General features: G+C 62.7%; 53 protein-coding genes (2 of these 53 only partly in view). 29 read left to right on the forward strand and 24 right to left on the reverse strand.

The features are described from left to right. Together ACYG9Z_RS23110 and ACYG9Z_RS23115 are read right to left on the reverse strand one after the other, a co-directional pair. Positions 1-941, reverse strand: partial view of an ABC transporter ATP-binding protein gene (locus ACYG9Z_RS23110; protein WP_023727814.1) — the 5' portion only. 151 nt of this gene lie to the left of the window's left edge; only the first 941 of its 1,092 coding nucleotides appear in the window; the start codon lies at positions 939-941; its stop codon lies off the left edge, out of view. A 103-nt stretch (positions 942-1,044) separates the two neighbouring features. Beyond that, positions 1,045-1,941 carry a LysR substrate-binding domain-containing protein gene (locus tag ACYG9Z_RS23115; protein WP_023752547.1) on the reverse strand — a complete coding sequence of 299 codons (897 nt, stop codon included), beginning with the start codon at positions 1,939-1,941 and terminating at the stop codon, positions 1,045-1,047. Positions 1,942-2,024: 83 nt separating this feature from the next. Here ACYG9Z_RS23115 and ACYG9Z_RS23120 point away from each other — a divergent pair, with 83 nt between their 5' ends. Together ACYG9Z_RS23120 and ACYG9Z_RS23125 are read left to right on the forward strand one after the other, a co-directional pair. After that, a complete protein-coding gene (locus tag ACYG9Z_RS23120) occupies positions 2,025-3,626 on the forward strand; it encodes a zinc-binding metallopeptidase family protein (protein WP_031244172.1) in 1,602 nt (533 codons plus the stop codon). Between the two features lie 14 nt (positions 3,627-3,640). Continuing rightward, on the forward strand, positions 3,641-4,573 hold the full coding sequence (locus ACYG9Z_RS23125; RefSeq protein ID WP_023693913.1) for a dimethylarginine dimethylaminohydrolase family protein: 933 nt from the start codon (positions 3,641-3,643) through the stop codon (positions 4,571-4,573). A 323-nt stretch (positions 4,574-4,896) separates the two neighbouring features. On the opposite strand, the gene ACYG9Z_RS23130 is transcribed toward ACYG9Z_RS23125, so the two are convergent. The 3 genes from ACYG9Z_RS23130 to ACYG9Z_RS23140 all read right to left on the reverse strand — a co-directional run bounded on the left by ACYG9Z_RS23130 (position 4,897) and on the right by ACYG9Z_RS23140 (position 6,399). Then, the gene (locus tag ACYG9Z_RS23130; protein WP_023752549.1) at positions 4,897-5,058 is read right to left on the reverse strand and encodes an FCD domain-containing protein; all 162 of its coding nucleotides are present in this window, start codon (positions 5,056-5,058) and stop codon (positions 4,897-4,899) included. Between the two features lie 237 nt (positions 5,059-5,295). After that, positions 5,296-5,718: a hypothetical protein gene (locus ACYG9Z_RS23135; protein ID WP_023670308.1), complete on the reverse strand. Its 423-nt coding sequence runs from the start codon at positions 5,716-5,718 to the stop codon at positions 5,296-5,298. Positions 5,719-5,847: 129 nt separating this feature from the next. Then, a complete protein-coding gene (locus tag ACYG9Z_RS23140; RefSeq protein ID WP_031244639.1) occupies positions 5,848-6,399 on the reverse strand; it encodes a cytochrome c in 552 nt (183 codons plus the stop codon). A 482-nt stretch (positions 6,400-6,881) separates the two neighbouring features. Here ACYG9Z_RS23140 and ACYG9Z_RS23145 point away from each other — a divergent pair, with 482 nt between their 5' ends. From ACYG9Z_RS23145 to ACYG9Z_RS23185, 9 genes are all read left to right on the forward strand, one after another. Next, positions 6,882-8,444 (forward strand): tlde1 domain-containing protein, encoded by a 1,563-nt coding sequence (locus ACYG9Z_RS23145; protein WP_081731616.1) that lies wholly within the window; start codon positions 6,882-6,884, stop codon positions 8,442-8,444. A 145-nt stretch (positions 8,445-8,589) separates the two neighbouring features. Further along, the gene (locus ACYG9Z_RS23150) at positions 8,590-9,375 is read left to right on the forward strand and encodes a ThuA domain-containing protein (RefSeq protein ID WP_023670311.1); all 786 of its coding nucleotides are present in this window, start codon (positions 8,590-8,592) and stop codon (positions 9,373-9,375) included. A 103-nt stretch (positions 9,376-9,478) separates the two neighbouring features. Continuing rightward, complete coding sequence (locus ACYG9Z_RS23155; RefSeq protein ID WP_023670312.1) at positions 9,479-10,537, forward strand: Gfo/Idh/MocA family protein; 1,059 nt, start codon at positions 9,479-9,481, stop codon at positions 10,535-10,537. A 20-nt stretch (positions 10,538-10,557) separates the two neighbouring features. Continuing rightward, positions 10,558-10,959: a GFA family protein gene (locus ACYG9Z_RS23160; protein ID WP_023670313.1), complete on the forward strand. Its 402-nt coding sequence runs from the start codon at positions 10,558-10,560 to the stop codon at positions 10,957-10,959. Positions 10,960-11,155: 196 nt separating this feature from the next. After that, positions 11,156-11,821: a hypothetical protein gene (locus tag ACYG9Z_RS23165; RefSeq protein ID WP_023670314.1), complete on the forward strand. Its 666-nt coding sequence runs from the start codon at positions 11,156-11,158 to the stop codon at positions 11,819-11,821. A gap of 7 nt (positions 11,822-11,828) precedes the next feature. Beyond that, a complete protein-coding gene (locus ACYG9Z_RS23170) occupies positions 11,829-14,507 on the forward strand; it encodes an OmpA family protein (RefSeq protein WP_031244173.1) in 2,679 nt (892 codons plus the stop codon). 11 nt (positions 14,508-14,518) lie between these two features. Beyond that, complete coding sequence (locus tag ACYG9Z_RS23175; protein WP_023670316.1) at positions 14,519-15,013, forward strand: Rab family GTPase; 495 nt, start codon at positions 14,519-14,521, stop codon at positions 15,011-15,013. A gap of 3 nt (positions 15,014-15,016) precedes the next feature. Further along, entirely contained in the window at positions 15,017-16,087 is a 1,071-nt protein-coding gene (locus tag ACYG9Z_RS23180; protein ID WP_023752551.1) for an adenylate/guanylate cyclase domain-containing protein, read from the forward strand. A 144-nt stretch (positions 16,088-16,231) separates the two neighbouring features. Beyond that, positions 16,232-17,299: a cyclic nucleotide-gated potassium channel gene (locus ACYG9Z_RS23185; RefSeq protein WP_023752552.1), complete on the forward strand. Its 1,068-nt coding sequence runs from the start codon at positions 16,232-16,234 to the stop codon at positions 17,297-17,299. Between the two features lie 199 nt (positions 17,300-17,498). Here the strand turns inward: ACYG9Z_RS23185 and ACYG9Z_RS23190 are convergent, their stop codons facing one another. The 8 genes from ACYG9Z_RS23190 to ACYG9Z_RS23225 form a co-directional block, all read right to left on the reverse strand. Then, positions 17,499-18,272, reverse strand: a complete 774-nt coding sequence (locus tag ACYG9Z_RS23190; protein WP_460222850.1) for an amino acid ABC transporter ATP-binding protein — start codon at positions 18,270-18,272, stop codon at positions 17,499-17,501. Positions 18,273-18,298: 26 nt separating this feature from the next. Further along, positions 18,299-18,973: an amino acid ABC transporter permease gene (locus tag ACYG9Z_RS23195; RefSeq protein ID WP_023684787.1), complete on the reverse strand. Its 675-nt coding sequence runs from the start codon at positions 18,971-18,973 to the stop codon at positions 18,299-18,301. After that, entirely contained in the window at positions 18,970-19,647 is a 678-nt protein-coding gene (locus ACYG9Z_RS23200; protein ID WP_023695534.1) for an amino acid ABC transporter permease, read from the reverse strand. Before ACYG9Z_RS23200 ends, ACYG9Z_RS23195 begins: the two co-directional genes overlap by 4 nt. Before the next feature lie 108 nt (positions 19,648-19,755). Continuing rightward, positions 19,756-20,544 carry an ABC transporter substrate-binding protein gene (locus ACYG9Z_RS23205; protein WP_023684789.1) on the reverse strand — a complete coding sequence of 263 codons (789 nt, stop codon included), beginning with the start codon at positions 20,542-20,544 and terminating at the stop codon, positions 19,756-19,758. 108 nt (positions 20,545-20,652) lie between these two features. Continuing rightward, positions 20,653-21,816: a saccharopine dehydrogenase family protein gene (locus ACYG9Z_RS23210; RefSeq protein ID WP_023715111.1), complete on the reverse strand. Its 1,164-nt coding sequence runs from the start codon at positions 21,814-21,816 to the stop codon at positions 20,653-20,655. Further along, complete coding sequence (locus tag ACYG9Z_RS23215; RefSeq protein WP_023670324.1) at positions 21,813-22,322, reverse strand: Lrp/AsnC family transcriptional regulator; 510 nt, start codon at positions 22,320-22,322, stop codon at positions 21,813-21,815. The genes ACYG9Z_RS23210 and ACYG9Z_RS23215 overlap by 4 nt, the downstream gene beginning before the upstream one ends. Before the next feature lie 318 nt (positions 22,323-22,640). After that, positions 22,641-23,684 carry an acyltransferase family protein gene (locus tag ACYG9Z_RS23220; protein WP_084566327.1) on the reverse strand — a complete coding sequence of 348 codons (1,044 nt, stop codon included), beginning with the start codon at positions 23,682-23,684 and terminating at the stop codon, positions 22,641-22,643. A gap of 171 nt (positions 23,685-23,855) precedes the next feature. After that, on the reverse strand, positions 23,856-24,581 hold the full coding sequence (locus ACYG9Z_RS23225; protein WP_460222851.1) for a 3-keto-5-aminohexanoate cleavage protein: 726 nt from the start codon (positions 24,579-24,581) through the stop codon (positions 23,856-23,858). A gap of 200 nt (positions 24,582-24,781) precedes the next feature. On the opposite strand from ACYG9Z_RS23225, the gene ACYG9Z_RS23230 reads away from it, so the two are divergent. Beyond that, complete coding sequence (locus ACYG9Z_RS23230) at positions 24,782-25,204, forward strand: OsmC family protein (RefSeq protein ID WP_023752554.1); 423 nt, start codon at positions 24,782-24,784, stop codon at positions 25,202-25,204. A 44-nt stretch (positions 25,205-25,248) separates the two neighbouring features. Next, positions 25,249-25,788: a carboxymuconolactone decarboxylase family protein gene (locus tag ACYG9Z_RS23235; RefSeq protein ID WP_023684792.1), complete on the forward strand. Its 540-nt coding sequence runs from the start codon at positions 25,249-25,251 to the stop codon at positions 25,786-25,788. Between the two features lie 46 nt (positions 25,789-25,834). On the opposite strand, the gene ACYG9Z_RS23240 is transcribed toward ACYG9Z_RS23235, so the two are convergent. Beyond that, positions 25,835-26,293: a hypothetical protein gene (locus tag ACYG9Z_RS23240; RefSeq protein ID WP_050586866.1), complete on the reverse strand. Its 459-nt coding sequence runs from the start codon at positions 26,291-26,293 to the stop codon at positions 25,835-25,837. A 65-nt stretch (positions 26,294-26,358) separates the two neighbouring features. Here ACYG9Z_RS23240 and ACYG9Z_RS23245 point away from each other — a divergent pair, with 65 nt between their 5' ends. Continuing rightward, on the forward strand, positions 26,359-27,102 hold the full coding sequence (locus tag ACYG9Z_RS23245; protein WP_023752555.1) for a 2OG-Fe(II) oxygenase: 744 nt from the start codon (positions 26,359-26,361) through the stop codon (positions 27,100-27,102). A 51-nt stretch (positions 27,103-27,153) separates the two neighbouring features. Here ACYG9Z_RS23245 and ACYG9Z_RS23250 read toward each other — a convergent pair whose 3' ends face one another. Then, on the reverse strand, positions 27,154-27,468 hold the full coding sequence (locus tag ACYG9Z_RS23250) for an EthD family reductase (protein WP_023670330.1): 315 nt from the start codon (positions 27,466-27,468) through the stop codon (positions 27,154-27,156). A gap of 228 nt (positions 27,469-27,696) precedes the next feature. On the opposite strand from ACYG9Z_RS23250, the gene ACYG9Z_RS23255 reads away from it, so the two are divergent. Then, positions 27,697-29,319 (forward strand): ABC-F family ATP-binding cassette domain-containing protein, encoded by a 1,623-nt coding sequence (locus tag ACYG9Z_RS23255; protein ID WP_023752556.1) that lies wholly within the window; start codon positions 27,697-27,699, stop codon positions 29,317-29,319. A gap of 45 nt (positions 29,320-29,364) precedes the next feature. On the opposite strand, the gene ACYG9Z_RS23260 is transcribed toward ACYG9Z_RS23255, so the two are convergent. The 3 genes from ACYG9Z_RS23260 to ACYG9Z_RS23270 form a co-directional block, all read right to left on the reverse strand. Beyond that, positions 29,365-31,986: a bifunctional diguanylate cyclase/phosphodiesterase gene (locus ACYG9Z_RS23260; RefSeq protein ID WP_023827696.1), complete on the reverse strand. Its 2,622-nt coding sequence runs from the start codon at positions 31,984-31,986 to the stop codon at positions 29,365-29,367. Between the two features lie 262 nt (positions 31,987-32,248). Beyond that, a complete protein-coding gene (locus ACYG9Z_RS23265) occupies positions 32,249-33,142 on the reverse strand; it encodes a hypothetical protein (RefSeq protein WP_023693888.1) in 894 nt (297 codons plus the stop codon). A gap of 244 nt (positions 33,143-33,386) precedes the next feature. Continuing rightward, on the reverse strand, positions 33,387-35,033 hold the full coding sequence (locus ACYG9Z_RS23270; protein WP_023752557.1) for an acyl-CoA synthetase: 1,647 nt from the start codon (positions 35,031-35,033) through the stop codon (positions 33,387-33,389). A 201-nt stretch (positions 35,034-35,234) separates the two neighbouring features. On the opposite strand from ACYG9Z_RS23270, the gene ACYG9Z_RS23275 reads away from it, so the two are divergent. The 6 genes from ACYG9Z_RS23275 (at position 35,235) to ACYG9Z_RS23300 (ending at position 43,613) form a co-directional block, all read left to right on the forward strand. Beyond that, positions 35,235-36,356: a KamA family radical SAM protein gene (locus ACYG9Z_RS23275; RefSeq protein ID WP_023752558.1), complete on the forward strand. Its 1,122-nt coding sequence runs from the start codon at positions 35,235-35,237 to the stop codon at positions 36,354-36,356. A 150-nt stretch (positions 36,357-36,506) separates the two neighbouring features. Further along, positions 36,507-40,316: a methionine synthase gene (gene metH, locus ACYG9Z_RS23280; RefSeq protein ID WP_023752559.1), complete on the forward strand. Its 3,810-nt coding sequence runs from the start codon at positions 36,507-36,509 to the stop codon at positions 40,314-40,316. A gap of 131 nt (positions 40,317-40,447) precedes the next feature. Next, complete coding sequence (locus tag ACYG9Z_RS23285) at positions 40,448-41,047, forward strand: BA14K family protein (RefSeq protein ID WP_023715119.1); 600 nt, start codon at positions 40,448-40,450, stop codon at positions 41,045-41,047. An 87-nt stretch (positions 41,048-41,134) separates the two neighbouring features. Next, positions 41,135-41,452, forward strand: coding sequence for a DUF2934 domain-containing protein (locus ACYG9Z_RS23290; RefSeq protein WP_023684803.1), 318 nt, complete (start codon positions 41,135-41,137; stop codon positions 41,450-41,452). A 263-nt stretch (positions 41,453-41,715) separates the two neighbouring features. Further along, positions 41,716-42,723, forward strand: a complete 1,008-nt coding sequence (locus tag ACYG9Z_RS23295) for a hypothetical protein (protein WP_023752560.1) — start codon at positions 41,716-41,718, stop codon at positions 42,721-42,723. Then, a complete protein-coding gene (locus tag ACYG9Z_RS23300) occupies positions 42,672-43,613 on the forward strand; it encodes a class I SAM-dependent methyltransferase (protein WP_198020726.1) in 942 nt (313 codons plus the stop codon). The genes ACYG9Z_RS23295 and ACYG9Z_RS23300 overlap by 52 nt, the downstream gene beginning before the upstream one ends. An 8-nt stretch (positions 43,614-43,621) precedes the next feature. Here the strand turns inward: ACYG9Z_RS23300 and ACYG9Z_RS23305 are convergent, their stop codons facing one another. Then, positions 43,622-45,580 carry a tripartite tricarboxylate transporter permease gene (locus ACYG9Z_RS23305; RefSeq protein WP_023695519.1) on the reverse strand — a complete coding sequence of 653 codons (1,959 nt, stop codon included), beginning with the start codon at positions 45,578-45,580 and terminating at the stop codon, positions 43,622-43,624. Further along, positions 45,580-46,632 (reverse strand): Bug family tripartite tricarboxylate transporter substrate binding protein, encoded by a 1,053-nt coding sequence (locus ACYG9Z_RS23310; protein ID WP_023695518.1) that lies wholly within the window; start codon positions 46,630-46,632, stop codon positions 45,580-45,582. The genes ACYG9Z_RS23305 and ACYG9Z_RS23310 overlap by 1 nt, the downstream gene beginning before the upstream one ends. Before the next feature lie 246 nt (positions 46,633-46,878). Here ACYG9Z_RS23310 and minC point away from each other — a divergent pair, with 246 nt between their 5' ends. The 8 genes from minC (at position 46,879) to ACYG9Z_RS23350 (ending at position 53,685) form a co-directional block, all read left to right on the forward strand. Continuing rightward, complete coding sequence (gene minC / locus ACYG9Z_RS23315) at positions 46,879-47,709, forward strand: septum site-determining protein MinC (protein WP_023695517.1); 831 nt, start codon at positions 46,879-46,881, stop codon at positions 47,707-47,709. 49 nt (positions 47,710-47,758) lie between these two features. Next, on the forward strand, positions 47,759-48,574 hold the full coding sequence (minD, locus tag ACYG9Z_RS23320) for a septum site-determining protein MinD (RefSeq protein WP_023670342.1): 816 nt from the start codon (positions 47,759-47,761) through the stop codon (positions 48,572-48,574). Then, positions 48,571-48,843, forward strand: coding sequence for a cell division topological specificity factor MinE (gene minE, locus ACYG9Z_RS23325; RefSeq protein ID WP_023684809.1), 273 nt, complete (start codon positions 48,571-48,573; stop codon positions 48,841-48,843). The genes minD and minE overlap by 4 nt, the downstream gene beginning before the upstream one ends. Positions 48,844-49,180: 337 nt before the next feature. Beyond that, positions 49,181-49,612: an ArsR/SmtB family transcription factor gene (locus ACYG9Z_RS23330; RefSeq protein WP_023693878.1), complete on the forward strand. Its 432-nt coding sequence runs from the start codon at positions 49,181-49,183 to the stop codon at positions 49,610-49,612. Then, positions 49,609-50,145, forward strand: a complete 537-nt coding sequence (locus ACYG9Z_RS23335; RefSeq protein ID WP_023695516.1) for an SRPBCC family protein — start codon at positions 49,609-49,611, stop codon at positions 50,143-50,145. The genes ACYG9Z_RS23330 and ACYG9Z_RS23335 overlap by 4 nt, the downstream gene beginning before the upstream one ends. Positions 50,146-50,310: 165 nt before the next feature. Beyond that, a complete protein-coding gene (locus ACYG9Z_RS23340) occupies positions 50,311-50,892 on the forward strand; it encodes a dihydrofolate reductase family protein (protein WP_023735469.1) in 582 nt (193 codons plus the stop codon). Positions 50,893-51,490: 598 nt separating this feature from the next. Further along, positions 51,491-52,372 (forward strand): EamA family transporter, encoded by an 882-nt coding sequence (locus tag ACYG9Z_RS23345; protein WP_023735468.1) that lies wholly within the window; start codon positions 51,491-51,493, stop codon positions 52,370-52,372. Positions 52,373-52,482: 110 nt separating this feature from the next. After that, positions 52,483-53,685, forward strand: a complete 1,203-nt coding sequence (locus ACYG9Z_RS23350) for a hypothetical protein (RefSeq protein WP_031244075.1) — start codon at positions 52,483-52,485, stop codon at positions 53,683-53,685. Positions 53,686-53,775: 90 nt separating this feature from the next. Here ACYG9Z_RS23350 and ACYG9Z_RS23355 read toward each other — a convergent pair whose 3' ends face one another. The 4 genes from ACYG9Z_RS23355 to dinB form a co-directional block, all read right to left on the reverse strand. Next, positions 53,776-53,868 carry a hypothetical protein gene (locus ACYG9Z_RS23355; protein ID WP_023689018.1) on the reverse strand — a complete coding sequence of 31 codons (93 nt, stop codon included), beginning with the start codon at positions 53,866-53,868 and terminating at the stop codon, positions 53,776-53,778. A 73-nt stretch (positions 53,869-53,941) separates the two neighbouring features. Beyond that, entirely contained in the window at positions 53,942-54,040 is a 99-nt protein-coding gene (locus tag ACYG9Z_RS23360; protein ID WP_023684816.1) for a hypothetical protein, read from the reverse strand. Positions 54,041-54,098: 58 nt separating this feature from the next. Next, a complete protein-coding gene (locus tag ACYG9Z_RS23365; RefSeq protein ID WP_023670351.1) occupies positions 54,099-54,197 on the reverse strand; it encodes a hypothetical protein in 99 nt (32 codons plus the stop codon). Positions 54,198-54,482: 285 nt separating this feature from the next. Next, on the reverse strand, positions 54,483-55,543 hold the 3' portion of the coding sequence (dinB, locus tag ACYG9Z_RS23370) for a DNA polymerase IV (protein ID WP_023751858.1). The gene runs 181 nt beyond the window's last position; only the last 1,061 of its 1,242 coding nucleotides appear in the window; its start codon lies off the right edge, out of view; the stop codon is at positions 54,483-54,485.

Genomic DNA, 55,543 nt, shown 5'->3' on the forward strand with positions numbered 1-55,543 from the left:
GCACCCAGATAGGTCGAGCCGATGGCGGTGGCGGCGATGCCATTCTCGCCGGCGGCGGCTTCGCGCGCGATCGACATATGCTCGGGCCGGATCGCCAGGATCGCATCGCCACGGACTTTCTCGGCCTTGCAGAGCATGTTGACCGCGCGGTCCTCGCAGAGGCCCGTCGAGCCATTGTCGGCGGGCTTGACCCCCTTCAACGGCAGCATGTTGATCTCGCCAAGGAACTCGGCGACGAAGCGGTTGTCCGGCCGGTCGTAGACCTCGTCCGGCGCTCCGACCTGCAGCAATTTTCCGTGGTTGAAGATGGCGACGCGCGACGACAGCGCCAGCGCCTCGCTCTGGTCGTGGGTGACGAAGACGAAGGTGGTGCCGGTCTCCTGATGCAGCCGCTTCATCTCGGCCTGCATCTGGCCGCGCAGGCTCTTGTCGAGCGCCGAGAACGGCTCGTCGAGGAGCAGCACGCCGGGTTCGAACACCAAAGCGCGGGCCAACGCCACGCGCTGCTGCTGGCCGCCGGAAAGCTGCGCCGGCAGTTTCGTCTCATGGCCCTTGAGGCCGACGCGCTCGATCATCTCGGCAACGCGGCGCTTGATCTCGGAAGCCGATTTCTTGCGTACCTTGAGCGGGAAGGCGATGTTGGCCTCGACCGACATATGCGGAAACAGCGCATAACCCTGGAACACCATGCCGGCGGCGCGCTGCTCTGCCGGCCGATCGGTGATGTCGAAACCGTCGCTGAAAAGCTTGCCGGCGGTCGGTTGCACGAAGCCTGCCAGGATCATCAGAAAGGTGGTCTTGCCCGAGCCGGAGGGGCCGAGCAGCGTCAAAAACTCGCCGCGGCCGATATTGAGCGTCAGGTCGTCCAGCGCCCGGAACGAGCCGAAGCTCTTGCCGATCCCGATTGCCTTGATCTCTGCGGCCCGGCCGGGTTGCTGCATCCTGCCTCTTCCTTGATCGTGGCTTGAGCGTAGGGCAGTGCGCCGGCTCACCGCAACCGAATAGTTTTCGCCTGATCGGCAAATTTGATTCACGGATGGGAGGCTAGTACGGGCTGATCCGGTTCTCCGACAGCTTCGACCTCAACCACCCATTGAATGCTTCCAGCACCGGGTGGCTGGACTTGGCATGTTCCGACACCAGGAAATACGAGCGCGGCGAGGGGATCGCGATGTCGAAGGGGCGCACCAGACGGCCTTCGCTCAGCGCCCGGCGGCTGGTCAGCTCGTCGCCCATGGCGATGCCCTGGCCGGCGATCGCCGCGGAAAAAACGAGGTTCATGTCCGAGAAGAAGATGCCGCCTTCGGTGTCGGGGTTTTCCACCTTGGACAGCGCCAGCCAGCGCGCCCAGTCCTCGGTGTCGCCGAGATGCAGGAGATTGGCGCGCAGCACGTCGGCCGGTTTTGAAAAGCCGCCGACCTTGTTGAGCAGTGTCGGGCTGCAAAGTGGCGTGAACGAGATTTCGCACAGCAACTCCACCGAGCGGTTCGGCCAGTTGCCGACGCCAAAGGCAATGAAGGCATCGGCGTCCGGATTGCTGACATCGTCCAGCCGCCGCGGCGTCAGGATCGACAGCGCCACGTCTGGATACATCTGCCGGAACTCGCCGATGTGGGTGCATAAAAACAGAGAGGCGAAGCCCGGCGTGCAGGAAACGGCGAACGAACCGCCGACGCCGGTGCCGGCCTGGCGCGTTACCGCATCGCCGAGCACGGTCAGCGCCTTCCTCACATCGGCGGCATAGCGCTGGCCGCGCGGTGTCAGCGCCACGCCCTTGCCGATGCGCTCCAGCAGGTCGAAGCCGAGGTCGCGTTCGAGCAGCCGCAACTGATGGCTGACGGCGCTGCGGGTCAAATGCAGTTCATCGGCTGCGCGCCAGACACTGCCGTGACGGGCAAAACTGTCGAGGGCGCGCAACGCCTGCGTGGAAGGTATTCGCAAGAGGCCTCAGGTGAACCGAATTTGCATGAACCGGAAAAACATATCACTTTTTGCAATGCCGCTTCACTGCTTTCTTGGGGCGCATGGAGAAACCGGTGACGACCTCGGCGCAAGCCACCGCGCTTGCCTGTCTCGATGGCATCCAACCGTCGCTGTCGGCGTGGACGCGCGCCATTTTCGATTTCGGCGAAACCGCCTGGCGCGAATACCAGTCGGCGGCCTGGTATGTGGCGCGGCTGAAGCATGAGGGCTTTTCGGTCGAGGAAGGGTCGGCCGGCATGCCGACCGCCTTTTGTGCCCACTGGACGAATGGCCCGGGGCCGACCATCGGCATGTACGGCGAATACGACGCGGTGCCCGGCAACTGCCAGGACGCGGCAACGGTGAAGCGATCGCGGCCGGGCCTCGGCAGCGAGGCCGGCGGCCACACCGATCCGCATTCCGGGCTTGGCATTGCCGGCCTCGGCGGACTTCTCGCCACCAAGGCGGCAATGCAACGCCACGGCATCGAGGGGACGTTGCGCTTCACCGGCGAGCCGGCCGAGAAGGTCAGGGGCTCGAAGCCGATCCATGCGGCCAAGGGCTACTATGACGGCCTTGCCGGCATGATCTCCTTCCACCCCTTCTATATGCTGCCGCTCTGCAACACGGCGCGCTGGGACACGCATTGCGGCGCCGCCTATGCGATGATCTACCGTTTTGTCTGCGACGAACCCGAAAACTGGGTTCGCGCAAGCGATGGCGCGCCGATCCCGCAGGCGCATTCGGCGGTGCGGGCGCCCGGCGCCAACGACGCGCTGATGACGATGTACATGGCCTCCAAGGCGCTGCGCGATTCCATGCTGCCTCACCAGGGCGGCTGGTCGATCAGCGAGGCGATCCTCACCGCCGGGCAGGCGACCGCCGACAATCTGCCGGCGGGGCTGGCCGAGATCCAGTACATGATCCGCGTGCCGACCATTGCCATGGCAGAGCAGGTCACCGCGGTGCTCGACCGTAATGCGGCCGCGGCCGCGGCGATCAGCGGTTGTCGCTATGAGCGCTATTGGGTGTCGAAGTCGCGGCCGGGCCTCGCCAATCACGCCATGGCAGGGATTGCCTATGAGGCGCTGTCCACCGTTGGCGCTCCGAACTGGGACGAGGCGGCGAAAGCGATCGGTCGCGAGGTCCAGGTCAATGCCGGCGGCACCGCGACCGACAACCCTTTCATCGACGAGATGGAGCGGCTGGTTGCGCCGCGAGAGGCCGAGGCAATCCTACGCCGCGATCTGCCTCCGTCGCAGATCAACTCGACCTCCGACGACTACACCGACATGTCGTGGCACACGCCGACCGCACGCTTCTATGTCGCCCGCCCGGCGCTGCGCTCGGCGAATGGCCATGCCTATCCATCCTGGGCGATGAACGCGCTGGGCGGTATCTCGGCCACCATCGACCCGATGGTCATTTGCGCCGCCAAGACGGTTGCGCTTGCAGCTCTCCGCCTGCTCGAGGACAAGGCCGCGCGCGATGCGGCCATGGACGAATTCGTCACCCGCACCGGCGGCGGCATTGGTGGCTCCAACTGGATCGCGCCGCTTTGCGACTATGACCCGCCGATCAATTTCCGCTGGCCGGAATATGTCACCACCGCGCGGGGGCGCGATTGGTGGATTCCGAGCAGCCAACCCAATCAAGCTGCATAATCGAGGAGAACCTTATGACCGTCCATGACCGCATCGTCGCCGAGCCGTTCTCGCTGCAACGCCGCAACCCCGCCGGCGGCACCAAGCCGCTGACGTCATGGGGCTTTGCCAACGAGACCGACGTGCTGACAGACGTGTTGCTCGGCTCGCCAAACTTCCTGCGCCACCTCTCGACCAGCTCGCTGTCGCGCAAGCATTTGCGCGAAGCGCCCTGCAACGTCCAGATCGCGCAGGCGCAGCACAAGGACCTCGTCGCCGCCTACGAGCATTTCGGCGTCAACATCCACTGGCACGAGCCGACGCCGGAACTGCCGATGCAGGTCTATTCTAGAGACTCCAGCGTCATGACGCCCTACGGCGCCTTCATCACCGCCATGGCCAATTGGTGGCGGCGCGGCGAGAACTATGCCGCCATCCGCACCTATGAAAAGCTCGGCATCCCCATCTACGACATGGTCACGGCTGGCACCTTCGAAGGCGGCGACTTCAACGTCATCGAGGAGGGCGTGGTGCTGATCGGCTGCGGCGGCGCCCGCACGCAGGAAGAGGGCGCCCGGCAGGTGCAGGACTGGTTCGAAAAGGAAGGCTGGGAAACGCGCCTCGCCTTCATCGACGAATATTATGTCCATATCGACCTGATGGTGGTGCCAATCGCTGAAAAGCTCACCGCGGTGTGCCTCGCCTGCACCGAGCCCGGCATTGTCGACTGGCTGAAGGGCAAGGGCCACGAGATCATCGACGTGCCCTTCCAGGACACGATGGCGCTCGGCTGCAACTTCATGTCGCTCGGCAAGGACAGGGTCATCGCGCCGACGTCGAGCCAGTCGCTGATCGGCCAGCTCAAGGCACGCGGCTTCGAGGTTGCTGCCGTCGACATGAGCGAGATTTCCAAGACCGGCGGCGGCATTCACTGCATGGCGCAGGCGCTCAAGCGCGAGCCGGCGTAAGGGCACGAATTGCCGCCGGGACCTGTGACGGACTGCTGTCAGATTTGACAAAACAGGCCTGGCAGAGGAAATTGATGCCATTAGAGGAGGGATTCTGTGAAGAAAACTTACGAAAAGCCGAGTCTGGCCAAAGCCGGCAAACTCGGATCGCTGGTTGCTTCAAACCCGTCGAAGCCCGCCCCCTGAGCGCAACCAGCCGCTGAGGCCGAAATTCGGTCGTCCTGGTTATCGACGACCGGATCGTGCTGTATGATTGAAGGGAGCCCGCCGGCTTTGAACGGCGGGCTTTTTGCTTTGCGCCAGAGCGCTGCCGCGTCTGCCGGCTAGTCCAATCTGCCCGAACCTGAATTGAACTTGCGCCGGGCGTTTTCCAGATGCGCCCGCATCGCTTGGCCGGCCGCTTCCGGGTCGCGGCGCTCGATCGCCTCGAACACCGCCTGGTGGCCGGCAAAACTCGTGCGGTTTTCGATCTCCGTATTGGCCACGTGGATGCGCTGATTGATCAGCCATTCGACCTAGCCGTTGATTTTGAAACCAAGCCAGCTTCCCCAAAAGATCATGCCCAAACAAAGCCATAGCGCGAAGACCACATGCGCGCCGTTCCCGCCCGCCCGGCGATCAGGGAGTGGCTGGCGTGAGATGGCCGCGCTGACGACGGAACGAGATCGCCTCGTCTGGCCGGCCGGACTCGCGACGGCGTGGTCCGGCCGGAGTTCCATCTGCTATGCGGGTATCAATACGGCGATGCGATGCACGCCGACCTCCTTGCTTGTATTCGTCGCTTCATCGGTCTTGCCCTTGGAGCAGGTGTACATATCACCCGTCTTGAGCTTGAATTCCTTGTCCGCTTTCTTGATCGTGAATGCACCTGAGGTAATGGTGCACACCATGTCGTTGTCCATCACGGTTTGAGGAGCATGTGCTCCGGGCTGAAACACAACGTCGATAATTGCGATGCTCTTGTAGGCGGGAATGTCTGCATTGCCGGTGCCGACCTCCACCACCCTGACACCGGGCGCAATCTCCTTGCCCTCTTTCGGGCCGTATTTCTTGATTTTTGCCGATGCCGCCAAGGGGAACAAAGGCGCTACCGCGGCGGTCGTCAGACCGAGGGCAATTGCAGACCTGCGATTCATGGTTTTCATTGCATCCTCCCGATGCTCGTCATGCATGGATATGCACGACCGGCGATATATTAGCACAAACGAATTTACTTGTATGCAAAGTGACTGTGGCGCAGGCCAGCAAGAAATGCTCCGCCGGATAATGTCGCTTCACTGTACCTTTTGCCGGAATTTCGAATGACAGGTCGAGCAATCCTGCAGGATGAGATGCAGGATATGCTCCGCCGGCAGTTTGGTCGGATCGGCTTCCTCTGGAATCGAGCGCTTGCCGAGCAGGCTGCCGCCGCCCATCGCCAGGCCGGTGCCCATGCGCATGTCATCGGTGATGACGGCCGGCGCGCTTTCGGCCTTGGCGGCCAGAGCGTCGGCGAGCGTTCCGATATGATTTGCCAGGGCCTCGAATTCCGCCCGTGACTGATCGATCTCCAGCCTGGCCTGCGAAGGCGGTCCAAGCGAGCCGCTCGGAAATTCGGCAATCAGGGCAGGGCCGGTGCGCGCGCGCAGCGTGTCCGCTGCCGCCTTGAAGGCTGCCGCGTCATAGGCTTGCCTGCGGTCGAACATGCCGGCAATGGTTTTCGCAGCCGCCGCCATCTCCTTCATCGACGCCTGCCGGGCCGCGACCATCGGTCCGCCGCCGACGGAGGCGGCCATCGTAAGGGCACAGACCAGCCACAGCAGCGCCGCTTTCACAGTCCATCTCACGGCGCCATGTCCTTGCCCCATCCATCTGTGATCAGCCAGCCGCAGCAGGGGTTCGACCTGCAGTCGGATTCTTCGGTCGTGATGCCGGTTCTCATCGGTAAATTTCCGTCGCCGGAAGTCTCCGTCTCTGAGCGGATAGACCTTCCAGCCACCGGAAGGTCAACTGATTGAGAAGGCCGATCAGCGGGCAATCAGCACAGGCTTGCAGCAAGCTGACGCAGCGTTTCCTTGACTTGGATCGCAAAAACGGGCAGCAAGGCGGGGGTGAGGGAGAGCATTCTACCGTGGCGCAGACCATGGAGTGCTCTTTTTTTCGTATCAGGCGCCGCATAATCGGTGGCTGATGGAGGGATTGGTTAACCAACTTTGTCCATCTTTTGATTCAATCGGCAACAGACGCGAAAGGTGCAGGGGGCACCAGCGAACTGTGGATGTCACGGATGCGAGGGTCGCAAGCCTGCATGCCGATTGAGAGTGGTTGTATGGCGTTTTTGCGTTTGAAAGACCGGGGCGACACTCCTGAACGGGGTTTGACTTCGAAGAGATCCGGCCAGCGCTGGGTGGTGGTGCCGGTTGTCGGCGCGGCCTTGGCGCTGTGGTCGGTGGCAACCATGGCCGGCCTCTATTCGCTCGGTACCTCGCTCACCGCAGCCTCCAACAGCCTTCCGCACAGTCTGCTTCTGCCGAACGCAGCACTTGCCGATTCGCGCCGCAGCCTCGCCAATTCGTGGGCGCCGCGGCTTTCGGCGCAAAAATCACAGGCCTCGCTGCTCAGCCAATGCGACGCCGGCTGCGCGCATGCCGCCGCGAACTTCGCGCATGACGGCAAGATGGCGCGGCTGAAGCCGGCCGCGCACGCTGTGGCCCCGAGCAGTGTCGCCTCAAACATTGCGCCAAACACCAGCGTCGCTCTCGCCACTTCGCGCGGCATGCGCTTCGACGGCGTGGTGGCCAAGGCAGAGCTGTCGCCGCAAAAGCTGGCTGCCGCCTTCGCCAAGGCCTCGAATGCGCCCTTCATGCTTGCCAGCCTTCCGGTCGCTGCCCGTTTCGCCGAAGTCCGGCTGCCCGATCAGCATGGCCCAGCCTCGGAACGCTTTGGGCCGGAAGTGGCTGAGATCGAACGCTCGTCGCGCCTGGCGCTGGCGCTGGCCAACAGCTTGCCGGAAGACGCTGACATGCTGGCCCCGCCGCCGGCCGTTGAAGCAATCGCCGGAGGGCAGGATCCTGAGCAGGCCGAAGTTCAGGTCGCTTCGCTGCCGCCGCAGGACGATCTGCCCGACAACATTGCGTTGCCGGGTTGGCGTCCACGCGCCGAAACCGCTCAGCCTGCAGAGCCTCGGCAAGCCAGCAAGCCCAGGGCAGCCAAGCCACAGACCGACGGGACGGCCGAGAGCCCCGCACCCCAGTCGCCGGGCAATTCGTCGCCGCGCTCGCCACGCAGTACTTCGGAGGTCGCCGCACTGCCTGGCGTGCCAGACAGCCAGAGCATCCAATCAAGCCGGATCAAGCCTGGCAAAAGGTCGAAGACACAGGCCGGTGAGATGCTGGCCTATGCCAAGCCGGACGTCCCGGCGGGCGGTGTCGGTCGCGCCTTCAAGGATCTGTTCGCCACGCCCGGAATGGGCGGCGGCGTCGCCGTCTACGATATCTCGGCCAAGACCGTCTACATGCCGGACGGCTCGCGGCTGGAGGCCCATTCGGGGCTGGGCTCGATGGTCGACCAGCCGCGCTTCGTGCACAAGAAGAATGTCGGCCCGACGCCGCCCAACACCTATGATCTGCGGCTGCGCGAATCCCGCTTCCATGGCGTCGAGGCGCTCCGTCTCACTCCCGTCAGCGGCGGCAACAAGTACGGCCGCGACGGCCTGCTCGCCCACACCTACATGCTGCGCGGCGGCCGTGCGGAGTCCAATGGCTGCGTCGTCTTCAAGGACTACGCCCGCTTCCTTGCCGCCTACAAGAAGGGCAAGATCAAGCGCCTCGTCGTCGTGCCGCGCCTGACCAAGCCGCTGACGCGGGTCGCTCAGGAAGGCCGGGGAGCGTAAGGCAGTAGGCAGTAGGGCCCAGGAGCGTCCATCTCCTGTTCCTTGTTTTTCTGCCCCTATAGCCTATTCCCCACTGCCTATTCCCTTTTGACCCCCAGGCAGACTATGAGTGACCGCTGCGGGTCGGCTTCACCACGAGGACATCATGACAATACGCGCTGTCGTTTGGGGCGAGAACATCCATGAGCGGACCAATGAGGTGGTCGCCGCCCTCTATCCCGAAGGTATGCACACGACCATCGCCAAGGCGCTGAACGCCGACGAGGCGATCTCCGCCTCGACCGCCACGCTCGAGCAGCCGGAGCACGGCCTGCCGGCCGGCCGTCTGGCCGAGACCGACGTGCTGGTCTGGTGGGGCCACAAGGACCATGGCGCCGTTGCCGACGAGATCGTCGAGCGCGTCGCCCGCCGGGTCTTTGAAGGCATGGGGCTGATCGTTCTCCATTCCGGCCATTTCTCGAAAATCTTCAAGCGGCTGATGGGCACGCCCTGCACGCTGAAATGGCGCGAGGCGGGCGAGCGCGAGCGACTCTGGGTGACCAGTCCCAGCCATCCGATCGCCGAAGGCGTCGGCGAATATTTCGAGCTCGAGAATGAAGAAATGTATGGCGAGCAGTTCGCCGTGCCCGAACCGCTGGAGACCGTCTTCATCTCCTGGTTCCAGGGCGGCGAGGTGTTCCGTTCTGGGCTGACCTATCGCCGCGGCGCCGGCAATGTCTTCTACTTCCGCCCGGGCCACGAGACCTATCCGACCTATCACGACGCCAATGTGCACAAGGTGCTGCGCAATGCGGTGAAGTGGGCGCACAATCCGCAGGGCACCAAGTCGGCGATCCTTGAGGCGCCGAACGTGCCGGTCGAGAAGGCGCTGGAGCCGATCGTCGAGCGCGGCGGCAAGCTGCACGCTTCGGGCGAGGCCGGCTTCCGCTAAAGCAAAATCCAGGAAAAAAGGCGTAGCGGTTTTCCGCATGGGTTTCCTAGACCGTATCTGCGCCATATGATTGAATCGAACCAATTCGCTCGGAGTGCAGAAAATGCGGCTTTTGATACTGGGAACCGGCTGGATGGCGCAGGAGCATGCCCGCCGCTTCGGCGGTATCGACGGCGTCGAGATCGTCGGTGCTGTCGACGTCGATGAAAAGCGCGTTGGCGAATTTGCCGACGGGTTCAAGATACCGAAGCGGTTCACATCCCTGGAAGACGCGCTGGCGTGGGGCGAGTTCGATGCGGTCGCCAACGTCACGCCGGACCGCATTCACCACCCGACCACCATGGCGTTGATCGCGGCCGGCAAGCCGGTGCTGTGCGAAAAGCCGCTGGCCGAAGACTTCGGCAAGGCAAGCGAGATGGCCAAAGCGGCTGAGGCGGCCGGCATCGTCAACATGGTCAATCTCACCTATCGCAATGTCGCTGCCTTGCAGAAGGCGCGGCAGATGGTGCTGGTCGGCGAGATCGGCACCGTCCGCCACGTCGAGTCCTCCTATCTGCAGAGCTGGCTGGTCTCGAAATTCTGGGGCGACTGGCGCACCGACCCGAAATGGCTGTGGCGGCTGTCGCGCGACCACGGCTCCAACGGCGTGCTCGGCGATGTCGGCATCCACATCCTCGATTTCGCCAGCTATGGCGCCGCACTCGACGTCGACCACGTGTTTTGCCGGCTGCGCACCTTCGACAAGGCGCCAGGCAACCGCATCGGCGAATACGACCTCGACGCCAATGACAGCTTCGCCATGACGCTGGATTTCTCCAACGGCGCCTTTGGCGTCGTTCACGCCAGCCGCTGGGCGACCGGCCACATCAACGAATTGCGCCTGCGCATCTATGGCGACAAGGGCGGCATCGAAGTCGTGCACAATCTCGAGGGTTCGGAACTGAAGGCGTGTGTCGGCGAGGATATCGAGAACGCCAAATGGCAGGTGCTCGACGCCGGCACGGTGCCGACCAATTACCAGCGCTTCGTCGATGCGGTTCGCAGCGGCGTGCAGGCCGAGCCTTCATTCCACCATGCCGCCGAACTGCAGAAGGTGCTGGATCTGGCCATGGTTTCGGAACAGAAGCGGACGGAACTGAGGGCCAGCGCCGATACGCAGTGATGTGAAGGGAGGAAGAAACAATGGTCACGCGCCGCGCGCAATGTCTCTGCGGCCAGCTTTCAGCCGTCTGTTCGGGCGAGCCGGTGCGCATCTCGGTCTGTCATTGCCTCGACTGCAAGCGCCGCACCGGCAGCGCCTTCAGCTACAATGTCCGGTTTGCGCAAGCTGATGTATCGATCGAGGGACGGGCGAAGCAGTTCACGCGCACCGGCGACGAGGGCGGCCGCGTCATCTACAATTTCTGCCCGGAGTGCGGCGCCGCCGTCCACTATCGCATCGACACGCAGCCCGGTGTGATCGCCATTCCCGTCGGCGCCTTCGCCGACCCGTCGTTCCCGCCGCCATTTCAGTCTTTTTACCACGAAAGCCGGCGCTGTGAGTGGGTCGAGATCAATGCCGAGCCGCTGGCGACGTTCGACTGAAGGCCGCTTTTTGGATACCCGGAACCGTCCGCACGCTCCGCGCCTTCAAGAGGGCATCGCCCCTGATTGCCATTGCCGGGCCGTTAGCCATCGCGCTCGGCTGCCCCATGAATAGGCATAAGTCAAGACGAATCCGGCTTGCGGCCCGATTGCTGACATGCTTACCTGACGGCATGTGTTCAATGGGGGTATATGGATGGCTAAGGAATCTTCGAATTCCGCTTCTTCAGAAAAGAAGGCGGACGTAAATCTGATAGGTAACACAGAAGGAAACGGGCTGAACTTCATGGGAGTTCAGGCCCGCGAAAACGGAACCGCCGGCGACGCCGTCGGTGTCGACAAGATCCGTGACCTGCTGTTCGGCAACCAGATGCAGGACTATGACCGCCGCTTTTCCAAGCTTGAAGAACGGGTGTTGCAGCGCTTCAAGGATGTTGAATCCGAGGCCAAGCGCAATCTCGAAATGTACGAGTCGAATGCAAAGAAGCAGATCGATTCGCTTGCAGGGCAATTGCGGAGCGAAAAAGATTCACGAGCCGATGCCGACAAGGAGATCGACCGGAATCTTCGCGAGCAAAACCAGGCTCTTGAAAAGCAGGTGCGCACGTTGTCGGATCAGTTAAGCGCGCTCGAGCGCGATGTTTCGGACCGGATAAATCGAAACGATCATTTGCTGCGTGAGGAAATCAAGCAGAAGAATGAAGGCGTTCAGATGCTGATCGAGAAGATGTTTGCCGACCTCAGCAACGTCAAGACCGACCGAAATCTTTTGGCTGGCCTGTTTGTCGAGGTTGCAAAGTGTCTCAATCAGGATCCCGTCGGGAGCAAGAGCAACTCGGACCGTAGCTGGAAAGTGAGTTGATGGGACCTTGACGTCCACCGTCGACCCATTCAACCTTCCGCAAAGAACAGCCTCGAACGATACAGAGATTGATCGCGAGGCTCTGGCTCGTCTTTTGATCGAAATTGCCCGGAACGTTGATCCGGACTACCGTGCGCAGTTCGAGGCGGTTCCAACCGCCGATCCGCGCATGGAAACGCTGCGGCAGTTGCTGGTCAGCCGCGAAATCTCCGAGCTTTCACGCGTCACGCATCTGCTCGACGAACCCGAGCAGCTTGCGGCGGCCGTGGGCGACGTTCTTCCCAGTGCTGCCGGACGAGCGCCTTACGCGCAACTCGGCGAGGCGCTTGCGCCAGCTGTCGAACGGGCTGTGCAACGGTCGATCCAGAAGAGCCCGCGCACGCTGACGGACATATTGTACCCGGTGTTTCTGCCGGCAATTCGCAAGTCGATCGGCGAAAAGATCGACCAGACCTTTCAGTCGCTGAATGAAACTCTAAGGCACATATTCACCTGGCACGGGCTCAAGTGGAGACTTGAAGCCTGGAGAACAGGGGCAAGCTTCTCGGCAGTTGTTCTGAAGCATTCCCTTGTCTACCGTGTGGAACATGCGTTTCTCATTCATCGGAATTCCGGCCTTTTGATAACGCATGTAACGGCCGACAATGCAACGAGCGAAGATCCTCAGCTCATTTCTTCGATGCTCAGTGCGATTCAGGATTTTGTAAAAGACTCATTTAACGAGAAAGAGCAGAGCGGCCTGGACACAATCCGTTTCGGCGAGCTTCGTCTCTGGTCGGAAGTTGGACCGTTTGCGACCCTGGTTTCGGTGATCCGGGGAAATCCGCCGGAGGAATTGCATGAAATCGTTCGCGATGTGTTGCTTCGCATCCATGAGGAAAGCTCACAGGCCTTAGAGCAGTTTGACGGCGACGGTTCGCAGCTGGCCAGCGTAGAGGCGCAGTTGCAGACCTGCGTCGAGCTGAAGCAGGGGGAATCAAACGACGGATTTCCGTGGCTGGTGGCGGCCGTTGCCCTGCTGCTTTTGAGTCTGGCAGGCGGTTGGTACTTTCTTTCCTGGCAATCAGCGCAGCGCTGGCAGGCTTACGTGTCGCGCTGGCAGGCTTACGTGTCGCGAGTGGAGGCCCAGCCGGGCATCATCGTTGCCGAACAGCAGGTACGCGATGGCCAGTTCTATATTGCCGGCCTGAGGGACCCGCTTGCCGTCGACCCGCAGTCGCTGTTGTCAGGCACGGGAGTCGATCCGGCCGGGGTTCATTCGCAATGGCAATTTTATCAGAGCCTTGAGCCGGAGTTCGTGCTGAAGCGGCTGACGGCGTCGCTGGCTCCGCCGGATTCAGTGCGACTTTCGATTGTCGATGGCCGCATCGTCGCCGAGGGTGAGGCTCCCGACACCTGGATCAGCCGGGCGCGCGCGGCGGCCCAGCAGCTTTCGGCAGGCGGGCCGGTCTTCGATATCTCGGGGGTTCGTGACGTAAGTCCCCAAGTGCGCGAGGCGGAGCGCTGGCACGCCTATGTGTCGCGACTGGAGACCCAGCCGGGCATCATCGTTGCAGACCAAAAGATAAGCGACGGCCAATTCTATATTGCCGGCCTGCGAGACCCGCTTGGCGCCGATCCGCAGTCGCTGTTGTCGGGAACAGAGGTCGATCCCGCCCGGGTTCATGCGCAGTGGCAGTTCTATCAGAGCCTTGAGCCGGAGTTCGTGCTGAAGCGGCTGACGGCGTCACTGTATCCGCCGGAAACAGTACGACTTTCGATCGTCGATGATCGCATCGTTGCCGAGGGTGAGGCTCCCGACACCTGGATCGATCGCGCGCGCGCGGCGGCCCGGCAGCTTTCGGCAGGCGGACCCGAATTCGACATCTCCAAGGTTCGTGACGTGAGCCCCGAAGCACGCGCGGCGGAGCACTGGCAGTATTATGTGTCGCGACTTGAGGCCCAACCGGGAATCATCGTCGCCCAACAAACGGCGAGGGGCGGACATTTCTATATTTCCGGCTTGAGAGACCCGCTTGCCGCCGACCCGCAAGCCCTGCTGTCCGGAACGGACGTTGATCCTGCCCGCGTTCATGCACAGTGGCAATTCTATCAGAGCCTTGATCCGAAGTTTGTGGTGAAGCGGCTGACGGCGGCGCTGTCCCCGCCGAAAACCGTTCAGCTCTCGATCATCCAGGGTCGCATTGTGGCCGTGGGTGAGGCTCCTGCCGGCTGGATCAACCGCGCGCGGGCCGCCGCTGAACAACTTTCGGCGGACGGAGTGGTTCTGGATGTCTCGCAGCTGCGTGAGCTGAACCTCGCAGAACTTAATCATTTGAGGCAGGCGATCCAGACGACCGATATTTTCTTCTCTTCCGGCAAGGTTGTGCCGGGACCGGAGCAGACGCCGGTTCTCGACAGGTTGGCGGATCAAATAAAGGAATTCGCCCAGAGTGCCCGCAATTCCGGCGTAACGGCGCGGTTCATGTTGACCGGGCATTCGGACACCACGGGCCGTGAGACGGCCAACGCGTCGATCAGCGCCGCCCGCGCCGAGACAGTTCGTGCGCTTCTCAACAAGCGCGGCGTTGCTCCCGAACTGCTGCTGGTTCGGGGCGCGGGCACTTTTGAGCCGGCTGTACCTGAAAACAGTCTAACCGGTAGCTCCACCAATCGCCGGGTTTCGATTACGGTAAACCTGGACTAGCGGAGCCCAACATGTTGCAAAAAAAGATCTGCATGCTGGGCGGCTTCGCCGTCGGAAAGACGAGTCTGGTCCGCAGGTTTGTGCAGAGCATCTTCTCAGAAACCTACTTGACCACCGTCGGAGTGAAAATCGACAAGAAAAGCGTCGCGCTCCCGGACAAAACCGTGGATCTGATTTTGTGGGATTTGGCCGGCGAGGACGATATCGGCTCATTCCGCGTCAGCTATGTTCGAGGTGCAACCGGGCTCGTGCTAGTCGTCGATGGAACCCGCGCTGCTACTCTTGCCGTGGCACTCACGCTGCGCGAACGGGTCGAGGCCGAATTCGGCGCCATGCCGTTCGTATTGCTGTTCAACAAGTCCGATCTGGCCGATCGGTGGGCGATATCGGATGGTGAGATCAACGAGTTGAGGCAACGTGGATGGCAAATCTATCTAACAAGTGCGCTTTCGGGCGAGCAGGTCGATGACGCCTTTCGTCAACTTGCCTTGATGGTCACCAAATAGACCATGCATGAATTGCCAAAAGAAGTCAGAAATTGGTTTTTCAATTTCTTCTTCGACGGGCACGCTGTCGCTTATCTGAAAATCGACGCTGAGCTTTGCATAGCTGCCAAGGGCGGTAATGTTGAACATTACGGGCTGTCATCGCTTCGCATCGGCAAGCCTGTTGCGGAGCAGCTTGAATTCATGGAAGGTTTGCTGCCTTGCCCGGAGCTTCCGTTTCGCATGGATATGGTTGAACTGCCCGGCGGGCGTGTCGCCGACCTCCATTTTTTTGCTGACAATGCGTTCGTGTGGCTGCTTTTTCTGGACGCCACTGCCGAACGAGACAACAGGCAGCGGCTTCAACAGAAGGCCTATGAAATGACGCTCCTGCAAGAGAGGGAGCGTCAACTCAACGAAAAATTGCAATCGACGAACGAGGCACTGAGAAAGAGCCAGGAGGGATTGGCGCGTGAATACCAGCGCGCCGAAACCCTGCTCCTCAACATTCTTCCGGCATCGATCGCGGAGCGGTTGAAAGCGCAAAAGAAAATTGCCGACAACCACGCGGAGGTGAGTGTGCTTTTTGCCGACATCGTCGGTTTTACCGAAAGAGCGCGAAGCGTCGGAGCCGTGACGACGCTCGCTATCTTGAATTACTTCTTCAGGGCGGCGGACCGGCTCTCGGAACGATACGGCTGCGAAAAGATCAAAACAATTGGCGATTGTGTGATGGTGGTCGCCGGCCTGCCCACGGCGCGATCCGATCATGCAAAGGCCCTCACGCGCTATGCGATTGAGCTGCGCAAAGCGGTCAAGCGGGAACGCTTCGCAGGAGAACCGATAAGGCTGAGAATTGGAATTCACTCAGGACCGATCGTCGCCGGCGTCATAGGCAAGAGGCGGTTCGCCTATGACCTGTGGGGTGAGACCGTTAATCTCGCCTCACGTATTCAAACGTCCGCGGAGCCCGATGAAATCCGTATTTCCGATGCAACTTGCCAACTGCTTGGACCGAAATTTGCTTGCGACCCACTCGAGGAAACGGAATTGCGCGGTGCGGGTCGCGTGCGAATGTGGCGGCTCCCGAGCTGATCCGTCGCCTGCGGTGCGACCGTGGAGCGCCGATAGCGGCGCCCGAAAGCCATTGGCGTGACCTGATCTTGCGATCGCAAAGCACCCTTTGCGCTTGCCCGGAAGGCCTCTATTCTGGAGCACAGTGGCCGCTGGTGGGATAGAATGTCGGTACTGCCTTTTCTGAGAATCTATGCACCGCTAAATGCGGTGCTCGCTGCGCCTGGGCTTCTGGCGGTGGCTGCGCTCACGATGCCGAACATGTCCGGACGAAGCAGACTGGCTCTGGCTGCTGTGCTCGCTGTCATTTGGGCCGCCTATCTTCTGCAGATGGCCGAGACCCTGCTCAAGCGCTGGGCGGGAGACCTCAGGGACAGGACGCCGGCAATCGCGATCGATGTGTTCGCGGTTTTGGTTCCAGTCGCCGCATTTCTGCTCGACGGCACGCCCGACCGGAGCCTCTACTGTGCTGTCTGGCTGCTGAAGCCGCTGCGCGACTCGACGTTCTTCCCGCTGCTTGGCAGGGTTCTGGCCAACGAAGCGCGCAACCTGGTCGGCGTCACCACGGTCTTCGGCCTGGTTCTGTTCGGTGTCGCACTCGCGGCCTATGTCATCGAGCGCGACGTCCAACCGGAAAAGTTCGGCAGCATCCCCGAGACAATGTGGTGGGCGGTGGTCACGCTGTCCACTACCGGCTATGGCGACGACATTCCGCAAAGCTTCGTCGGCCGCGTCCTTGCCGGGGCTGTCATGATGTGTGGCATCGGCATCTTCGGGCTCTGGGCCGGCATTCTTGCCTCCGGCTTTTATCAAGAAGTCCGTCGCGAGGATTTTGTCCGCAATTGGCAATTGATTGCCGGCGTTCCGTTGTTTCAGAAGCTTGGCCCGGCCACGCTGGTCGAGATCGTGCGCGCGTTAAGACCCCGCACGGTGCCGGCGGGCGCCGTGATCTGCCGCAGCGGCGAGACCGGCGATCGGATGTTCTTCGTCGTGGAGGGCCGCGTCAGCGTCGCGACGCCGAACCCGGTGGAGCTTGGCCCTGGCGCCTTCTTCGGCGAGATGGCGCTGATCAGCGGCGAACCGCGTATGGCGACCGTCACTGCCGCAACTTCTGTCTCACTCCTGTCGCTGCACGCGGCGGATTTCCAGATGCTGTGCAGCAGCAGCCCGGAAATCGCGGAAATCATCCGCAGGACCGCGCTCGAGCGGCGCGGCGCGGCGCCGGTGGCTTGACCGTACAGCCGATGGTGGCCCGGCTGGAACTGGATGGTACGGCTCTATCGACCACGCGCGGAGGTTATGGACGGCACGTGGAAGTTCCCAGAGGCGTAGCCGGAGACTAAACGTAGCCGATCCACTCTACCGGCGGCTCGTTGTTTGGCGCTGTGCGTCGGCAGTTCCTGCCCCGCGGCCTTTCGGCTTGGGCTAAACTCTAATGCCTTAGAATCTTGCTTAGAAAAGCCCGGCTGCGGTCGGTCTTCGGGTCGGAGAAAAACGCCTCCGGCGTGCCGCTTTCGACGATGGCGCCGGCGTCCATGAACACCACGCGCTGCGCCACCTTGCGGGCAAAGCCCATTTCGTGCGTTACCACCATCATGGTCATGCCTTCCTCGGCCACCGCGACCATGACGTCGAGCACTTCGGAAATCATCTCGGGATCGAGCGCCGAGGTCGGTTCGTCAAACAGCATGATCTTGGGGCGCATGCCGAGGCAGCGCGCGATGGCCACACGCTGCTGCTGGCCGCCGGACAGCTGTGACGGGTAGGCGTTGACCTTGTCGGCGAGGCCGACCTTGGCCAGCAAGTCGCGCCCGGCCTGCTCGGCCTCGGCGCGGGGGATCTTGCGCACATGGATCGGCGCCAGCGTGACGTTTTCCAGCGCCGTCTTGTGCGGGTAGAGGTTGAACGACTGGAAGACGAAGCCGATCTCGGTGCGCAGCTGCGTCATGTTGGTGGCGGGGTCGCCGAGGCGCTGGCCGTCGACGACGAGGTCGCCATCCTTGATCGCTTCCAGGCCGTTGATGCAGCGGATCAGCGTCGACTTGCCCGAACCACTTGGGCCGCAGACGACGACCACTTCGCGCGGCTCGACGCTGAGCGTGATGTCCTTCAGCACATTGAGCGAGCCGAACCATTTGTTGACGCCGCGAAAGTCGATCATGCCCGTTTTGGTCAGGTTTGGTTTGGTCGGGCTCGGATGGGTCATGGCGGTCAGCCCTTTGGGGTTCGATGTCACAGCTGCACCTCGCCATGCGCCGCGCCCATGCGTCGCTCCAGCCGGCGGGCGAGCATGATCAGCGGATAGCAGACGACGAAATAGCCGACGCCGACCAGGAAGAAGACCAGCAGGCCGTTGGGCACACGCTGCACCACAAGCCAGCCGACGCGGGTGAGGTCGGTCAGCCCGATCGCCGAGACGACGGAGGAATCCTTGATCAACAGTACATATTGCCCGACCAGCGGCGGCAGCACGATGCGCATCGCCTGCGGCAGCACCACCTGGCGCATGCGCTGCCAGCGCGACAGGCCGGACGCCAGCGCTGCCTCGACCTGGCCGGTCGGCACCGAGCGGATGCCGGCGGCGACGATCTCGCAGATGAAGCACGCGGCGAGGTTGGTGAGCGCGATGATGCCGGCCGTGAAGGCATCGAGCTCGATGCCGAATTCCGGCAGGATGAAGAAGATCAGGAAGATCTGCACCAGGAACGGCGTGCCGCGGATCAGGTCGACCCAGGCGCCGATCACGCTCGAGATCAGCCGGTTGCCGCCGGTGCGCAATATGCCGAGGCCGAAGCCAAGCAGCGTGCCCAGCACCAGGCTGATCGCCGACAGCATCACGGTCATGCCAAGGCCGCGCAAGGCGAGGGGGTAGCTGCCGGCCAGGCTTTGCAGCTGTTGCCAGATCATGTGCTGCTCCTTGCCGGCTGCAGACCGAGCCACCGACTGGACAGCCCCGCCAGTCCTTTGAGGCAGTAATAGAGCAGCAGATAGAAAGCGGCGATGGTGAGAAAGCCTTCCGCCGGCATGAAGCGGTCGGACGCCAGCAACTGGCCGGCGCGCGTCAGTTCGGAAACCGAGATCAGCGACAAAAGCGCGGAATCCTTGACCAGCACGATCGCCTGGCCGAGCAGCGGCGGGATCGTCACCTTGAAGGCTTGCGGCAGGATGACCAGGCGCATGCGCTGGACATAGGTCATTCCCGAGGCAACCCCGGCCTCGACCTGGCCGCGCGGGATCGACAGGATGCCGGCGCGGATGATTTCCGCGACATAGGCGCCGCTGTTCAGCGACAAAGCGATGATGCCGACGACGAGCTCGGGCAGGACGAAGCCGAGACGCGGCAGGCCGAAATAGAGGAAGTAGAGCTGCGCCAGCAACGGCGTGGCGCGCACGGCATCGATATAGCCCTTGGCCAGCACGCGAAACAGCTGGCCGCGCTGCAGGTTCATGGCGGCGAGCACGATGCCGACCGCCAGCGCGCCGGCAAAGGACAGCGCCGACAGCCAAACGGTCGTGATCAGGCCCTGCCCGAACAGCGGCAGATATTCGACGATGGTGCGGAAGCTGAAATTTTCGAGCATGGCGGTGAATGGTGAATGGGCAGTAGTGAGTAGTGAGTAGTGAAGGGCGTGCGGAATGGCCATTCACCATTCACTACTTCCTACTCACTACTCCCTGCTTACCTCTGCTTAGTGATCCTTCTTCCAGGCGTCGGAATTGACCCAGTAGTCGAGGTTCTTCTGCAGGCGTCCGTCGATGCTGACCTGGTTGAGGAACAGGTTCATCCAGATCAACAGGTCCGGCTCGTCGTAGCGGGTGGCGAAGGCAAGCGGCTCCTTCGACAACAGGTCCGGCATGATGGTGAAGGTGCCGGCGGGATAGGCTGTCGACTGACCCTTGACCGCCGAGACGTCGTTGACGCCGCAATCGGCCTGGCCGTTGTTGACCGCGTCGAGCAGCAGCGGGCCGCCGCCCTTGTAGCTCTTGATGTCGGCATCCGGGAAGGCGTTCTTGGCTTCCTTTTCGCCGGTGGCGCCCAACAGCACGGCGATCTTGGTGCCCTTGGCCTTGCAGTCCTCGGTTGTCTTGAACTTGCTGTCGGCCTTGGTGAAGACGGTGCTGCCGGTATACATGTAAGGTGTGGTGAAGGCGACCTTCATGCCGCGCGCCAGCGTCGGCGTCATGTCGGCGACGAGCAGGTCGGCCTTGCCCGAAAGCAGCGCCGGGATCAGCCCGTCCCAATCATAGTCGAGGAAGGTGATCTTGACGCCCATTTCCTTGGCCATCAGTTCGGCGAGTTCGACCGAACTGCCGGTGCGCTCGCCGGCCGCGCCGACCAGCGAGAAGGGAGGTCCTTGCGTCTGTACCGCGACGCGCAGTTCGCCGCGCTTGGTGATCTCGTCGAGCGTTCCGGCACTGGCAGCAGCGGTCAGGCCCGCAAGCGCAAGTCCGGCGATGAAAAGCTTGGCAATCTTCATTTGGCATTCCTCCTGTTATCGTTGTTGTTCCACTTTGTTATTCCACCCTTTTGGGTGTTTTTTGAGCGGCGGCACCGTTTGCCGGCGGCAGCCACCGTTCGAACATCCTCAGTCCCAGGCCACCGTCTCGGCAACCTTGATGCCACGCCTGGCCAGCTCGTCGAAGAAGGGTTCGTCCGGCACATGCAGCAGCGGGTTCAAAAGCCCTGGTGTGGCGATCTCGCGCCGCGCCAGCATCTGCGCCACGATGCTGGCGGGATAGCCGACGCCAAGGCTCATGCCGAACAGGCCTGATGCCAGGTCGCGTTCGATGATCAGGTCCGACGTCACCGTTTTGGCGCGGCCGCCTTCGAGACCGGAAAAGACATTGCGCATCACGCAAAGGTCCTTCTCGTCGGCGCCATATTGCAGTTGCGGGCCGAGCAGACGGCCGAGAAATTCGCGTGGGCTGGCGCCGGTGCCGGGCACCTTGTCTTCGGAGAGGAAACCGAGTTCCTTCAGCGGCGCCCAGAACGCCGACCATCCCGGCCAGCGCAGCGTATAGCGGCCCGAGCGTTGCAATCCCTTGGCGGCTGCCAGCATCTCGACATAGTGCAGAGCGTCGCCATTGGGGAAAGCTTCCAGCCGGCCGAGGCCCGCGACCTCGATCTCGTGGATGAAGGCATTGTCGTGCTGTCGGCCGGCCGGCACTTCGACGCGCTTGCCATGCTCGATCATCACGCTGTCGCGATTCTGGCTGACCAGAACCATGTCGAAATTCCAGCTCACCTTGTAGCAGAGCGGCTTGGCCATCGCCTTCGGTTCGGGGATGCCGCCGCAATAGGAATCGATCGAGGAAATCGTAGAGAACTGCTTTGCGGCGCGCGCGTAGAGCACGAGGTCGATGCCGGGGTCGAGCCCGCATTCGGTCATGATCGAAACGCCGGCCTGTTCAGCCTCCGGCGCCAGGTCGGCAATCGCCTTGCCGTAATTGGTAGTGACCAGCGGTGTGCGCGTTGCGATCGCGGCCTGCACCGCCTCACGCATCAATGGTTGCGGCAGCAGATCGATGGCGGCGTCGACATCCGCCAGCACGGTGGCAAGCGCCGGACCGATCGCGCCCTCGGGCATGACGAAACGCACGCGGGAAAGGTCGGTCAGGCCGGCAAGCCGGGCAGGGCCGTCGGCCGACGTATCGACGCAGACGACTTCCTCGACGCCGGCGCTGGCGACGAGATCGGCGATGGCCGCCCGTCCCTGCAGGCCGAGGCCGCCGAGAACAGCTATTCTCATGCCGGCTCCTTGCGCGACGGTGTTTCTTCCGACCAGCAGCCTTCGGGAAGGCTGACCCATTTGTTGCATGAAGCCATGACGACGAAGGTTTCGCTGCGCACGACTTCGCCGGGAATGCCGGCGCCGGGGATCAGCTCGCTGGTGATGCGGTAGAGGTCGGCGACATCGCCGGCCACGGTGACATCGACAATGATGTCGAAGCGCCCGGTAACCACCGAGGCCGAGTTGACGAAAGGCAGTTCGGCAATGCGCTGCGCCAGTTCCCGGGCGCGGCCACGTCCCTGCGCATTGATGCCGACAATGGCAGAGATCAGCTCGGGGCGTTCGGTCAGATTGAGCAGCCCGACGATCTTCAAGAGGTTGCGGTCGAGCAGATTGCGCAACCTTGAGCGCACCGTCGGCACCGAGATCGCCATCGTCTCGGCGAGCCGGTTGATGCCGGGCTGGGCGTCCTGCGACAACAGCTTTACCAGCCGTCGATCGGTTTGATCGAGATGCTCACGCAAAAGGCAAGGCTTTCATAAAGGGAAAGAAACGATGGGATTTTCTTTCGGATATGAAAAATACCTTATGAGGAATTTTTAGCAGCAGCAAGAGCTATGTCATCCCTCTGTGTCAGTTCCCGTGTGCGTTCAGGCAAGACAGGATGCATGTCGTCCCAAAACCGCTGCGCATTTTGGGCAGTCGAGGATGTGCGCGACAGCACTAGGCGACGGAGTTCGAAGACGATCTTGCCGCCGCCGTGGTCGCTTGAACGCGACGGTAGGTCGTAGTGAGCAACGCACCCGCACAGCAGGCCGACCGAGTTGCGGCGTAGCCGCAACTCACGCCTTAACCTGATAAGCGGAGAGGCTCATTCGCGACATGGCCAAAAGCGGCCTTTCAATAAAACTATAACTCGCCAGGGACACGGCGATGCAGGCGGTGACAATAGCTATGCTTGCAAGCCATGGTGACACATTGGCGGTTGCAACGACAGGAGCGATCGCGAGCAGCACGATAGGATGGGTCAGATAGAGAGAGTAGGAAGCATCTCCCAGCCTTGCCAGCACGCGAGGAGCAAAAAGTCGGAAGTAGCTCTCCAGGCTGATGCAACCCGCGACAAGGATCAGCGCCGGGATACCTTGAGCAAGGGTTCGCGGCAAGTTGAAGCCAAGTACCATCACCAGTGTGGACACAATAGCGAACCCGACAGCCGAGGCACCCAGGAAAGCGGGCAAACGCACCAGTCTGCCGACCAGATGGCCGACAGCCATGCCGGCAAGGAACTCAAACAGGATTGGCGTGGTATAGAAAAACAGCACAGTGTCGGCGGCGGGTTTGAGGATAATGCGTGCGGCTACGGCGATTGCAAAGACAACGCCAATGGTGGCCATTTGCGTCAGCGCACCAAAACCCATAGTCGCCGCGAACAGAATGTAAAACAGGATTTCCAGATTGAGCGTCCAACCCACGCCAAGCACTGGCTGGACATAGCCTGTGGCCGTATCGAGATAGGGCACGAAAAGCAGGCTGTTGGCAATCTGCTCAAAGGACACTCCACGACCGGCAAACAGCCAAAGTGCGGCGACCATGAGGAAGGTCATGACCCAATAGAACGGAACGACGCGCGTGAACCGCTGCATCAAAAAAGCACGGTGGTCGCGATGTCTGTTCTCCGTCGAGAGAACCATGACGAAACCGCTGATGACGAAAAACAGGTCGACGCCGCTGTTTAGAATGGGAATAGGCAAATCGAGCACGCCTAGTGCGGCCGGAAGATGATAGATAACAACCATAAGGGCTGCTAGCCCCCGCAGGGTCTGTATCGATGTATATTGTTGGATCCGACGCGGCGCAGCGTGATCATTACCCGGAATGACGTTCATTAAAAAAGTCCCCGATGCGGGAGAATATTAACATAGATGAGACCGTTGATGCGACTATTAACTGCCGGTTTAATTAATACATAAAATTTGAATAGCTTCCACCGACTTTCGCGGCCCGGGCCTTGCGATCGCCATCGTCTCGGCGATGCCTTGGCGCGCTGCTTGTATGCGCTATCGCCCGGCCTGGAAGATCGCCACCGCTGCCGCAGTCAGCGCGGCATTGCCGGCCGCAACCGTGCCATCCGGCAGATGCTTCCCATCCTCCAGCCCGACGCGCGTCGACCAGTTGCGATCCGCCGCACGGCGCACGAACGGCCACACCGTCGCGTTCTCGCCATGCAGCAGGATGGCACGGCGAATGCCGGCGCGCTCCAGGACCTGTTCGATGCCGCCGGCGACCGCAAAAGCCTCGTCTAGCGTCTGCTCGGAAATCTCGATCAGCACGCGCAGCACGCGCCCGCCATGGTCGAGGCCGACCAGCCGCTCGGCGTCGGCGACCGACGCCAGACCCGCCTCGATGCCGATGCCGCGCTGGCGCAGGCTCTCCATGACGATCGGAGCCGCCGCCTCGCTGAGATTGACCGAGGCATAGTCCGGCAATTCGCGCCAGCCGGCGATGGCGACCAGCGTGCTTGTATCGTCATTCTCGATCCAGGCGCCGGTGGAGACGCCGATCAGCGTGCCGGGGCAGGCGCGGCGCAGCGCTGCGATCGTCGGGTCCATCGCTTCCGGCGCAAGGCTCTCGCGGCAGTCCGCGCCGCGGGCATGGACATGCAGCTCAGCTGCGCCCACGGCAATCGAAGCCGCCCCGTCGCGCGCCATGGTGTCGGGGTCGAGCGGCAGGGTGGGGTGAAAATCGGCGGCGCGCGCGCCATTGATGCAGGCCTGGACGATCATGGCTCTCGCGATCCTGTTGCGGATCGCGCGAGCCTACCGCAGGGCAGGGCGGAGAGGGAACGGGCGTGGTGAAGATTGCTGACAGGGTGCCGCTTCTGCGGAGGTTGCGGTATCGGCCCAGGACATACCATATAGCGGGACAGGACACGCCACGGGCGATCCTTACCCCTTTGCCGGACTGCCGGCCAGAAGGATTTGCGATGGCTGAGTTGAAGGTCAGGACCCGTGTCACCGGCGCGACGGCGACGCTGCAGCCCGGCGGCTTGCCTTCCATCACCACTCCGACCGGCGGTGCAGTCGATGTCGTCACCGGTGTCAGCGCGCCGGGCTTCAATCCGCTCGACCTGCTCTACGCCTCGCTCGCCGCCTGCATGGTGCTGAGCGCGCGCATCGCCGCCTCCCGCCTCGGGGTTGCCGCCGCGCTTGGCGAGGTGCGCGCCGAGGTCAGCGGCGAGAAGGCCAAGGACGAGCCGTCGCGCGTCGAAAGGCTCAACATCAGGCTCGACATCTCAGGCGATCTCGACGCTGCGACCAAGCAGCGGATCGTCGAGGACGCCGAAGCGATCTGCACGGTGTCCAACACGCTGCGCGCCGCGCCGCAATTGCATACGACGCTTGCGTGAGGGCTTCGCAGAATGCCTCGCTGCCACCAACCAAGGACCGTCCCATGGCCATGATCCCGCCGATCGACTACGCCTCGGCATCGCATGACATCCGCGCCGAGCACGACAGGGAGCTTGGCCTGCGCGGACGCATGACCAACATGAAGCGCATCCTGCTGCATTCACCGGCGGCCCACCGCATCTATGCCGAATGGTTCACCCTGCGCGATCTGCTCAAGCCCGCACTCGACGACCGCGCTGTCTGGCTGTTGTCGCTGGCGATCTCCGAGAGATGCCGCGCCGAGATACCGCTTACCTTCTTCCGCCGCGCGCTGATCGATGGTGGCCTTGATCCCGAGGCAATCCAGCCAACCTCCGACGAGGCGTTGCTGATCGAATTTGGCAAGGCAGTCGCCGCCGATGCCAATGTCATTCCGAACGACATCTGGGCAGCGCTGAAGGCTCGCTATGACGACACGCTGCTGGTCAACCTCGTCGCCTTCGCCGGCATCATGGTGGCGACCTGCCTGTTCACAAACGCGGTGAGGGTCGATCTGGACCCTGAGTTGGAGGCGTATCGCCGCAAGGGTGCCGATCCGGTCTGATGCGATCGATACGCAGTCGATCTGCAGTGGATATCGCCCGGAAGGATCAGCCGTAGTAGCCGGCTCCAAACAGCAAAAGTGTTTCCACCTGGGAGTCCGCTTCTTTTCCTATGGCTGTCCAGATGCTGATGCCGAGAGCATTCGAAATCGCGCTATCGATCTCGACCTTCACATTGGGGTCGGTTTGTCTTAAGAACCTCAGCGCAACCTCCATGGAAATCGGAAACAGCGACGCGCCACCCAGTTCCAAGATCGCAGGCGAGGTGAATTCTAGCGCTTCGAGTGCGCCATCGGCCTTGTAATAGGCGAATACTCCAAGGTCCGGCCAATAGTCGGCCGGAACGCTGGTTGGGCTCCGCCGGAAGACCTTGAGCTCTCCTGAAAAGAAGGATCTGACAGTCGCCTTAGACGATCCGAGAGGAAGCCCTTTGACGCCATTTAGCGGTTCGATCGAAAGATGCATGTACACAGTTAATCGCTGCCGGCAGCAGATGACAATGTTCATCGCAGGAATCGGGTGGCCCAGGCGCCTCGTTCGCCCCACTTTGACCGCAAGCAAAGGAGGCATCCATGACCATCCATTCGATAAGCACCAAACGCGCAGCCCATTCGGCCGAAGCGCGCGTCGCAGCGCAGGACTGGAGTGCTCTGATCGGCGAACTGAACAGCCACGGCAGCACCGTCATGCCGGCGCTGCTTTCACCCGAGGAGTGCACCGAGATCGCCGGTCTCTATCCGCATGAGGACCATTTCCGCAGCCATGTGGTGATGGCCCGCCATGGCTTCGGCAAGGGCGAGTACCGCTATTTCCGCTATCCGCTGCCGGATCTGGTCGGTGGCCTGCGCACCGCGCTCTATCCCAGGCTGGCCAGCGTCGCCAACGACTGGAACGAACGCATGGGCGTGGCACGGCGCTATCCCGATGACCACGCCGCCTTCCTCCAGCTTTGCCACGAAGGCGGCCAAACGCGGCCGACGCCGCTTCTCCTGCAATATGGCCCCGGCGACTTCAACTGCCTCCATCAGGACCTCTATGGCGATCTCGCTTTTCCCCTGCAGGTGGCGATCCTGTTGTCGCAGCCCGGCGAGGATTTCACCGGCGGCGAATTCGTCCTGACCGAACAGCGCCCGCGCATGCAAAGCCGTGCCGAAGTGGTGCCGCTGACCCGGGGCGATGCAGTGATCTTTGCTGTCCACAATCGCCCGGTGCTAGGTACGAAAGGGCACTACCGCGTCAATCTCCGGCACGGCGTCAGCCGCCTGCACTCGGGACGGCGGCATACGGTGGGGATCATCTTCCACGACGCGAAGTAACGTCGTCCGCTTCGGCGCGGCTCCTTCGTTCCACTCCGAGACGGCTAAGATTCACACTTCGTCGACGTCGAACAGCAGCATCGTCAAGTCATCGTCTCCTGGGGCGAGTATGCGCCGGTCAGCGGCGCAGGCAATGCCGATTTCGGTGGCAAATGCGCTCTGCATATCGGCGAGGCTGTCGAAATAGAGTGTCCCGACCAGATACGGAATCTCGCCCGCCGAGCGCTTGATGATGGGCCGCCTGCTGATATCGTAGCGCCGCAGGCCGGGAAGCTTCTTGGCCAGCGGCACATGAACCTCGAAATAGTGCCGGTCGAACGCCTCCGGATCAGCCGGGGTTTTGTAGATCACGAGCATCTTGGCCATCGTCATATTCCTGCCTGTTGGTGTCGCTGTTTGGGGGCCATGCAGGCCGCCGTGCCAATGTCGTTCCGCGAGGGCGGTTTTCGACAATCGCTGGTTTTTTGTTTTCGGGCGCGATGACGGGGTCCTCGCCACCATCTGTGGCGCTTCTGCCTCTTTCCTCCTTGCGCTCATTCGCGTATGGCCCCGGGCAAATCCCTCAACTTTGCACCAACTCCCCCGGACCGCCTCATGATCCGTCTTGAAAGCATCAGCAAGCAGAACGGCCGCCAGCTTGTCTTCATCGAGGCCTCGGCCTCGCTACAGAAGGGCGAGAAGGTCGGCCTTGTCGGGCCGAACGGCGCCGGCAAGACGACGCTGTTTCGCATGATCACCGGCCAGGAACAGCCCGACGAAGGCCAGGTGCAGGTCGATCGCGGCGTCACCATCGGCTATTTCAGCCAGGATGTCGGCGACATGGCCGGCCGCAGTGCTGTGGCCGAAGTGATGAACGGCGCCGGGCCGGTCAGCGACGTGGCGGCCGAAATGGCCGAACTCGAGGCGGCCATGGCCGATCCCGAGCAGGCCGACCGGATGGACGAGATCATCGAGAAGTACGGCGAGGCGCAGCATCGTTTCGAGGAGCTCGACGGCTATGCGCTCGATGGCCGCGCCCGCGAAGTGCTCGACGGCCTCGGCTTTTCCCAGAAAATGATGGACGGCGATGTCGGCAAACTGTCCGGCGGCTGGAAGATGCGCGTGGCGCTGGCCCGCATCCTGTTAATGCGGCCCGACGTCATGCTGCTCGACGAGCCGTCCAACCATCTCGATCTCGAAAGCCTGATCTGGCTGGAGCAGTTCCTGAAGGGTTATGAGGGCGCGCTGCTGATGACCTCGCACGACCGCGAGTTCATGAACCGCATCGTCAACAAGGTGGTCGAGATCGACGCCGGGTCGCTCACCGCCTATTCCGGCAATTACGAATTCTACCAGCAGCAGCGGGCGCTCGCCGACAAGCAGCAGCAGGCGCAGTTCGAGCGCCAGCAGGCCATGCTGGCCAAGGAGATCGCTTTTATCGAGCGCTTCAAGGCGCGGGCGTCACACGCCGCCCAGGTGCAGAGCCGGGTGAAGAAGCTCGACAAGATCGATCGTGTCGAGCCGCCCAAGCGCCGTCAGATCGTGAATTTCGATTTTCAGCCGGCGCCGCGCTGCGGCGAGGATGTCGTTACGCTGAAGAACGTCCACAAGGGATATGGCAGTCGCTCGATCTATGAGGGGCTGGATTTCCAGGTCCGCCGCCGCGAGCGCTGGTGCATCATGGGCGTCAACGGCGCCGGCAAGTCAACGCTGCTGAAGCTGGTGGCAGGCGCTTCCGATCCCGACACCGGCACGGTCGCGCGGGGGCCGAGCGTGAAAATGGGCTATTTCGCCCAGCACGCCATGGAGGTGCTGGAGGGCGAACGCACCGTGTTCCAGACGCTGGAGGACGCGTTTCCGCAAGCCGGCCAGGCGCCGCTCAGGGCACTCGCCGGCTGCTTCGGCTTTTCCGGCGACGAGATCGAGAAGAAATGCCGGGTGCTGTCGGGCGGCGAAAAGGCGCGCCTGGTGATGGCGTTGATGCTGTTCGATCCGCCCAATCTTCTGGTGCTCGACGAGCCGACCAACCACCTCGACATCGCGACCAAGGAGATGCTGATCACGGCGCTGTCGCAGTACGAAGGCACCATGCTGTTCGTCTCGCACGACCGCCATTTCCTGGCCGCACTCTCCAACCGCGTGCTGGAACTGACGCCCGAAGGCATCCACACCTATGGCGGCGGCTATACCGAATATGTGGAGAGGACCGGGCACGAGGCGCCGGGGCTGCGGACCTGACGCAGGTCCTGCGTCCGCATTTGCGTCGAGCAAAGCCAGGATTTGTCAGCTCGCCGCCAGCCATTTGCGCGACTGCGCGAAGGCCTTGAAGGCTTTGGCGTCCATCGGGTAGCCGAACAGGAAGCCTTGCAAGATGTCGCAGCCAAGCTCTTTCAGGATGCGCGCGTGCTCCATCGTCTCGACGCCCTCGGCGATCACTTCGATCCCGAGCGACTTGCCGATGTCGATGATGGACGACACAAGCTGCCGCTGTGCGGTTGAGCTGGTGATGGGGGTGACCAGCTGGCGGTCGATCTTGAGGCGACGGGGCCGCAACTTCAACAGCGAGACGATCGAGGCATGCCCGGTGCCGAAATCGTCGATCTCGACGTCGATGCCGAGCCCCTTGATGTGTTCGATGTTCCAGCTGACCAGCTCGTCGTTTTCGTCGAGGAAAATCGACTCCACCAGTTCGAACGACACGGTCCCTTCCTTGATGGGAAGCTTGCGCAAACCCTTGATCAGATCCCTGTCTTCCAGGCGCCTGGCGGAAACGTTGACCGAGACGCGCGGGATGTTGAGGTGGCTGCGCGACCAACGCTCAAAATTATCGAGCGCCTGCTCCAGGACGGTGCGGTCGATAAGCGCCACGACATTGAGTTCTTCAGCCACCTTGATGTAGGCGTCGGGGGTCAGCATGCCGCGTTGCGGGTGATCCCAACGCGACAGCGCCTCGACGCCGACGATCTCCAGCGTCTTGGCGTCGAACTGCGGCTGATAGTAGACGATGAATTCGTTCCGCTCGAGCCCGCCCAGAATCTCGTCGGCGGTCTGCTTGGTCCGCACGATCTCGCTCTGCAGCTCTTCGTTGAAAAACTCGTAGCGGTTGCGGCCGCGGCCTTTCGCCCGGTACAGCGCCAGATCGGCATTGACAAGCAACTGCCTTGCATCGACGCCGCTATTGGCCGCAATGCCGATGCTGACGCCGAACCGGCACTGGTGACCCAGATAGTCGACCGGCTGGCGCATCGCATCGATAATGTGGTCGGCCAGCGCGGCGAGTTCCTTGTCGTCGCGTCCATGGCTCAGCACGACAAACTCGTCGCCGCCGATGCGCGCAACGAAATCGGCACTGCCGACGCTGGCCTTGATGACTTTCGAAGCATGCACCAGCAATGCATCGCCCGCTGCATGGCCGAGCGTGTCGTTGATCTGCTTGAACCGGTCAAGGTCGAGATGCAGCAACGCCGCACGGCCGTCGGCTTCGCGGTTTTCGGCAAGCATCTCGTCCAGATACCGACGGTTGGGCAGACCGGTCAGCGAATCATGCATCGCGACATGCTCGATGCGGGCTTTGGCCAGGTTCAGTTCGGCATTTTTCGATTCTGAAAGGCGACGTTCACGCACGAGATTCTCGTTGAGCAGCACGTCGCCTGTCACATCCCATTCGGCGCCGATCATTTTTGGCGTGCCGTCGATGTCCCGGAAGAAACTGGCGCGGGTGCGCACATGGCGAATGGTGCCGTCCGGCCGCAGGAGCCGATACTGCGAAGAGTAGGGGCCTTGTGTTGCAACAGCCGAATCGAAATCTGCTTTAGCCCGTTCGAAGTCTTGGGGATGGATCGCCAGCGCCCAGTCGTCATAGCTACGGGTCTTGCCGCCGCCGGGTTTGCCATAGATTTCGTTGATGCGGTCGTCCCATACGAGTTCGTTGCTGACGGTATCGTGCTCCCACACGCCTATAGCAGAGGCTTCCAACGCCAGCTCCAGCCGCCGGGACAGGCGCCTCAACTCGGCGTCACTTTTCTGCCGCTCACCGAAAAGACGTCCTGCCACGAGGATCGGCAGCACCACCAGCGCGCCGGCAAGCGCCATGAGCAGACGCAACAGCCACTCATTTTTCGGAGCGGTCGGCCAGCCGCCCTTCGGTATGGCTGAAATTTGCCAGGAGCCTGAAGGCAATTGCACCTCTGCCATCACCGGATTGCCGGACACGACATTATCGCCGCCGAAGAACAGTTCCCCGCCGCCGCCGAGCGCATCCTTGCCGATAAGCGCCACATCGATATCCAGATCAGGGTCGGTCAGTCCGCTGGCAGCGTAGAGCCGATCGACATCGATCACGGCCGAGACGATACCCCAGAAACGGTCGCCGCCACCCGCCGTCGGCACGAAGACCGGGATACGGCCGATGAAGCCACGTCCGCCTTGCGCCAGTTTGACCGGCCCGGCGAGCACCAGCGCGCGCTGGTCACGGGCGCGAAGCGCGGCCATGCGTTGCGTATCGCTCTTGCGGTAGTCCAGCCCGATGGCTTTTTCATTGCCTTCCAGCGGATACATCAGCGCGATGACGAGGTCGGGGGCGCCGGCAATATCGCGCAACTGCGATTTTTGCTCGAACAGATTACGGGCGAGTGCCGCAAATCTTTGCTGGCCCATATAAGGCTCGGTAACGATTGTCGAAACGAGACCCTGAACCAGCTGGAGATTGCCGCCTATGTTGCCTTCGAGCTTGGCGCGTATGATGTTGACCTTGGCCAGGACGTCGGCGCGCGCCAGCTGATCGGAGACCTCTCTGTTCCTCTGGTCGGCAACCAGGGCGCAGACGAGAAGCACGACAAAGGCAATCGCCGCCGGCAAGTTGGCGGAAGAAAAAACGGCCCGTTTCAACCGGCCGGAATTGAGCATTGCACCTGCCAACTCGATCCGAAGACCTTTCCAGGACAGTAGTCCTTCGGTCGACCATAGTAGCTAAAGCTTAAGTTTGAGCTTCGAGACGAATCCGAGAACAAACGGTAAGCTTTTGGCTGCCAGGGTCCAGCCGAAATCTGAATGAGTGTCCGAAAGTAGGACGCCAGGTTGCAGCGTTCTGCAACCCAGCGGCGAAGTCATATTCGCCTCAGATTGCAACAAGCCGCCTGATCTTGCCGCGCGGGCCCTTGCGGGAGGCTTACTTCCCAGCCATTTGATCGGCCAGCGCCTGCGCCTGGGCGAGCAGCGCCGGGAAAGCCGGGTCAGCCGGCAGGCGCTGCGCCATGCAGGCCCGGTAGTCGCTGTCGCCCTTGTCCCAGGCGGCGTTGGAGGACTCGAACGCTTTTTCGTCCTTCAGGTCCGATGCCTGGTAGGCCTCCTGGAATTTCTGCGCGGCGGCGTCCGCAGCAGCCCACACGGCGTCGCAGGCGGCGATCTTCGGAACGGCAGGGGCTGCCGGCGCTGCGATAATTCTCACGCTGTTGCCTTTGACGAGCGTAACGATGACTTCCTGCTCATAGATCGGCCCGACGTCCTGCGTCCAGCCGCCGAGCCGTGCGAAGGCGATGTCGGCGCCTTCGGGTTTCTTCAATGGAAAGTCGAGCGTTCCCTCGAAGGCGGCGTCGCTGTTGATCGCCTGGGTATAGAAGGCATCCAGCTTAAGCGCCTCATCGATGCCGGCGGGCAGTTTGAAACTTTCGTCGGTCTCGGCGGTTCTGGACTGGAGCCAGCGCTCCAGCAGCCCTCGCGTCGTTGCCACTAGGCTGGGGCCGTCGTCGCCCTTGGTGTATCGCAGCCCATCGAGCATGCCATAGCCGATATCGGAGTCGCTGAGGCTTTCGATATTGATTGTGCCGGTTGGCGGAAAGTCCTTGACCGCCAGCGGCCCGATAATGCCGGCAAGACGCTGCTGGAGGTCGGCCAGCGCCTTCTCGTTCTCAGCGTCGATGGTCTCGATTGCCGCGTTCGCACTGTTCAGCGCTGCGATATCAGCAATCGCCTTGTCACGCGCGGCCACATAGTCGTCCTCCGGCGAGGCCGCGAAAGCCACGCTGCTCACCAGTGCAAACAGAAACGTCCAGACCCACCGCATGATATAAACCCTGCTCTACGTTCGATTCCAAGGATACATGACAACATTGGGCTGAAAAAAGACGCCGTTGGAGCTGCAGATCTCCCCACATGAGGGGGAGATGGCCGGCAGGCCAGAGGGGGTCGCCGCGCGTGAAGCGCTGACTCCTTTTGCAGCGCGAGACGACGTTAGCGCTTCACGCGCAACGACCCCCTCTGTCGCCTTCGGCGACATCTCCCCCTCGAGGGGGGAGATTGGCGCCTAATCACGCCTTGCGCTTCTCCACCTCCGCCTTCCTCAGCAGGAAGCGCTGGATCTTGCCGCTTGGGGTCTTCGGCAGTTCCGTGATGAACTCGACCTCGCGCGGGTAGGCGTGCGCCGACAGCCGTTTCTTGACGTGCTGGGCCAGCTCTTCGGCGAGCTCCGAATTGCCCTTGTAAGCCGGCGCCAGAACGACGAAGGCCTTGACGATCTCGGTGCGCTGCGGATCGGGCACGCCGACGACAGCCGCCTCGTTGACCGCCGGATGCTCGATCAGCGCGCTTTCGACGTCGAACGGGCCGATGCGATAGCCGGCCGAAGTGATGACATCGTCGGCGCGGCCGATGAAGGAGACCGAACCGTCCGGCTCGTACTCCACCGTGTCGCCGGTGCGGTAGTAGCCGCCCGTGACCGCTGGCGTCTCGGCTTGGTGATAGCCGTCGAACCAGCGCAGCGGCGACTTCGCGATGTCGACGGCGAGGATGCCGGGCTGGTTGGGGCCGAGCTCGTTGCCGGCCTCGTCCAATACCACCATGCGATATCCGGGCATTGCGAAGCCGGCCGAGCCCACGCGCACGACGTGCGAGAGCCCATGATGGTTGTTGACCATCATGCCGTTCTCGGTCTGGCCGTAATGATCGTGGATGGGGGCGGCGAGATGGGCGTCGAACCAGCGGATCACTTCCGGGTTGAGTGGTTCGCCGGCGCTGCTCACCACACGCAGCCTGCCTTTTACACCGGCGGCCGCCTCGGGCCCTTCCGCCATCAGCAGCCGATAGGCGGTGGGCGACCCGGCAAGGCTGGTGACGCCGAGCCGCTCGATGATGTCATAGGTGCTTTTGGCGTTGAAGGCGCCTTCATAGAAGGTGGTGGCGATGCCGAGCTGCAAGGGCCCGGTGATGGCGTAATAGAGGCCGTAGGCCCAGCCGGGGTCGGCGATATTCCAGAAGATATCGTCGCCGCGCAGCCCGACCGCATCGCGCATATAGGCGCCGAAGGCCAGCAGGGCGCGGAGCGGCACCGGCACGCCCTTGGGCAGGCCTGTCGTGCCGGAGGTCGACATCATCATGAACAGGTCGTCGCCCTTGCGCATCACTGGTCCGCAGTCGGGCGAGGCGGCGGCAAGCGCGGCGCGAAAATCCATGTCGCGTTCCGGTAGCGCCTCGTCCGGACCAAGAATGGTGGCGATTTGCGCTGATGTCTCGACCTCGTCGAGCTTGCCGCGATTGGCCGGGTTGGTCACCACGATCCTGGCGCCGCTATAGCCGAGGCGGTGCTCGATGGCTTTCGGACCGAAGGCGGTGAACAGCGGCTGGTAGACCGCGCCGATGCGCCACGTCCCGAGGATCAGCGCCACCAGTTCGGGGACGCGCGGCAGCATGCCGGCGACGACATCGCCGGCACCGACGCCGGCGGCCTTGAGCACATTGGCGGCGCGCCCGGACATGTCGGCGAGATCGCCGAAGCTGAATTCGCGAAGCTCGCCGCCGGCCGAGATCGCGCGCAGCGCCAGCCGGTCTTCTCCGGTGTAGCGGCCGCAGCAATCGACATAGGCATTGATGCCGGTTCCAGGGTTGCCATACAACCGGGCGATCTCATCTTCGATGCGAAAGCGCTGACCGGCATCCTCATAGCGCGGCATTTTGCTCATCGCGGTCCTCCCTAAGCGGCGCCCATCTCCCCTTGGAGCGCCTTATCGGTCAGATTGCCTGAAATTGCTGCGCTGGTCGATTACGGCGATAGTCGGGGGATGCGAAGGACCGCAGCGCAGCGACAATCCGCGCCGAGCCACTGCTGTTGACCGAACCATCCATCCGGCCGATAGCACCGCCAGAATTGCCCCGAGGCCCCAATGATCCCAAACTCAACTTTCGATGACGCGGCCACAGCCGACGAAGGACGCGACGCCGACACCGCGTGGCAGGACGACATCCGCGCCGGTGTGCGCCACGTCCGCGATCTCGCCTCGCTGCCGCTGTCACCCGCCGAGCACGCGGCGGCGCAGGAGGCGGCCGTACGCCACAAGGTGCGTGCCCCCAAAACCTATCTCGACCTGATCGACTGGAACGATCCCGCCGATCCGATCCGCGCCCAGGTCATTCCATCGCCGGATGAGCTGACGGAAACGGAAGGCGAGCTCGACGATCCGATCGCCGACCATGCCTTCAGTCCGGTGCCGCGACTGACGCACCGCCACGCCGACCGCGTGCTGTTGTTTGCGACCTACCAATGCGCGGTCTATTGCCGTTTCTGCTTCCGCAAGGAATCCCTGACCTCGATCGGCCGCGGCTATACGCGAGAAGCGCTCGAAGAGGCTTTTGCCTATATCGAAGGCCATACCGAAATCCGCGAAGTGATCCTGACGGGCGGCGATCCGCTTTCGCTGCCCGACAAGGCGCTGGCTGAAATCCGCGCCCGCATCGAGGCGATCGCGCATGTCAGGCTGCTGCGTATCCACACGCGCGTGCCTGTCGTACTGCCCGCGCGCATCACGCCGGGGCTGGTTGGCGCGTTGCAGGGCCGGCTGATGGTCACAATCGTCACCCATTTCAACCATGCGCGGGAGATCACGCCGGCCACCGAATTGGCCTGCCGCGCCATGCGCGAGGCAGGCTTCGTGCTGCTCAACCAGACCGTCCTGCTCAAGGGCGTCAACGATACGGTCGAAGTGCTGGAGGAACTCTGCCGCGAACTGATGTACCGGCTGGGCGTCAAACCCTATTACCTGCATCATGGCGACCTCGCGCGCGGCATGGCGCACAGGCGCACCACGATTGCGCAGGGACAGGCGCTGGCCGGCGCGCTGCGCGCCCGCCTGTCGGGCATCTGCAATCCGGTCTATGTGCTGGACCTGCCGGAAGGCGGCGGCAAGGTGCCGCTCGGGCCATTCCATGTCGAGGGACGGGAAGGGCAGGACTGGCGCATCCGCGGCCAGGATGGCGAGGTGAGGGTATATCGGGACGTGGTGGTGTAGGCACGGCGCAGCGGCGACAATGACCGCCGCCGTCACATTGTCGATCGGGATGACCATCGCACCAAACTCTCGCCACGACGCGTTCGCCTGCATTCCGTATGTTGACATAAAGATATCCTTATGTGATGGTTGTCGCCTCAAGGATAAAAAATGTCGCAGAATTCTGCATCGCTGGACGTTTTGTTCGGCCCCGTCGCGGCCAAGCCCGACGGTTCGGAAGTGCTTGCGGCGCTCACCGCGGCGGCACGCGAGCGCATCCTCATCCTCGACGGCGCCATGGGCACGCAGATTCAGGGTCTCGGTTTCGACGAGGAGCATTTTCGCGGCGAGGCATTCGCCGGCTGCGCCTGCCACCAGCAAGGCAACAATGACCTCTTGATCCTGACGCAGCCGAAGGCGATCGAGGGGATCCATTATCAATACGCCATCGCTGGCGCTGATATCCTCGAGACCAACACCTTCTCCTCGACCTCGATCGCCCAGGCCGATTACGGCATGGAGGATGCCGTCTACGCGCTGAACCGGGACGGCGCGCGACTGGTGCGTCGGGCAGCGGCGAGGGCACAGCAGGAAGACGGCAAGCGGCGCTTCGTCGCCGGCGCGCTCGGGCCGACCAACCGCACCGCCTCGATGTCCCCCGACGTCAACAATCCCGGCTACCGCGCGGTGACCTTCGATGAATTGCGCCTGGCCTATGGCGAGCAGCTGCGCGGCCTGGTCGACGGTGGCGCCGACATCATTCTCATCGAGACCATCTTCGACACGCTGAACGCCAAGGCGGCGATCTTTGCCTGCAACGAGATTTTCCTCGAAAAGGGCGTGCGCCTGCCGGTGATGATTTCGGGCACCATCACCGATCTCTCCGGCCGCACGCTGTCGGGCCAGACGCCGACCGCCTTCTGGCATTCGGTGCGCCATGCCAGCCCGTTCACCATCGGCCTCAACTGCGCGCTCGGCGCCAATGCGATGCGCGCGCATCTGGCCGAAATTTCAGGCGCCGCCGACACCTTCGTCTGCGCCTATCCGAATGCCGGCCTGCCCAATGAATTCGGCCGCTATGACGAGAGCCCGGACTTCATGGCCGCGCAGATCGAGGATTTTGCGCGGGAAGGGCTCGTCAACGTCGTCGGCGGCTGCTGTGGCTCGACGCCGGACCACATCCGCGCCATCGCCGGGGCTGTCAAGAAGTATCCGCCGCGCGCCATTCCCGAGATCGAGCGCAAGATGCGCCTGTCGGGGTTGGAGCCGTTCACGCTGGCCGACGAGATCCCCTTCGTCAATGTCGGCGAGCGCACCAATGTCACCGGCTCGGCCAAGTTCCGAAAACTGATCACGGCGGGCGATTATGTCCCCGCGCTCGACGTGGCGCGCGACCAGGTCGCCAATGGCGCACAGATCATCGACATCAACATGGATGAAGGCCTGATCGATTCGAAAAAGGCGATGGTCGAGTACCTCAATTTGATCGCCGCCGAACCCGACATCGCCCGTGTTCCGGTGATGGTCGACTCCTCGAAATGGGAGATCATCGAGGCCGGGCTGAAATGCGTGCAGGGCAAGCCACTGGTCAACTCCATCTCGATGAAGGAAGGCGAGGAAGCCTTTCTGCATCATGCGAAGCTGGTGCGCGCCTACGGCGCGGCGGTGGTCGTCATGGCCTTCGACGAGGCCGGCCAGGCCGACACCAAGGCGCGCAAAGTCGAGATCTGCACCCGCGCCTACAAGCTGCTCACCGAACAGGCCGGTTTCCCGCCCGAAGACATCGTCTTCGACCCCAACGTCTTCGCGGTCGCCACCGGCATCGAGGAGCACGACAATTACGGCGTCGACTTCATCGAGGCCACCGGCGAGATCATCGCCACGCTGCCGCATGTGCATATCTCGGGGGGCGTCTCGAACCTGTCTTTCTCCTTCCGCGGCAACGAGCCGGTGCGCGAGGCGATGCACGCCGTGTTCCTCTACCATGCCATCCAGCGCGGCATGGATATGGGCATCGTCAATGCCGGCCAGCTGGGCGTCTACGACACGATCGAGCCGGAGCTGCGCGAAGCGTGCGAGGACGTCGTGCTCAACCGCGCGCCCGGGGCCGGCGGCACCGCCACCGAACGCATGCTGGAGATCGCCGAGCGTTTCAAGGGCACGGCCGGCAAGGAAGCCAGGGAGCGCGATCTCGCCTGGCGCGACTGGACAGTCGAGCAGCGGATTTCCCATGCGCTGGTCAACGGCATCACCGAATTCATCGACGCCGACACCGAAGAGGCGCGGCTTGCGGCCGAGCGGCCTCTGCATGTCATCGAAGGCCCGCTGATGGCCGGCATGAATGTCGTCGGCGATCTGTTCGGCGCTGGAAAGATGTTTCTGCCGCAAGTGGTGAAGTCGGCGCGCGTGATGAAACAGGCGGTGGCCGGATTGCTGCCGCACATGGAGGCCGAAAAACTGGCCAACGCCGCCAATGGCATCGACAATGGCGAGCGCCAGACGGCCGGCAAAATCCTGATGGCGACTGTAAAGGGCGATGTCCACGACATCGGCAAGAACATCGTCGGCGTCGTTCTGGCCTGCAACAATTACGAGATCATCGATCTCGGCGTCATGGTGCCGGCGGCAAAGATCCTGCAGACGGCGCGTGAGCAAAATGTCGACATCATCGGCCTGTCCGGCCTGATCACCCCGTCGCTGGACGAGATGGTGCACATGGCCGCCGAGATGGAGCGTGAAGGGTTTGACATTCCGCTGCTGATCGGCGGCGCCACGACCAGCCGCGTGCACACAGCGGTGAAGATCCACCCGCGCTATTCCAAGGGACAGACGGTCTATGTCAACGACGCCAGCAGGGCGGTCGGCGTCGTCTCGTCCTTGCTGTCGAACGAGACCAAGGGCGCCTACGTCGACAGAGTGCGGGCCGAGTACAAAAAGGTCGCCGACGCGCATGCCCGCTCCGAGGCCGACAAGCAGCGGCTGCCGCTGGCAATGGCCAGGGCCAATGCGCACAAGGTGGACTGGTCCGCCTATGAACCGCCGAAGCCGTCCTTCACCGGCGTGAAAGTGTTCGAGAACTGGGACCTGACTGAGCTCTCGCGCTACATCGACTGGACGCCGTTCTTCCAGACCTGGGAGCTGAAGGGGCGCTATCCCAAGATCCTCGATGACGAGAAGCAGGGACCGGCGGCGCGCCAACTGTTCGAGGATGCGCAGGCGATGCTGAAAAAGATCATCGCGGAAAAATGGTTCGCGCCGCGCGCCGTCATCGGCTTCTGGCCGGCGAACACCGTCGGCGACGACATCAGGTTGTTCACGGATGAGGCACGCTCGCAGGAACTGGCAACCTTCTTCACGCTGCGCCAGCAACTGCCCAAGCGCGACGGCAAGGCTAATGTCGCGCTGTCGGATTTCGTCGCGCCTCAGGACATAGGCAAGCCGGATTATATCGGCGGCTTCATCGTCACCGCGGGGATCGAGGAGGTGGCGATATCAGAGCGCTTCGAGCGCGCCAATGACGATTATTCCTCGATCATGGTCAAGGCGCTGGCCGATCGTTTCGGCGAAGCGTTCGCCGAGCGCATGCACGAGAAGGTGCGCAAGGAATTCTGGGGCTATGCATCAGACGAGACGCTGGCGCCCGACGAACTGGTCGGCGAGCCTTATCGCGGCATCCGCCCGGCGCCCGGCTATCCCGCGCAGCCCGATCATACCGAGAAGGCGACCTTGTTCCGGCTGCTCGACGGCGAGCGCAATGCCGGCGTCAGCCTGACCGAGAGCTATGCGATGTGGCCGGGCTCGTCTGTGTCCGGCATCTATCTCGCCCATCCCGAAAGCTATCATTTCGGCGTCGCCAAGGTCGAGCGCGACCAGGTCGAGGATTATGCGCGCCGCAAGGACATGCCGCTCGCCGAAGTCGAGCGCTGGCTCGGCCCAATCCTCAACTATATCCCGGTGGATTATGCGGAGGCGGCGGAGTAGGCGGCGGCGCTCTGGCCGGCTCGACGAATCCGGACGCGCAAGGTCGGTCAGACCTTAGTCCGTCGCGCTCACATCTCTGGAACAAGCGCTGATGTCCCGCATTCTATCAGCAGGGACAGAAGGAGTGTCGAATGAAAGCCGTTCTCGGATTGGTCGGCGGCTTCGTGCTGACCCTGGCGGTGTTCAGCAGCGGGCTGGCCTTTGCCACTTGGCTGCTTGCCGCCAAGCCCCCGCGCGAGGCAAGACCCACCGTCAGCGTGGCGGAGCTGTGGACCCGGAAAGCGCTTCCGGTCAACAAGGGGGCGCAGGACTTTGAACGTCTGCCGGCCGAGCAGCCCGCGCCTGCGGACATCGCCGTCATGGAACCGGAGCAGGACAAGCAGCAGCCCGATCCCGCCGTCACCGGCGCTATCGCGCCGGTCGAGCTGCCGCCGCCGCATCTCGCCTGGTGCGTCAGCCGCTACCGCTCCTACAACCCTGATGACAACAGCTACAGGTCCTATAGCGGACAGCAGCGCACCTGCGTCTCGCCCTATCTCGGCGCCGAGCGCGCCGCGCCGCGAGCCCCTGAGGCGCGTGCCACGGAAGCAAGCTATGTCGTGGGCGCGGGCGCCTACGCGGCCACCAGCGGCGACCATGTCGAATCCTGCTTCAGCCGCTATCGCTCGTATCGTCCGGAAGACAACAGCTACCAGCCATATTCCGGCGGGCCGAGACGGCAATGCGAGTAGCCAGCGCGAAGGGCGCCGCGAACGATTGCGACCGCGCGATTTCTGGGATCGTTCGGATCGCCCTTAAGGCCCAGGGGAGGAACCACTATGAACGACGACAGGCATCATAAGATACAGCAGCGCGCCTACCAGATCTGGGAGCGCGAAGGCACTGGCGACCCCGAGCATCACTGGCACCGGGCCGAGGCCGAGATCGACCGCGAGGCGGCGCTGCCGCTGACCGCCGACGACGCCCTGCCGCGCGAGATCGCCAGCACCGACGTCCTGACCGTCGAGGAACTCGCCGTGCGCACCGGCATATCCGGAGACGAAGCGCAGGAGTTGATCGACAGGCTTGGCACTGACAGGGCGGCGGTTGAGCAGGCGGCGCGGGGGATTGACGGAAAGAGGCGGGCGACGTCCTGATCGGAGGGCTAGGACGATCTTTCAGAGTGTCTTGTTGACACTTATCACTTTGGCAGTCGCGACAGAGGCCGTCATTTCTGACAGCTTTGCGCCTAAATTGATCCGTGCTGGCCATAGCAACATCCGTAAGCGGACGGTGCCGATGCCGGCGAAGCAGCCCAGATGCCGCGATACGAAGTGCCAACCACTTCGCGGCACCAGCGTGCCTGTAGACACTCTCGCCACTTTCTCTATACGACGTCGAGACGGGGTGGCGAGCAACGATGATCACAGTGTTGGTGCACGAGTTGAATCAGACGCCGATGCGGCGGCTGATTTCGTCGGCAGGGCACTTGTTGCCGCTTTTGCGCATGGAAACCTATCAGTCAGTCTTCCGCCGACTGAACTTTCCCGCGGGTACCTTGGTTTTTACTGATTTTGAGTATCTGAATGGCATGGAAATGATGGCGGCGGCGGATATTGCCGAAGCCGCAAAGCGCGCCGACCCTGATGCTCGAATTCTAAACCATCCCGCGACTGTCCTGGAGCGGTTCGCCCTGCTCCGCCGGCTTCGTATTAGAGAAATCAACCCGGTCGAAGTATCGCGTCTGGAGCAGGATGAGCGACCAACCCGTTACCCTGTTTTTATCCGGATGGAAGATGGCTTTTGGGGGCCGGAAACCAAGCTTCTGGAAAACCCACGCCAACTTGAAGAGGCGATCGCCGTGCTCCAGGGCAACGCCAAGCCGATGAAGCGGCGCATCGCCGTCTCCTTTGAAGCCGATCGCGATTCGAACGGCTACTATCGAAAGTATGGCGCATTCCGCATTGGGGACGCGATTGTGTCCCAGCACATACTTAGGTCCGTCGACTGGAACGTTAAGTCATCGGCAAGCAGCACCGACCCGGATTTCGTGCGCGAGGAACTCGCCTTCGTAAAGGACAATCCGCACGCTGAGGACCTGCTTCGCGCCTGCAATACGGGCCATATCCAGTTCGGCCGCGTGGACTACACGTTGCGAGACGGCGCATTGGTGATATTCGAGGTCAACCCCAATCCGACTTTTCCGAAGTTCAAAGGTGGCGCAGCCGCCCGTGAGGAACGACGTGGCCACATTATCGCGGCGTTGAAAGTTGCATTCGAGGCAATCGACAGTTCCGGCACCGGGAGAATCGACTTCCTGCCTTCAGCCGGATCTTACCAATTCATTCAGTCGGGCCGCTGGATATGGCCGGTGAGATGGCTTTGGAGAACAAGAATGGCCCGGCGAAGGAAGATGCAATCGCAATGAACGGCCCGCGAGAAAGCCCACCGGCAGGACAACGGCTCTCGATTTACACCGACGAACCACTCACGCAACTTGCCCGTTTTTCGTTTGATTGGGCTGAGGTGCTGTGTGACCCGAGCCATGGGTGTATGCCCTACCATCGCACGTGGAGCATGATCCGCCTGCTGGAATCGAAAGGTGCCAAGCCGGCCGGCGGGGGGTTCTTTGGGCGTGAACTGGCTGCCGTGGCCCAGGAGGGACGCTGTCGCATTCTCCTGTCGGGCGCGGCCGACACCGGCCTGGCGGCAATGGTTCTGGGCCAAACGAGGCCGGTCGGCATCGAGCCCGAACTTGTGCTGATCGATCGCTGTGAAACGACGGTCGAACAGAACAGGCTGTTTGCCCGCTCCGCCGGTTTTGCGCTCGAGACCCACCGCGCCGACATTCGCGGTTGCGACTGTGCGCCGGTGCAGGCAGTTGTCGCGCATAGCGTTCTTAATTTCTTCGACCGCAGCGCACGCCAGCAGGTGGTCGACAGTTGGGCGCGTAGTCTCAAGCCTGGCGGACGCCTGCTTCTCTCCCAGAGGTTGTTATCGGAAAAAGACCAGCCGAGGGGGCCTCGCGGCAGCGCTGAAATCGGCCGAAGGCTTTCGACCATCGAGAAGGCCGCCGTCGCGGCGCATTTTCCTGCCGCTGCCGTGGCGGAGCTGAAGACGGCCGTCGAAGCGCTCTGGGATGAACCGCTGCATGAAGATCGCACTACGTATTCAGACCTTGCGGATATGCTGAAGCAATCCAACCTGACGATTATCGGCTCGGAGCAGCATCATACCGGGAAAAGCGTTTCCCCGCTTGCCGCTGCCGACAGCGTCCAGACAATTCCAAGATACGAAATCGTCGCCGTCAGGATGTAGCCCGACCACTAGAACAAGTGCGACATCGCAGAAGCGGGAAGGTCGATAGCCGCTATCCGATCTAGATAAAACCAGGTCGCCACTGCGACCGCAACCGAGGTGCAAGATGCCAGTGCCGCCGACTTCAAGGTCAGCTTCTGACCGGCTGCAATCCATATCAGGGTAAACAGGGATAGCGCCGCCGGGAGGCCCGCCAGCCAGACAGCGGCCGGCAACAGGAGCATCATCATCAACGGCACACGATGGCTTTCCGGGATCGTATGGGTCCGTCCGCCTCCCTGTTTCTCGTGGCCAACAAGCGAGATCGTTTGCACAAGGGCGACCGCGAGCATCGCAAACAGACAACACCAGGCCACGGCCTGCGCGAAGATCGAATAGCCTGGCTGCCCTTGGAGCGATATCGCTGCCATCACAGCGCATCCACCGGTCAACAGCCATGCGACTGCGGCATCGGCACGCTTTGGCTTGACACGTCGCGGCGGCAAAACACCACCGCGCACGATCCATGCGAGGGAAAGCGCGATTATGACCATGATCGTCAACGACGCCGGCCGTTGTAGAGGGTTCAGCCTGCCGACACGGGCCAACTCCACACTGAGCGCCAGGTTTCGCTCGATGAAGCCGCCCAGGACGAATGATATGACAAAAGGAATTTGCGGCCAGGCGAGGCGCTTCAGCATGTAGCCGGCCAGCCCGAAAGCGACGGCTACGTACAGATCGATCAGCAGCCCGTTTAGCTGCACGATCGTCACGAAGCTGACGACAATGATCGGGAGCGCGATGCGGTCGATCCTGAGAGCAGTCAGGCGCGCAAAATATGGTGTCAACGCCAATCCCACTGCGGACGTCAGCAGGTTCGACAGCAGCAGCGCGGTAATCAACGTGAACGTCAGGGGCAAGCCGGTCGTCAGCATCGGTATGCCCGGAACGATGCCGTGTACCGTCAGGACTGTCAGCAGGATCAAGCCGCCCTCGCTGCCGGGAAGGCCGAAGGCAACGGTCGGCAGAAGCGAGCCTCCGTCCTTCGAATCGACGGCCGCTTCCGGCGCAATGATGCCCCTGATGTCACCAGATCCGAACCTTGAGCGCTGGTCCCTGGGGGTTGTCTGGATCGCCTGCCCGTAGGCAACGAAGCTGGCGACCGTTCCTCCAACACCTGGAATGATGCCGACCAACACGCCGATGGCCGACGATCGCATTGTTAGTCCCCAATGACGAAAGACAGCAAGCATACCGGTCCAGATCGAGTCGTTCGGGTTTTCCAGGCCAGCCGCTTTTTCAAGCTGCAATCTTTTTCGCCACGAGATGATTTCAGAAACGGTGAAAAAGCCAAGCAGCAGCGCGACCATGTCGACGCCGTCGAAGAGAGCGATGCTCCCAAACGTCCAGCGTGGTTGGCCATAGGTCGGATCAGTTCCGACAAGACCGACCAAAAGCCCCAGCAGCGCCATCGCCAGCGCTTTCAGACGGGACGCGCTTGGAACCGCAATGATCGTCGACAGGCCCCACACGCCGAGCAGCACGTATTCAAACGGTCCGAATTGCAGGATGAACGGCCGAATGATCGGCATGAGCGCTATGAGGACGAGGACGCCAAAAACCGATCCGACGGCCGAGGCCGTTGCCGCGGCGGCTATCGCGGTGCGAGGCAGGCCGGCCCTGGACATCGGATGGCCGTCGAGCAGGGTTGCCGCGCTTGGCGCGTTGCCCGGTATGTTGAAGAGGATAGCCGTTATAGATCCCATGAAGGTCGCGCCGCCGGTCAGGGCGCCAAACAGCAACAACACCGATACCGGATCCCAATGCACGGTTGCGACCAGCAGAAGGGTTGCAAGGCTGGCGCCGCCAATCCCTGGAAGAAAGGACGTAGCCATGGCAACCAAGGTGCCAAGCACCGGGATCAGTATGTTCGGCCAGGAGAATACATTGCCCAGTCCAGTGCCGAGGGCAGCCCAATATCCGGTCATCAGCGCGTTGCTCGCGCATCCCGCTCGAGTTCCGGGTGTTTTTTCAGATACGCTTCCGCCTCATGGAAGGCACTGAGCATATCGTTGATCACGATGACGGTCTGGTCAGCGTCGCGCGGCTCGATTGGACGTTTCTGAGCTTCAAGCGCCACCTTGAACCCATCGCTCTTGACCGCGGCGGAGACGGCGTCACGAAGACAACCTAGCGATTTCTGCTCCATGTCGGCAGGGGCAAAAAATCCCCGCGCTGTCGCCGAAGCTTTCGCGACGGCGATGGCCAACCGCAATCGTTCTTCCTGCTTCTCCTTGGAAAGGCCTTGGCTGCGCTGCCACACCAACCCTCCTTCACCCGCCAGGAAAGCCACGCCTGGCGCGTTCGGGTCAGGTCCCTCCGTGAGAACCAGACCGACTTTGGCTTCGCCTGCGGCGGTCGAGCGCAAGCCTGTCGTCAATGAATTGGATGTCATATCGCCTTCGCCACGCAGGAGCGCGGACATGAGTGCGCCGCTGCCTTCATAGCCCGAGACCACGTCGACCTTGATATCGAGGAGGTGCGCGGTGAGCACTATCGGCAGGATGCCGGCTTCAAGCGATGAAACCGACGCGACCAGATGTTTGGCGCTTTGCAAATCGACATCGTTCCGAACAATCCACGCTTCGGGATCGATGTGAATCAGTCCTATCGGATTTAGCCGATTCATCCAGTTGTCGACGCCAGCCGGAATGTCACCTTGCGAAATTATGTCTGAGACGCTTTCAATCATAAGGACCAGTTCGTCGGACGGGGCATTGGTTACACGCTTTAGCGCCGCAAATCCGCCTGCCGCAGGCATATTGACGACCCTGACATTGAGCTCGGTCGTGCTGGCAAGGGCCGGCGCAAATGCACGGGCATAGGTATCATAGCCGCCGCCGGCAGCGTTGGGGACAACGAGGGTGATTCGCCGGCCGGCGTAGGTGGTTGCGCAAGCGATCTCGCCGCCGCTTGCCGCGGACGGCAGGTAGATTGCCGCGGCGGTGATTGCCGCCAACGCCACACGAAAGAACTTCATCTCGCCAAGCCCCAGATTTCACCCAGTGGTGATACTTTAGAAAGCCCTTGCAACGCCAGCGTTGTTCCTTAGCAATCGCGCTTAGGTTCGTGAATGTCGCGGTCTGTGTGGCCAATTGGCGTCCGCAACCGGCGTCTACCCCGATCTTCAAATTTCTTGCGATCTGCCATGCGGTTATTCAGTCCATTAACCTTTCATTAACCATACCACCGCTAGCGTTTACCTCTCAGTAAGGAATCGCCCGCCGTGACCTTTGCCGCTCCCCTCGAGGCCAAATCCATTCGCTTTCGCGCCCGCTCCTTCGTGGCTTTCACGCTGACGCCCGAGGCGCCTTTGGACGTTTGGCTGGAGAGCCTCGATCGCTGGGTCGGCAATTCGCCGGGATATTTTGCGGGGCGCCCGGTGGTGCTCGACCTGAACGTGCTCAAGCCCGATGTCGTGGCCATCGAAGCGCTGGTCGATCTGCTCGGCCAGCGCGGAATCCGCATCTATGCCATGGAACTCGATGGTGGCGCCGAGCTTGGCACGCATCTGCCGCCGGTGCTGGTCGGCGCCAAGGAGGCGACCACCGACGGGCTGCTGCAGCCGAGCCGCAAGGCGGGCAGGGCGGAGGAGGACACTGCGGTAAGCGACATGAAGGCGGCCGGTGACATCAAGGCAGAGGCCGGCGATTTGAAGGCGGGCGATTTGAAACCGGCGAGCGATGCCAAGGCACAGCCGAAAGACGCCAAAATTGCCGCACCCGACGCTGGCACGCTGATGATCCGCTCGCCGATCCGTTCAGGGCAGCTGATCTTCCATCCGCATGGCGATGTCATCGTGCTGGGCTCCGTCGCGTCCGGCTCCGAGATCGTCGCCACTGGTTCCATCCACGTCTATGGCACGCTGCGCGGCCGCGCTTCGGCAGGCGCTCAAGGGAACACGGCGGCGCGTGTCTTCTGCCGCAGGAACGAAGCCGAACTTCTCTCGGTCGATGGCTGGTATTGCACGGCCGAGGAGATGGACCCGTCAGTCCGGGGCAAGCCTGTGCAGGCATTTCTCGAAAACGGCATGCTGCGCATCGCCCCTTTCAGCTAATGCGTCTCGCCCGACAACGACATAACGAACAACAACGGAGGCTTTATTGATGGGCAAGGTAGTGGTGGTCACCTCGGGCAAGGGGGGCGTCGGCAAGACGACCTCTACCGCGGCTCTGGGGGCGGCGGTCGCCAAGACCGGCAAGAAGGTGGCGCTGGTGGATTTCGATGTCGGCCTGCGCAACCTCGATTTGATCATGGGCGCCGAACGCCGCGTGGTGTTCGACCTCGTCAACGTCATCCAGGGCTCGGCAAAGCTGTCGCAGGCGCTGATCCGCGACAAGCGGGTCGAGACGCTGTTCCTGCTGCCGGCCTCGCAGACGCGCGACAAGGATGCGCTGACCGAGGAGGGCGTCGCCGAGGTCATCGGCAAGCTGCGCTCGGTGTTCGACTACGTCTTCTGCGACAGCCCGGCCGGCATCGAGCGCGGCGCGCAGCTCGCCATGCGCTTTGCCGACGAGGCGGTCATCGTCACCAATCCGGAAGTGTCGTCGGTGCGCGATTCCGACCGCATCATCGGCCTGCTCGATTCCCGCACCTTGCGGGCCGAGGAGGGCGAGCAGATCGCCAAGCATGTGCTGGTCACGCGCTATGATGCGGGACGCGCCGCGCGGGGCGAAATGCTGTCGATCGACGATGTGCTGGAGATCCTGTCGGTGCCGCTGCTCGGCATTATCCCCGAGAGCCAGGATGTGCTGCGCGCCTCCAACCTCGGTTCGCCGGTGACGCTGTCGGAGCCGCTGAACGCCGCTGCCAAGGCTTACATCGACGCGGCCAAGCGCCTCGAGGGCGAACAGCTGCCGGTCATCGTGCCCTTCGAACGCAAGGGCTTCCTCGATCGTCTTTTGGGAAGGAGGGCGGCATGAACCTGCTCGACATCTTCAAGCGGCGCACCAGCGCGCCGGTGGCGCGCGAACGGCTGCAAGTGCTTCTCGCCTATGAGCGCCGCAACCGCAGCCAGCCCGATCTCGTCTCCATCCTGCGCGAGGAGATCATGGCGGTGATCGCCAAGCATGTGCAGATCGACCAGGATTATCTGCAAGTTTCGATGGACCGCGGCGAGACCATGTCGACGCTGGAGATCGACATCCAGATCCCCAACAAGAGCGCGGTGCCGCTGGCGATGGCGGGGTGAGATTGAAGCTGCTGATCTCCCCCCTTGTGGGGGAGATGGCCGGCAGGCCAGAGGGGGGCGCTGTCCCGCCGGCCTGTCGATTACATGTAGCAACGGCTTTGCCGAAGATCTGGATTCGCTGAGATGTAGCGATCCTTCGCGCCCCCCTCTGTCCTGCCGGACATCTCCCCCACGAGGGGGGAGATTGCGCTCCTCGCGCTCGCCTGCGCCAACCACCCCCACCCGGACCTGCGGTCCGACCTCCCCACAAGGGGGAGGTAGGGCGTTTGCGCTAATCCCCAAAAAACATTCAACCAACTAGTTGACTATCTAAAATCTCGCCTCTATATTCAACTACATGGTTGAATTAGAGGCGCCCCAGATGGACCAGGTTTTTCACGCCCTCGGCGACGCCACGCGCCGGAACATGCTTAACCACCTCGCCGGCGGCGAGCGTACGGTGAGCGAGTTGGCTCAACCCTTTGCCATGTCGCTGGCCGCCGCCTCCAAGCACATCAAGGCGCTGGAGCATGCCGGGCTGATCCGGCGCGAAGTGCGCGGGCGCACCCATGTCTGCCGCCTCGAGGCCCGCCCGCTGGCCACCGCCTATCAGTGGCTCGGCCAATACGCGCGTTTCTGGAACAGCCGCCTCGATGTCCTCGAACAGCTTTTGCGCGAGGAGGCGGGGCGCAAAACGTCGACAACGCCGTCAACGCCGGCACCGGCAAATCCAGAACCATCGAAGCCGGAATCACCCAGGCCAACACCTTCCAAGGGAGACGACCGATGAACCAGATGAACAGCTTCGACGGCTACGCCCAGCTGATCCAGCCGGCCACGTTGAGGGTCGAACGGCTTTTGCCCGGAACCAGGGAGCGCGTCTGGGAATATCTGACGCAGAGCGATCTGCGCCGCAAATGGCTGGCGGCCGGCGACATGGAGATGGAGGAAGGCTCTTCCTTCGAGCTGGTCTGGCGCAATGACGAACTGACCGACCCGCCCGGCGACAGGCCGGCCAGCTTCAGTGGCGGCGAGCAGCGGATGCACAACCAGATCGTCGAGTGCGATCCGCCGCGCAAGCTCACCATCACCTGGAACGGCAGCGGCAATGTCACCTTCGAATTGGCGCAGCGCGGCGACGACGTCCTGCTCACCCTGGTCCACCGCCGCCTGCCGGACCGCTCGAGCCTGATGATGCATGCCGCCGGCTGGCACGTGCATCTCGACCTCCTGGTTGCCCGCGTGGCGGCCGAGAAGCCCGAACCGTTCTGGGACAGCTTTAGCCGTATCGTGGCGGAATACGACCGGCGCCTGCCGGCCTGACCTGACCTAACGCATCGCCCGGTCCAACCGGGCACCATCGATCCCTTGCGCCGGATGCCGGCGCAAGGGCCGGCGAAACACGCGCCTTCGCCAGACACCGCGGCGCGTCATCGGAAGTGAAACCAGGCAACGTGCTTGCATCCCGCAAGCCCGAAGGAGGAAGTCATGCGTAAATTGATCACCGGAATGAAGATCTCCATCGACGGCAAGATGGAAGGCCCCGAAGGCTTCGCCGACTGGGTCGACAACTGGTCGGAGGAATACGGCCTGATGCCCGGGATCGACGCCTGCCTGCTCGGCGGCGTCATGTATGCCGGCTATGAGCGCTACTGGAGCGCGATCCAACAGAACGAGCCGGACCAGCCATTGCCAATGACCGGCAGGCTGGTCGACCCGGCCGAACTCGAATGGGCGCGCTTTGCCGCCAAGACACCGCACTATGTGCTGTCGAACACCATGACTTCGGCCGCCTGGGCATCGACGCGCTTCCTGCGCAGCCTCGACGACATCGCCGCGCTGAAGCGCGAGCCCGGCAAGAACATCTACCTCATGGGCGGCGCGAGCATCACCGCCAGCCTGATCGGGGCGGGGCTAGTGGATGAAATGCGGCTCATCGTCTACCCGCTGCTCGCCGGCGACGGCAAGGCGCTGTTCGGCACGGTGCACGCCCGGCACGGACTGGAGCTGCGCAAGGCCGAGGCGCTGTCGGATGGACGTGTGAGCCTGGTGTATGGGCTGGCGAGCTAGCTTCTTTTCCTCTCCCCCGAGGAAGGGCGCAAGCTTATGCGAGCTGGCATTTTCCTCTCCCTCCGGAGGGGGGAGGGGTGGCGCCGCGAAGCCGCGACGGAGTGGGGGAAGGCGCTCATGAAACCCACGGTCGCCGCAAGACAGGAGCGACGGAAGCGAGGCGAAACGCCTGCAGGCAGGCAATCAGGCGGATGAACGGTCGACCCCCACTTCGTCGAGCTTCGCTCGACACCTCTCCCCCGATCGACGGGGGAGAGGAAGGGCGCGAGCTTATGCGAGCTGGCATTTTCCTCTCCCTCCGGAGGGGGGAGAGGTGGCGCCGCGAAGCGGCGACGGAGTGGGGGAAGGCGCTCATGAAACCCACGGTCGCCGCCTCCGGCAAGCAGGCAATCGGGCGGATGTGATGGACGGTCGACCCCACTCCGTCGAGCTTTGCTCGACACCTCTCCCCCGATCGACGGGGGAGAGGAAGGGCGTCGGAGTTCGCCTCCCACCCTTGCCCTATCAACAGCCCGCTCGTGCCACACGACAGCCAGGCCCTTTATCCCTATCTCCGGCCTGCGCTACGGCCTGCTGGTCGCGCGGGGAGGGACTGGAATTGACGTCGACGCCGATTGCCTCAGCTGAAGCGAAGGCCTTGCCGATCGGCGCGTTGCTTGGCGCCATGGTGTCGATCCAGATCGGTGCCACCTTCGCCAAGGGCCTGTTTCCGCTGATCGGCGCCAATGGCACCACGGCGCTGCGGCTGGTCGTGGGCGCGCTGATGCTGGCGGCGGTGCTGAGGCCGTGGCGGGTGCGGCCGTCGCGCGCCGTGCTGCCCTGGCTCATCGCCTACGGCGTCAACCTCGCGGCGCTGAACCTTTTGTTTTACGCAGCGCTCGCCAGAATCCCGCTCGGCGTCGCGGTGGCGCTCGAATTCTCCGGCCCGCTGCTTGTGGCGACGCTGTCGTCGCGGCGCGCCACCGACTTCGTCTGGGTGGTCCTGGCCGTTTCCGGCATATTGCTGTTGTCGCCCTTCATCCACTCCGGCAGTGCACTCGACCCGCTCGGCGTGATGCTGGCGCTGGCAGCCGGCTGCTGCTGGGCGCTCTACATCGTCTTTGCGCAAAAGGCGGGCGCCGAGCTCGGCAGCCAGACCACGGCTTACGGGCTGGTCATAGCCGCTGCCGTCGCCCTGCCGTTCGGCCTCGCCGAGGCGGGTACCGGCCTGATCGCACCCGCGATCCTGGTCAGCGCGCTGCTGGTCGGGCTGTTCTCCAGCGCCTTGCCGTTCTGGCTGGAGATGGTGGCGCTGACCCGGATGCCGGCCAGGCTCTACGGCACGCTGACTTGTCTGGAGCCGGCGCTGGGCGCGCTGGCCGGCTTCCTGTTCCTGCACGAGATCCTGAGCCCGTTGCAATGCGCGGGCATCGCCGCCGTGGTCGTCGCCGCCTTCGGAGCCGCGCTGACCACCAGGCCGCCGGTGCCGTCGCCGGAATAGGTGCCTGAAATGGGTATGTGACGCCGATGCCGTGGTCCGCCGGTCCCGTGTCCGGTTGCTCAAGCGCCTGCAGCATCGATATATGATCGATGCATGCGCAGGAGATCCAGATGCCGACAGCATTGCTTGAGCCGTCCGTGATCAAGGCAATACTCCTTGTCGGGCTCGCCGCTGTCGTTGCGGCTTTGGCCTGGCGGCTGGCGCGGTCTCGTCGCAGAGCCCGGCTTCGTGAAGATCCGGCCAACGACTACGCCGTGCGCCGCGACTGGTCGGGCAACCACGGCAAGCTCAATCATTCGTCCTTTGTCTATTTCGATGCCGATCGCGACGGCCGCTACGGGCTCGGCGACCGCCCGATGGCCGGCATCATGGTCAGACTGCATGATGGCCACGGCCGCTTCGTCGCCGCGGCGCGGAGCAATCGCGGCGGCTTTGCCAATTTCCTGGCGTCGACGAAACGTCGCGCCGCGCCCATCCATGTGCCGGGCAGCTACCGCTTCAGCGTGTCTGTGCCGCCCGGCTGGCGCTCGAGCAGCGCCAACGAGGTCCAGTCGCAGCACCTCCGGCCGCTGCCGGGCTCGCCCACCGGGCTGGTCTCGGAATCAATGCTGCAGCCGGTCGGCCTGTTTGCGATACGCCGGCTCAGCGGCCGCGTAGCGGACGGTGTCTCGGCGAGCATCTCGGTGATGGCGAAAGGGCAAGAGGTGGCGGCGCATCCGCTAAGTGCTGGGGCTGGCTTCCGTCTCGATCTGCCCGATGACGCCGACGCGATCGAAGTCACCGGCGATGGCATGGAACGACGACTGGCCTTGTCCGCCTACCCGACCGAGCTCGGCCTGCTGTCGCCCGAGAACGCGGCTGTCGACAGCGCCGCGTCCTTGCAGGCCATCGGTTTCGACGATGTCACCACGCGCGGCCTACGCAAGGTGCCGTCCGGTTATGCCGGGTTGACCTGGTTCAACCTGAACGCACTGGCGCGCGATCATACCGAAGGCAGCGAAGGCTACGTCAACGGCAATATCTCGGGAGACCATGTCTGCTATACGAGCAGCGGACACCCGGCCGAATTCTCGAGCGACAAACCGTTCGGGTTCCATTCCGTGATGCTGACGGCGGCATGGTTGAAGTCCGAAGGCGAAACCGCACTGGTCGAGAGCTGGCTTGGCGACCGGCTGATCGCCAGCGACACGATCGTCCTGTCGGCACTGGCGCCCGTCCACTATGCGCCGATGCTGGCGGCGGTGACGCGCGTACGCCTCTCCACGAGCCACTATTGGCAGCTAGTGCTCGACGATCTGGTGGTTGTGCGCTGAACGGTCCCGCCGCCTGCGGGAGATCATGCTCCGGAAACGATCAAGCCGCCCGACTCTGCCAGGAGGATCTCGATCTACCGGGGAACGAGTTTAGCCCGGAATAGGAGCAGAAGCGCCGTTCGCGGTGATCTGCGAGAGCTTGCCCTTTTTTACCAGCACTGGCTTGGAATAGGTCTTCCTCATTTTCCACTCTCCACGTCGGGCACCCAAAGCCCTGTTCCCGGCCAGACGGCACGAGGCGTCGGATAATCGGCTGCTAGACGGCGACCGGCCCGGAGCCGTTACCATTGTCGGCTGTAACCTGCGAGAGCTTGCCCTTCTTGACCAGCACCGGCTTCGAATAGGTCTTCTTCATGCCGCATCTCCAGTGTCAGGCGAGGCCGCCAGATCAGGCGACAGCCGACTCAACGACTTCACTCGATCGGGCCGGAACCCGCTCCATTGGCGAGCGCCGTAACCTGCGAAAGCTTGCCTTTTTTGACCAGAACAGGCTTCGAATAGGTTTTCTTCATAGTGAATCCTCCAAGCTTACGCGATAATGCCAGACGGATCGGCACTGTCAACCTTCGCGGCGCCGTCGTCCCGCCCCGGGTTTTCTTGGTCCCGATGCACTAACTGCAAGTCCACCTTCATCGACAAAGCGTTGTTCTTGGGCGTGCATGGCGTGGCCGGGTTGCGGTGCGAAAAATGTCCGAAACTGCGGCGGGTCTGGCCTGGTTGGTCGGCCTGCTCAAACAGAGCGGCAATGCAGCGCGGACTGGCCCAGCCTAAACATTGGCCTTGCCGTCGCGCCGCACTCACAGTTCCCTTTCCGCCAGTTCGCGGAAGGCATCGGGAACCGAGCGCCGGGCTTCCAGCGCCACGGCGCCGTAGCCGACAGCCTCTCTGCCAAAGCGCTGGCGGATCTTGTCGATGGCGCGGTCGGCGCCAAAGCGCGCCAGGCCTTGCCTGCTGCCGGGTCGCTGCTTTTCATCGGCAAGCCCGAGCGGCAGCTCCAGCTGCAGCTCGGCACTTTCTTCCATCTGCGACACCGAAATCGCCAGCAGCGAGATGGTCTTCTCTCGAGGGTTGGCGGCCAGCACGCCGCGCACCAGCTCCCCGGCGATTTCGGCCAGCATCGCGGTTGCCGAAATCGGCTGCTCGAGCGTCAGCGAGCGTGTGACAGCGTGCAGATCGGCAAAACGCACGCGCACCGTCACCGTGCGCCCGGGCCGTGATTTCGCCCTGAGCCGGCTGGCGACCCGGTCTGCCAGATGCAGCAGGACGGGTCCGAAGATACGCGCCTCGGCCGGCCGTCTGCCAAGCGCCGACTGCGCGCCGGCGGAATGCGACCGCCTGTGGGTTTCGAGCTTTCGCGGGTCGCGGTTCCATGCCAGCGACGCCAGCTTTTCGCCGGCGGCGGGCCCGAGCAATCTTCGCAGCGCCCCACCATGCGTCTTTGCCAACTGGCCGATGGTCTCGATGCCGATCTCGGCCAGCCGCGCTCTGGTCGCCGGGCCGACGCCCCACATCAGCCCGACCGGCAGATCATGCAGGAAGGCAAGTTCGGTGTCCGGATCGACCACCACCAGCCCGTCGGGCTTGGCCACCTGCGAGGCGATCTTGGCCAGATGCTTGGTGCGCGCCACGCCGATCGAGATCGGCAGGCCGAGCTCTGCCCGGACGCGCCGACGCACCGTGGCGGCGATCTCGGCCGGCGGCCCGAACAGATGCGTGCAGCCGGCGACGTCGGCAAAGGCTTCATCGATGGAAATCCGCTCGACCAGCGGCGTGAAATCGTCGAGCACCTTGATGGCGGCGTCGCCCAGCCGCTGATAGTCGGCGAAATGGCCGCCGACGAAAATCAGTCCGGGGCAAA

It is taken from the genome of Mesorhizobium sp. RSR380A (assembly GCF_054719385.1).

Excerpts from the sequence above, each read along its gene's own strand:
- ACYG9Z_RS23120 (WP_031244172.1), top strand. The coding sequence starts at position 2,025 with ATGGAGAAACCGGTGACGACCTCGGCGCAAGCCACCGCGCTTGCCTGT.
- ACYG9Z_RS23125 (WP_023693913.1), top strand. The coding sequence starts at position 3,641 with ATGACCGTCCATGACCGCATCGTCGCCGAGCCGTTCTCGCTGCAACGC.
- ACYG9Z_RS23135 (WP_023670308.1), bottom strand. The coding sequence starts at position 5,718 with ATGAAAACCATGAATCGCAGGTCTGCAATTGCCCTCGGTCTGACGACC.
- ACYG9Z_RS23145 (WP_081731616.1), top strand. The coding sequence starts at position 6,882 with ATGGCGTTTTTGCGTTTGAAAGACCGGGGCGACACTCCTGAACGGGGT.
- ACYG9Z_RS23150 (WP_023670311.1), top strand. The coding sequence starts at position 8,590 with ATGACAATACGCGCTGTCGTTTGGGGCGAGAACATCCATGAGCGGACC.
- ACYG9Z_RS23155 (WP_023670312.1), top strand. The coding sequence starts at position 9,479 with ATGCGGCTTTTGATACTGGGAACCGGCTGGATGGCGCAGGAGCATGCC.
- ACYG9Z_RS23160 (WP_023670313.1), top strand. The coding sequence starts at position 10,558 with ATGGTCACGCGCCGCGCGCAATGTCTCTGCGGCCAGCTTTCAGCCGTC.
- ACYG9Z_RS23165 (WP_023670314.1), top strand. The coding sequence starts at position 11,156 with ATGGCTAAGGAATCTTCGAATTCCGCTTCTTCAGAAAAGAAGGCGGAC.
- ACYG9Z_RS23175 (WP_023670316.1), top strand. The coding sequence starts at position 14,519 with ATGTTGCAAAAAAAGATCTGCATGCTGGGCGGCTTCGCCGTCGGAAAG.
- ACYG9Z_RS23180 (WP_023752551.1), top strand. The coding sequence starts at position 15,017 with ATGCATGAATTGCCAAAAGAAGTCAGAAATTGGTTTTTCAATTTCTTC.
- ACYG9Z_RS23185 (WP_023752552.1), top strand. The coding sequence starts at position 16,232 with ATGTCGGTACTGCCTTTTCTGAGAATCTATGCACCGCTAAATGCGGTG.
- ACYG9Z_RS23190 (WP_460222850.1), bottom strand. The coding sequence starts at position 18,272 with ATGACCCATCCGAGCCCGACCAAACCAAACCTGACCAAAACGGGCATG.
- ACYG9Z_RS23195 (WP_023684787.1), bottom strand. The coding sequence starts at position 18,973 with ATGATCTGGCAACAGCTGCAAAGCCTGGCCGGCAGCTACCCCCTCGCC.
- ACYG9Z_RS23200 (WP_023695534.1), bottom strand. The coding sequence starts at position 19,647 with ATGCTCGAAAATTTCAGCTTCCGCACCATCGTCGAATATCTGCCGCTG.
- ACYG9Z_RS23205 (WP_023684789.1), bottom strand. The coding sequence starts at position 20,544 with ATGAAGATTGCCAAGCTTTTCATCGCCGGACTTGCGCTTGCGGGCCTG.
- ACYG9Z_RS23210 (WP_023715111.1), bottom strand. The coding sequence starts at position 21,816 with ATGAGAATAGCTGTTCTCGGCGGCCTCGGCCTGCAGGGACGGGCGGCC.
- ACYG9Z_RS23220 (WP_084566327.1), bottom strand. The coding sequence starts at position 23,684 with ATGAACGTCATTCCGGGTAATGATCACGCTGCGCCGCGTCGGATCCAA.
- ACYG9Z_RS23225 (WP_460222851.1), bottom strand. The coding sequence starts at position 24,581 with ATGATCGTCCAGGCCTGCATCAATGGCGCGCGCGCCGCCGATTTTCAC.
- ACYG9Z_RS23230 (WP_023752554.1), top strand. The coding sequence starts at position 24,782 with ATGGCTGAGTTGAAGGTCAGGACCCGTGTCACCGGCGCGACGGCGACG.
- ACYG9Z_RS23235 (WP_023684792.1), top strand. The coding sequence starts at position 25,249 with ATGGCCATGATCCCGCCGATCGACTACGCCTCGGCATCGCATGACATC.
- ACYG9Z_RS23240 (WP_050586866.1), bottom strand. The coding sequence starts at position 26,293 with ATGAACATTGTCATCTGCTGCCGGCAGCGATTAACTGTGTACATGCAT.
- ACYG9Z_RS23245 (WP_023752555.1), top strand. The coding sequence starts at position 26,359 with ATGACCATCCATTCGATAAGCACCAAACGCGCAGCCCATTCGGCCGAA.
- ACYG9Z_RS23250 (WP_023670330.1), bottom strand. The coding sequence starts at position 27,468 with ATGGCCAAGATGCTCGTGATCTACAAAACCCCGGCTGATCCGGAGGCG.
- ACYG9Z_RS23255 (WP_023752556.1), top strand. The coding sequence starts at position 27,697 with ATGATCCGTCTTGAAAGCATCAGCAAGCAGAACGGCCGCCAGCTTGTC.
- ACYG9Z_RS23260 (WP_023827696.1), bottom strand. The coding sequence starts at position 31,986 with ATGCTCAATTCCGGCCGGTTGAAACGGGCCGTTTTTTCTTCCGCCAAC.
- ACYG9Z_RS23265 (WP_023693888.1), bottom strand. The coding sequence starts at position 33,142 with ATGCGGTGGGTCTGGACGTTTCTGTTTGCACTGGTGAGCAGCGTGGCT.
- ACYG9Z_RS23270 (WP_023752557.1), bottom strand. The coding sequence starts at position 35,033 with ATGAGCAAAATGCCGCGCTATGAGGATGCCGGTCAGCGCTTTCGCATC.
- ACYG9Z_RS23275 (WP_023752558.1), top strand. The coding sequence starts at position 35,235 with ATGATCCCAAACTCAACTTTCGATGACGCGGCCACAGCCGACGAAGGA.
- metH (WP_023752559.1), top strand. The coding sequence starts at position 36,507 with ATGTCGCAGAATTCTGCATCGCTGGACGTTTTGTTCGGCCCCGTCGCG.
- ACYG9Z_RS23285 (WP_023715119.1), top strand. The coding sequence starts at position 40,448 with ATGAAAGCCGTTCTCGGATTGGTCGGCGGCTTCGTGCTGACCCTGGCG.
- ACYG9Z_RS23290 (WP_023684803.1), top strand. The coding sequence starts at position 41,135 with ATGAACGACGACAGGCATCATAAGATACAGCAGCGCGCCTACCAGATC.
- ACYG9Z_RS23295 (WP_023752560.1), top strand. The coding sequence starts at position 41,716 with ATGATCACAGTGTTGGTGCACGAGTTGAATCAGACGCCGATGCGGCGG.
- ACYG9Z_RS23300 (WP_198020726.1), top strand. The coding sequence starts at position 42,672 with ATGGCTTTGGAGAACAAGAATGGCCCGGCGAAGGAAGATGCAATCGCA.
- ACYG9Z_RS23305 (WP_023695519.1), bottom strand. The coding sequence starts at position 45,580 with ATGACCGGATATTGGGCTGCCCTCGGCACTGGACTGGGCAATGTATTC.
- ACYG9Z_RS23310 (WP_023695518.1), bottom strand. The coding sequence starts at position 46,632 with ATGAAGTTCTTTCGTGTGGCGTTGGCGGCAATCACCGCCGCGGCAATC.
- minD (WP_023670342.1), top strand. The coding sequence starts at position 47,759 with ATGGGCAAGGTAGTGGTGGTCACCTCGGGCAAGGGGGGCGTCGGCAAG.
- minE (WP_023684809.1), top strand. The coding sequence starts at position 48,571 with ATGAACCTGCTCGACATCTTCAAGCGGCGCACCAGCGCGCCGGTGGCG.
- ACYG9Z_RS23330 (WP_023693878.1), top strand. The coding sequence starts at position 49,181 with ATGGTTGAATTAGAGGCGCCCCAGATGGACCAGGTTTTTCACGCCCTC.
- ACYG9Z_RS23335 (WP_023695516.1), top strand. The coding sequence starts at position 49,609 with ATGAACCAGATGAACAGCTTCGACGGCTACGCCCAGCTGATCCAGCCG.
- ACYG9Z_RS23340 (WP_023735469.1), top strand. The coding sequence starts at position 50,311 with ATGCGTAAATTGATCACCGGAATGAAGATCTCCATCGACGGCAAGATG.
- ACYG9Z_RS23350 (WP_031244075.1), top strand. The coding sequence starts at position 52,483 with ATGCCGACAGCATTGCTTGAGCCGTCCGTGATCAAGGCAATACTCCTT.
- ACYG9Z_RS23355 (WP_023689018.1), bottom strand. The coding sequence starts at position 53,868 with ATGAGGAAGACCTATTCCAAGCCAGTGCTGGTAAAAAAGGGCAAGCTC.
- ACYG9Z_RS23360 (WP_023684816.1), bottom strand. The coding sequence starts at position 54,040 with ATGAAGAAGACCTATTCGAAGCCGGTGCTGGTCAAGAAGGGCAAGCTC.
- ACYG9Z_RS23365 (WP_023670351.1), bottom strand. The coding sequence starts at position 54,197 with ATGAAGAAAACCTATTCGAAGCCTGTTCTGGTCAAAAAAGGCAAGCTT.